Here is a 48,111-nt window from a genome sequence, read left to right on the forward strand (position 1 = left end):
CCTCCTCCTCATGGACGCAGAACCTCCACGGCCCCTGGCGCACCTCGGCCCCGGGCCGCCCGAGCGGAACGGGTTCCCGCGGGCCCTGGTAGCCGAATCCGGCGTCGCAGAGCCACGGCTCACCCTCGACGGTGACGACGAGCATCGCGTGCGTCACCGCCAGCAGTGTGTCGCCCCGGGTGCGGTTGCGGGCGCCGCGCCCGGAGACCTCGAAGCCGATCCGCTCCAGGGCAGCGGCCAACAGCGAGTTCTGCTCGTAGCAGTAGCCGCCGCGGCGGCCGTGCACGAGCTTTTCCTCCAGGGCCTTGACCTCCAGCGCGACGGGGCGGCCGAGCAGGACGTCCAGGCTCTCGAAGGGGATGGCGGCGGTGTGGGCCCGGTGCACCGCGTACAACGTCCCGAGGTCCGGCCGGAGTTCCCCGCCCCTGCCCCCCAGCCCGATCCGCGCCAGGTACGCGCCCAGATCCAGCTCGTCACCGTTCCACATACCCGTACGCTCCCCCGCGCCGTGAGGTTCCAGGACCCGCGTCCGCCCGCGGGCCCCCGCCCAATGATCACCGCCGCCCCCGCCGCACACCACCGCTGTCCATCCGCCGCGCCGCCGCAAACGCCGAAGAGGGTGCCGGCCCGCGGGCCGGCACCCTCTTCATCTCAGCCCAGGCGTGAGGCGTCAGCTGCAGCCGCTGGTCGAGCCGCAGCCCTCGCAGATGTAGCAGGAACCGGCCCGCTGCATCTTCGTACCGCAGGAGAAGCAGAGCGGGGCGTCGGCCTGGATGCCCAGCTGCATCTCCACCAGCTCGGCGCTGGTGTGGGCCTGCTGCGGGGCGGGCTTGACCGCCTCGACCTCGGCCTTGGGCGTGGCGACCGCCTTCAGCTCCTGGGCGCGCGGCGCCGACTGGGCCAGGCCCTCGACGTCCACTTCCTCCTCGGTCGGCTCGTAGGAGCCGGTCTCGAGGTGCCGCTGACGCTCCTCGGCGGAGTGGATGCCGAGCGCGGAACGCGTCTCGAAGGGCAGGAAGTCCAGCGCCAGGCGGCGGAAGATGTAGTCGACGATCGACTGCGCCATCCGCACGTCCGGGTCGTCCGTCATGCCGGCCGGCTCGAAGCGCATGTTGGTGAACTTCGAGACGTACGTCTCCAGCGGCACGCCGTACTGGAGGCCCACCGAGACGGCGATCGAGAAGGCGTCCATCATGCCCGCGAGGGTGGAGCCCTGCTTCGACATCTTCAGGAAGACCTCGCCGAGACCGTCGTCCGGGTAGGAGTTGGCGGTCATGTAGCCCTCGGCGCCGCCGACCGTGAAGGACGTCGTGATGCCGGGACGGCCCTTGGGGAGGCGCTTGCGGACCGGGCGGTACTCGATGACCTTCTCGACCGTCTCGCGGATGGTCGCCTCGGCCTTCTCGGTGACCTCGGTCTTCTCCTTCTCCTTGGTCTTCGCGGAGAGGGGCTGGCCGACCTTGCAGTTGTCGCGGTAGATGGCGAGCGCCTTGACGCCCATCTTCCAGGCCTCGAAGTAGACCTCCTCGACGTCCTCGACGGTCGCCGTCTCCGGCAGGTTGACCGTCTTGGAGAGCGCACCGGAGATCCAGGGCTGGATCGCGGCCATCATGCGGACGTGGCCCATCGCGGAGATGGAGCGCTCGCCCATGGCGCAGTCGAACACCTCGTAGTGCTCGTGCTTGAGGCCGGGGGCGTCGATCACATTGCCGTTCTCGGCGATGTGGGCGACGATCGCCTCGATCTGCTCCTCCTGGTAGCCCAGGCGGCGCAGGGCCTGCGGGACCGTGCCGTTGACGATCTGCATCGAGCCGCCGCCGACCAGCTTCTTGAACTTGACCAGCGCGAGGTCGGGCTCGAGACCGGTGGTGTCGCAGGACATCGCGAGACCGATGGTGCCGGTCGGGGCGATGACGGACGCCTGGGAGTTACGGAAACCGTTCTTCTCACCGAGACGCAGGACGTCCTGCCAGGCCTCCGTGGCGGCGGCCCAGATCGGCGTGTCCAGGTCGTCCATGCGGACGGCCTTGGTGTTCTCGTCGGAGTGCTGCTTCATGACCCGCAGGTGCGGCTGCGCGTTGCGGGCGTAGCCGTCGTACGGGCCGACCACCGCGGCGAGTTCGGCGGAACGCCTGTACGACGTGCCGGTCATCAGGGAGGTGATGGCACCGGCGAGGGCACGGCCGCCGTCGGAGTCGTACGCGTGACCGGTCGCCATCAGCAGGGCGCCGAGGTTGGCGTAGCCGATGCCGAGCTGGCGGAACGCGCGCGTGTTCTCACCGATCTTCTGCGTCGGGAAGTCCGCGAAGCAGATGGAGATGTCCATCGCGGTGATGACCAGCTCGACGACCTTGGCGAAGCGCTCGACCTCGAAGGACTGGTTGCCCTTGCCGTCGTCCTTCAGGAACTTCATCAGGTTCAGCGAGGCGAGGTTGCAGGACGTGTTGTCCAGGTGCATGTACTCGCTGCAGGGGTTCGAGCCGTTGATACGGCCGGACTCCGGGCACGTGTGCCAGTGGTTGATGGTGTCGTCGTACTGGATGCCCGGGTCGGCACAGGCCCACGCGGCCTCGGCCATCTTGCGGAACAGCGCCTTGGCGTCGACCTCTTCGATGACCTCGCCGGTCATGCGGGACGTCAGGCCGAACTTGGCGCCCGTCTCGACGGCCTTCATGAACCTGTCGTTCACACGGACCGAGTTGTTGGCGTTCTGGTACTGGACGGACGTGATGTCGTCGCCGCCCAGGTCCATGTCGAAGCCCGCGTCGCGCAGGGCGCGGATCTTCTCTTCTTCCTTGACCTTGGTCTCGATGAAGTCCTCGATGTCGGGGTGATCGACGTCGAGGATGACCATCTTGGCGGCGCGGCGCGTGGCGCCACCCGACTTGATCGTTCCTGCGGAGGCGTCGGCACCGCGCATGAAGGAGACGGGGCCCGAGGCGTTGCCGCCCGAGGACAGCAGTTCCTTGGAGGAGCGGATGCGGGACAGGTTCAGGCCGGCGCCGGAACCGCCCTTGAAGATCATGCCCTCTTCCTTGTACCAGTCGAGGATCGACTCCATGGAGTCGTCGACGGACAGGATGAAGCAGGCCGAGACCTGCTGCGGCTGGGGCGTGCCGACGTTGAACCAGACAGGGCTGTTGAAGCTGAAGATCTGGTGCAGGAGCGCGTACGCCAGCTCGTGCTCGAAGATCTCCGCGTCGGCGGGCGAAGCGAAGTACTTGTAGTCCTCGCCGGCCTTCCGGTACGTCTTCACGATGCGGTCGATGAGCTGCTTGAGGCTCACCTCGCGCTGGGGGGTGCCGACGGCACCGCGGAAGTACTTGCTGGTGACGATGTTGACCGCGTTCACCGACCAGAAGTCGGGGAACTCGACGCCACGCTGCTCGAAGTTGACCGAGCCGTCGCGCCAGTTGGTCATGACGACGTCACGAAGCGCCCATTCCACCTCGTCGTACGGATGCACGCCGGGAGTGGTGTGGATGCGCTCGATGCGCAGGCCCTTGTTCGCAGCCGCCTTGGTGCCCTTGGCGCGGGAACTCCGTGCCGGACCGCTCGCCGTCTCTGTCATGCCGCCTCCCTGTACGGGCTAAAACGCCCTGAAGTGCCCCGATGTTCCCGTGGCACGGTGTTCTGTCTGGTATTGCGGGCACCCACTCGCTACCGCCCGCAACAGGTCTTGGTTCGCCGCCGTCCGGCCGGCCCGGGGTCCCGGCCCGGCCCGCCGATCTACTCGGCGGCGCGGGCGGGCTCCGGGACTTGAGCAGTCCCTCCGGGCCCGCGATCGTCTTCCCGGCTCTCCACGACGGCCTCGTCGCCGTCCACAGCCTCACCGCGGTCCTCGTCGTCCGCGGCGGGGGGTCCCGTGTCTTCCCTCAGTTCCGCGATCGCGGCCTCGAAGTCATCGAGCGAGTCGAAAGCCCGGTAGACGGAGGCGAATCGCAGATACGCGACGAGATCGAGCTCCTGCAACGGGCCGAGTATGGCCAGCCCCACGTCGTGGGTCGTCAGCTCGGCGCTTCCGGTGGCCCGCACCGCCTCCTCGACCCGCTGGCCGAGCTGGGCGAGCGCGTCCTCGGTGACAGGCCGCCCCTGGCATGCCTTGCGCACACCGTTGATGACCTTGGTACGGCTGAAAGGCTCGGTGACCCCCGACCGCTTGACGACCATCAGCGAGCACGTCTCCACGGTCGTGAAACGACGGGAGCAGTCCGGACACTGGCGGCGCCTGCGGATCGACGTGCCGTCGTCGGTCGTACGACTGTCGACGACACGGCTGTCGGGGTGCCTGCAGAAGGGGCAGTGCATGAACTCCCAACCTCCCTCACAGCAGACTCAATAGCCTCGCTGAGCCCCATGGGCCCCTCGAAGCAGCCCCCAGCATAGGCGATCGCAGCGGGCGCGGAGACCCGGGGGACCACAACTTCTGGGCTGCTGTAGCAATCCAAGCACTACATGTAGGGATTGGCACGGCATACACGCCGTACACGTGCGTCGCGCCGGTATTGGCATGTGCCATACGACCGTCCCGGCGCTCGGCGCACGCGACGCACAGCCGTATCGCCGCGACGCATGCGGAGATACCGTGGGCACCACAAGGAGGGGACGTGGGATTCCCGCACAGATGGGAGCCGCTACCCGGCCCACAGCGCACCAGGTGGCACACTGGGGCAACAACCCGCGAGGTCGCCATCCGGCGGTGAAGAGTACAGCAATGGGCCCTTTTGTTCGGCGGCGGCGCGTTGGCCATACACCCAGACACATCATCGCGAAAGGCGATTCGCGATTTTTCACTCGAACGTGTGTTTGGCGCAACCTTTCGAAAGCAACTACCGTTGTCCAGCAGGGAGACCATCGAGAGGGGCCGACGTGACCACGACCGCAGACAGTGCCACCATCACTGCCCAGGACCGTTCCCAGGGCCGACTCGAGCCGGTGCATGCGATGAACGAAGCCGTGAATCCCGAGGGACACAAGCGGTCCCTGCCGGGCCGACCTCCAGGTATCCGGGCGGACAGCTCCGGGCTCACCGATCGGCAGCGCCGGGTGATCGAGGTCATCAGGGATTCCGTCCAGCGGCGCGGCTACCCGCCGTCCATGCGGGAGATCGGCCAGGCGGTCGGCCTGTCCAGCACGTCGTCCGTCGCACACCAGCTCATGGCACTGGAGCGCAAGGGCTTCCTGCGCCGCGACCCGCACCGCCCGCGCGCGTACGAGGTGCGCGGCTCGGACCAGGGCACCTCCGCGCAGCCCACGGACACCGCGGGCAAGCCCGCCGCGTCGTACGTCCCGCTGGTGGGCCGGATCGCCGCCGGTGGCCCGATCCTCGCCGAGGAATCCGTCGAGGACGTGTTCCCGCTGCCCCGCCAACTCGTCGGTGACGGTGAGCTGTTCGTCCTCAAGGTCGTCGGCGACTCGATGATCGAGGCCGCGATCTGCGACGGCGACTGGGTCACCGTGCGCCGCCAGCCCGTCGCCGAGAACGGCGACATCGTCGCCGCGATGCTCGACGGCGAGGCCACCGTGAAGCGCTTCAAGCGCGAGGACGGCCATGTCTGGCTCCTCCCCCACAACTCCGCGTACGAGCCGATCCCCGGCGACGACGCGACCATCCTCGGCAAGGTAGTCGCGGTTCTGCGGCGGGTCTGAGCCCCGCGACAGGCCTCGCCGACCCGACCGGGCCCCGGAACCCCTGCGCCGGTTCCGGGGCCCTGCGCTGTCCGGCCCGGATGACGGGCCGCTGCGCATCGCTGGTTGGCCTGATCCGCTGCCGGGTCGGGCCAACCAGCGATCATCCGAGCTCCGCCTGGGCCTTCTCGGCCTCTGCTGCGAGTTCCGCCGTTTCCGTGACCTTCGCCGCGGCGTCGATCGCCGCCAGCGACTTCCGCACCTGATTACGGTCCGTGGTGTACCAGAAGTCGGGCAGTGACGCCTTCAGATAACTGCCGTACCGCGCCGTGGCCAGCCGCTGATCCAGCACGGCGACCACGCCACGGTCCCCCGAGGCCCGTACGAGGCGGCCGGCGCCCTGGGCCATGAGCAGGGCGGCGTGCGTGGCCGCGACCGCCATGAAGCCGTTACCGCCCGCGTCCTCCACCGCCTTCTGGCGAGCGCTCATCAAAGGGTCGTCGGGACGCGGGAACGGAATCTTGTCCATGACGACCAGCTGGCAGCTGGGGCCGGGCACGTCGACGCCCTGCCAGAGCGACAGCGTGCCGAAGAGGCAGGTCTTCGGGTCGGCCGCGAAGTTCTTGATCAACTCGCCGAGGGTCTCCTCGCCCTGGAGGAGGATCGGGAACTCCGGGATCCGGGACCGCAGTTCCTCGGCGGCCAGCTGGGCCGCCCTCATGGAGGAGAAGAGCCCCAGGGTGCGTCCCCCGGCCGCCTGGATGAGCTCCGTCAGTTCGTCGAGCATGTCGACCCGGTCGCCGTCACGCGCGGGGCGCGAGAGGTGCTTGGCGACGTAGAGGATGCCTTGCCTGGGGTAGTCGAAGGGCGAACCGACGTCGATGCCCTTCCACTTCGGCAGGTCCTCGCCCTCGGTTCCTTCCGGGGCGAGTCCGAGGGACGCTCCTACGCCGTTGAAGTCGCCGCCCAGTTTCAGGGTCGCCGAGGTCAGGACCACGGAGCGGTCCGCGAACAGCTTCTCCCTCAGCAGGCCCGACACCGACATGGGTGCCACGCGCAGGGAGGCACCGAAGCGGTCGTGACGCTCGTACCAGACGACGTCCCACTCCGAGCCGTTCGTGATCCGCTCCGCCACGTCGTGCACCGACTCCACGGAGGCGAGCGCCTGTTTGCGGACGGCGTCCTCGTCCTGGACCGACTTGTCGCGTGTCGCGCCGATCGCGGAGATGACCGTACGGGCGGCGTCGCGCAGGGCCATCAGCGCGTAGCCGAGGTCCTCCGGGATCTCCTCCAGCCGTCCGGGCAGGGCGAGCTCCATCAGTCGCTCGAAGCCCTCGGCGGCGGTCTGGAGCTGGTCGGCCGCCTTTTCGTTGACGAGCTTCGCGGCGCGGCGCACCGCGCGGTTGACCTGGCCGGGAGTGAGCTCGCCGGTGGCGACACCGGTGACCCGGGAAACCAGCTCGTGCGCCTCGTCGACGATCAGCACCTCGTGCTGGGGGAGGACGGGGGCGCCTTCGATGGCGTCGATCGCGAGCAGCGCGTGGTTGGTGACGACGACCTCGGCGAGCTTGGCGCGCTCGCGGGCCATCTCGGCGAAGCACTCGGCGCCGTAGGCGCACTTCGTCGCGCCCAGGCACTCCCGTGAGGACACGGAGATCTGCGCCCAGGCGCGGTCGGAGACGCCCGGCGTGAGGTCGTCGCGGTCGCCGGTCTCGGTGTCCTGCGACCAGTCCCGCAGCCGCAGCAGATCCTGGCCCAGCTTGCTGGTGGGCGCGGCCGCCTCGAACTGGTCGAAGAGACCCTCCTCCTCGTCCTGCGGGACCCCCTCGTGAAGGCGGTGCAGACAGAGATAGTTCGACCGGCCCTTGAGCATCGCGAACTCCGGGCGGCGGCGCAGCAGCGGGTGCAGCGCGTCGACCGTGCGCGGCAGGTCGCGCTCGACGAGCTGTCTCTGCAGGGCCAGGGTCGCCGTCGCGACGACGACCCGCTCCCCGTGCGCGAGCGCGGGCACGAGATAGCCGAGCGACTTTCCGGTACCGGTGCCGGCCTGCACCAACAGGTGGGAACCGTCGTCGATCGCGTCCGCGACGGATTCGGCCATGGTCACCTGGCCGGGGCGCTCCGTACCGCCGACGGCAGTGACGGCAGCATGCAGGAGTTCGGGGAGTGAGGGCTTCGTCATAGCGCGACCACCCTACGGCCCGGCACTGACAAAGGGGTGATCACGGCGGGCACGAGGGGCGGGATCAAGACCGGGAGCTCCTCGGAGAGGGGGCGGGTGGGGAATCTGATCGGCTCGACTTGGTTCGACTTCGGCCGGGTCTGATCCGGTGGGGACCGACTTCGGGCGGTCGGCGGCCGGAATTGATCGAGGCGCGCAAGGCGGGGTGACAGTGCGGCGGGTGGGAACCGACTCGGCGCGACCGGTGTACCAAAAGTGATTGCGTGATGACGCATGGCTACATCAGATCGCGCAGGGACCGGTCCCGGATCATGAGGGCCGCCCGCTTGGCGGGCAGGGTCACCTCGACGGAGAAGCGGAATCCTGCATTCAGAAAGGCGGTGACGGACGGGATGTTCCGAAGGTCGGGTTCGGCGATGACGCGGGCACAGGCGGGGCGCCTGTCGAGTACGAGATCGCCGACGGTTCTGAGGAGAGTGCTGCCGAGACCGCGTCCCCGATCGGTGACGGCGCCGATGAGCAGATGGATACCGGTGTCGTGCGGTCTGGCCGGGTAGTGGCGAGCCAGCGGATCAAGGTCTGCCCGGTAGATCTCCCAGTAGCTCATGGGGGTGCCGTTCAGCACCCCGAGGCAGGGAACGCTGCGTCCGTCACCGTCCAGTTGGGGCCGCAGGTGGTTCTCCGTCACGCCCGGGGGCCCGGCCAGCTCCCAGAACGCGGCGACGGCGGGGTCGTTCATCCAGCGGCAGATGAGGGGAAGGTCCCGCTCGACGCGTACGGGCACGAGGTGGAACACGCCCGCGGAAGTCGTGATCGGTCCCCAGCCGGCGACGGCGTCGAGGAGGTCGTCGCCGACCGGGCTGGGTGCGGCGGGCGGGGCGGAGCCGTCGGCGAGGCGCTGTTGCCTGTGCCGGTTGTCGGTGACGGTGTCGGTGCCCGTGTCGCGTGGTCCCTCGCTCGTGCAGGGCCGCTCTGCCCCGAAGAGCGCGATGAGTTCGTCCGGTAGACGCAGGTCCAGTGTGTCCTCGTGGTCGGTGCTCCGGCCGACACCGATGTTCGGACGGGGGGCGGAAACGGCGTCGGCACTCGCGTCGGTGGGAGACACGGGGGCGTTCCTCTCAGGAGGCGGGGTGGGTCATGTTCCTCAGGAGTGAAGGGGGTTGGCGATGGTGACGTAGACGGACTGGGTGTCGACCGGGCCGATGAGTTCGTCCAGGCCGTGCACGCGGGTCAGCAGATTGGCCTTGCAGCGCAGGACGGACGAGTCGAGCAGGTGGCCGGGCAGCGTGGTGCGCAGTCGGGCGGGTCCGCAGGCCACGTCGGCGAGGAAGCGGCGGAAGGCGGCCAGCAGCAGCCGTTCGTCGGCCAGGCGCTGGGAGCCGAACGCACCGACGAGGCCGAGGACGTTGTTGATCGCGAGGTAGTACGCGAAACGCTCGTCGGTGACCTCGTCGGAGACGAAGGTGTCGCTGTGGGTGCCGATGCCGGGCAGCCGGGCGTCGAGTTCCGCCCGCCGGGACTCGCGGAAGTAGTAGCCCTGGTTGTCACGGTAGCGGCCACCGGTGGGCCAGCCGTCGCCGTCCAGCAGGACCAGGGTGTTCTGCTGGTGTGCCTCCAGCGCGATGCCCGCCTCTCCGTCGAGCCACAGCACCGGGCGGACGACGTGTTCCAGGTAGCGCAGGAACCACTCGGTGGCGACGGCAGCTCTCGGGCGGCCGGTGCGGGCGGCGAGGCGGGTGACGAGCTCGGCAAGCCGAGACCGCCAGGCCGGCCACTCCGGTTCCGGCTCCGGGCCGCCCCTTTCTGGTCGGTTCTCGGTGGTACCGGCTCGCGCGTGGGGGCGTGGTGAGACGAGTCCGGCGATGCAGGAGACGTCGTGCGAGGGACTGAACGGGTTGTGCCGGATCATCACGTCGATGCCCGGGACGGGACTGCCGTCGGGCCCGTCGACGGCGAGCCAGGACGGGTCGCGGACGATGTCGAACCCGGGGTGGGCCGCCTGCCACTCCTTGGACAGGCCGCCGCGCAGGAGCCGGTGCACCTCGACCCCCCGGTGGAGTTCCTTGCGGAGGTTCTCACGGCGGGAGTTGGTGATGCGCAGACCCAGGGAGAGCTTGAGCATGGCGGGGGCGCCGGAGCGATGGACAGTGCGTACGGAGGAGGTGGGGTGCCAGGGGGAGCCGTGGGTGCCGAGGTCCTGAAGCAGCCCGGCGTCGAAGAGAGGAGCTGTCTCGGGGCGGTGCCGGACCTCACGGAGCTGCCAGGGGTGCAGCGGCAGGGCCGCGTGCCCTTCGGGCAGCGGCAGATCGGGGCCGGCCAGGCGCTGGGTGAGCTGGGCGGCGGTGACGGGACGGCCGCGTTCGGTCCAGGCCGAGTCGGTCGCGAGGACGGAGGGGTCGACAGCGAGCCAGTGCAGGCGGAAGGAGCCGCGCAGCTCGGGTGAGTACGAGGCGGCTTCGGCTTCGGAGAGACCTTCACGGCTCTTCGGGGCCGGGTGCAGGGGGTGGCCGAGGACGAGTGCCTGTTCGGCGGTGAGGAAGAGATCCGAGCCGTCTTCGGGGTTCTTACGGCGCTCGCGGACGAAGACGGCGGTGCGGCGGACGGAGTCGGCTACGCGGGCCACGAGGTCGGCGCCGCTTGCGGAGGCGGGGGTTTCGGTGGCCAGGGACTCACGGGTGAGCAATGCCGCGACGGTGACCGCATCGGCCGGCGGGGCCTGTTCGGGGGCGCTTGCGAGATGGGGGAGGCCGAAGCGGTGCCATCCCGTAGGGGACCAGTAGGGGACGGGGACGAGGAGGGCGGTGCCACTGGCAGGAAGGGGGATACGGAGGGTGCCGCCCGCAGGGGCAGGCAGGTTGGTCTCGCGAACCCAGCAGCGGAGCAGATTCTCCACGGCGGCGGATTCTGCGGCGGTGTGTGGGTCGGGGTGCTTCAGGGGGTCGGCGGTGGCGCCGCTCCGACGTTCCTGTTCGGGAGGTCCGCCCTGGGACGGGGTGTGCTCGGGGCGGGAGCGGGGTGGCGGAGCGGGAGTGGTGCCGGAGGTGTTGCGCGGGGGCGTGGAGGTGGGTCCGTGGGGGGTCGGGATCGTGTTCAAGTCGGTGTTCCTTGGTGGGTGGTTCTGCCTCGGGGGGCTGCTGTCTCGTGGGGTGGTGAGTCGGAGTTGTCGTGCCGGTACCGGGGCGGCTGGGCGGGGTGCTGGTGGCGGACACCCAAGACACCAAGCCGTCGGCCCTCGCGGCGTAAGCGCAGCCGCCGCGTGCCGCCCACCGAGCCTCCCGAACAGCCGGTCGGGCTGGACCCCGACGTCCGCGCCGGCTCCGGCTCCCACTCAGGCACGGGCACAGGCCCCGGCCTCGACTCCGACCAGGGCTCCAGCTCTGGGCCAGGCTCCAGCGTCAACTCGGCCCCGGCCCCGGCTCCGGCCCCGAGCTCGGTCGTCACGCCGGCCCCGGAGGAAGCTGTCGATGGGGCCGAGGTCGCGGTCGCGGCACCAGTCACGCCGGCGGCTGCCGTTCGACTGGTCTCCGTCAGATCACCGGCTTCCGGCGTCCCACCGGCCGCAACCAGCACGCCATCCTGTGCCGCCACTTCGGCTCCCGCGGTCAGCCCGTCGGCCACCTCGCCCTCTCCTCCGAACCCTGACGCAGGAGCGCCCCTCACCTCCCGCCACCGGGGCCATGGCCGCGGGCCACCGCTGCCACGGCGTCGGCGAGGCGGTCCAGGACGGCGGTCGCCTGTTCGTCGGTGATCGTCAGGGGCGGGAGCAGGCGGACCACGCTCGCGTGACGACCGCTCAGCTCGACGATCAGGCCTCGCCGGAGGCACTCTCGCTGAACGGCGGCGGCGAGCTCCGGAGAGCCCCGGCGAGGAGCGGGGGCGGCACCAGACATCACGGCAACGCCGGCACCGCCCTGCCCCACCGGGCCCACCGGGCCCACCGGGCCCACCGGGCCCACCGGGCCCACCAATTCAGCGGCCCCAGTGACCGCCCCTCCCTCCCACTCCCCCTCCACCATCTCGACCCCGATCAGCAACCCCCGTCCCCGCACATCACCGATCACGGAGAACTCCCGGCTCAGTTCACGAAGTTGCCCCAGCATCCGCGCCCCCAGCGACGCCGCGCGCTCCGTGAGGCCGTTCTCGCGGACGTAGGCCATCGTGGCCGTGCCCGCGGCCATGGCGAGTTGGTTGCCGCGGAACGTGCCGGCATGGGCACCGGACTCCCCCGCGTCGAGGTCGTCGCGGTAGACGACGGCGGCGAGAGGCAGGCTGCCGCCGATGGCCTTGGAGAGGACCATCACGTCGGGGGTGATGCCGCTGTGCTCGACGGCCCAGAAGGCACCGGTACGGCCGACGCCCGTCTGGATCTCGTCGGCGATGAGGGGGATCGAGCGGTCGGCCGTGAGCTGGCGCATGCGCCGCATCCACTCGTCCGGAGCCGGAAGGACCCCGCCTTCGCTCTGGAGGGGTTCGAGGATCATCCCGGCGGGCAGCGACTCCCCGGACTCGGGGTCGTCGAGGACGGATTGCGTCCAGCGGGCGGCGAGTTCGGCGCCGTGCGGGCCACCGACCCCGAAGGGGCACCGGTTGTCCTGCGGATAGGGCAACCGGTCGACCCGCCCGTCGAAGGCGTCGCCGGACGCTTCGAGCGCGCCGGAGGCCATGCCGTGGTGGGCGCCGGCGAAGGCGAGCACGCCGTGGCGACCGGTCGCGGCGCGTACGAGCTTGACGGCGGTCTTCACCGCGTCGGTGCCGGCCGGGCCGCAGAACTGCACGCGCGCGTGGGTGGCGAGCCCGGGAGGGAGGGTGCGGAACAGTTCGGTGATGAAGGCGTTTTTGATGGGGGTCGCGAGGTCGAGGGCGTGGAGAGGGGCGCCCGAGTCGAGGACCTTGCGGATCGCTTCCAGGACGACGGGGTGGTTGTGGCCGAGGGCCAGGGTGCCGGCACCCGAGAGGCAGTCGAGGTAGCGGCGGCCGTCGGCGCCCTCGATGGTGAGACCGCGTGCGCGTACCGGGACGATCGGGAGGGCGCGGGCGTAGGTGCGCGCCGCCGGCTCGCGGGCCGACTGGCGCCGCAGGATTCCCTCCTGCGCGGAGCGTGCCTGCGACGGTTCCGCGACAGCGGTGGGTCCCGCCATGGCCTCCCCGGGTGCGGTCTCGGTCACGGCCATGGTTCTCCCGTCGTCGCGCTGTGCGGGGGCAAGCGGTTCCCTCGTGGACTCGCCCGCCCCGACATACGGAACCCCGGGACCCTTTGCTCGACATCTCGACATCTCGACATCTCGACATCTCGGCACATCGGCACATCGGCACATCGTTGCCCCGACTGTCGCCGAGACAGCGGGGATTGGGGCGCCGGGGACCGAGCCGTCCGCCGGCAGCAAGCCCCCACCGCTACCAACACCGGACTGTTCATCGGGTTACGGGTTGTCCGAAGATCTTTGGTGTGACGGAACTGTTGCGGTTCCGTCGGAAGTCACCCATAGCGGGCGCATAGTGTGTGATGCCGTTCCAAGGGGCTGTACCGGTGGGCGGACTCGCGGGGCTTCTGCGGGAACTTGCCGTTTCCGGCCCCGGGTTCGTCCGCACCAGGGGGAGGCAAGCATGCGATCCGAACCGCTGTCGTTGACCGCGCGCGGCGAGGGCGGGAGGGGTGCCCGGCGGGGAAGCTCCCCCGCCCTGGCCACCCTCGCCGTCCTGTCGGTGCTGGCGCTGACCGCCACCGGCTGTGGCTCGGGAGACCCGGACGCGAACGCGCAGGCCTCCGCCTCCGCCGCTTCCGAGGGCGACGGCAAGATCACGATCCCGGACGACATCAGGGACGGGCTCAAGGAGCACGGGATCGATGTCGACAAGTGGAAGAACGGCGCCTGGAAGAACTGGGACAGGGACGACTGGCTGCGCGAGGCCCAGGACTACATCAACCCGATCATCGAGGGCCTGTGGGACCCGGAGCGCATGCGGGACGCCGAGGATCCCGACCGCGGTGTCCAGGAGAACGACCTCTCGGGTGACCAGGGCGTCACCGACCCGGAGCCGGCTCCGGTGGACGCGAAGGCCGTATCGCCTACGTACCACGACAATGTCCCGGTGGCGGGCAAGGTGTTCTTCGACTCGCCCGAAGGGACGATGGTCTGTTCGGCGACGGTCGTGGAGGACCCGGCCCACCCGGGCAGGTCCAACATGGTGTGGACGGCGGGGCATTGTGTGCACGCGGGCAAAAATGGCGGCTGGTACCGCAACATCGCGTTCGTGCCGTCGTACAACGACCAGGCCCTGTCGGCGGAGGAGCTGGCGAGCGCGACCGAGGACGATCTCGCTCCCTACGGCGTCTGGTGGGCCGACTGGGCGCGTACCTCGGACCAGTGGATCGCCCAGGGCGGGCCGACCGGTGGGGACGGTGCTCCGTACGACTTCGCCGTGATCCATGTGACGCCGGAGGAGGGCGGCGCCGGAAAGTCGTTGGAGGAGACGGTCGGTTCGGCCCTGCCGGTGAACTTCGCCGCGCCGGCGGTGCCGCGGGTGGAGACCATCACGGCCAGCGGGTATCCGGCGGCGGCGCCGTTCGACGGGGAGACGCTGTACCAGTGCCAGGACAGGCCGGGACGGCTGTCGATCAACGCCTCGGATCCGACGATGTACCGGATCGGCTGCACCATGACCGGTGGTTCGTCCGGCGGCGGCTGGGTCGCGACGGGTGCGGACGGCGAGCCGGCGTTGGTGTCCAACACCTCGATCGGCCCGGTGAACGCGGGCTGGCTGGCCGGACCCCGGCTGGGTGAGGTGGCCGAGGGGGTGTACGAGTCGGTCAGTCGGCGGTTCGCCGGGCGGTGACGGCCTCCGGTCTCCTCGACCAGCCCGCGAGGTCACCACACCTGAACGCGCAGGAGGCCCGCCCCCTGTCGAAAGGGGCGGGCCTCCTGCAGAGCTACAGCACTCAGGCCACAACCGGTACCGGCACATACGGCGCCAGGTCCGCGGCCAGTTCCTCGTGGACCCGCACCTTGAGGAGGGTGCCCTCCGCCGTGTGCTCCTCGGAGATCACCTCGCCCTCGTCATGGGCGCGGGCGACCAGCTTGCCGTGGGTGTACGGCACGAGCGCCTCGATCTCGACGGACGGCCTGGGCAGTTCGTTGTCGATGAGGGCGAGCAGCTCGGTGATGCCCTGACCGGTGCGGGCCGAGACCGCGATGGAGCGCTTCTCGATCCGCATCAGCCGCTGGAGCGTCAGCGGGTCCGCCGCGTCGGCCTTGTTGATCACGACGATCTCGGGCACGCCGGTGGCGCCGACGTCCCTGATCACCTCGCGCACGGCGGCCAGCTGCTCCTCCGGGTTCGGGTGCGAGCCGTCGACCACGTGCAGGATCAGGTCGGACTCGCCGACCTCCTCCATGGTGGAACGGAACGCCTCGACCAGGTGGTGCGGCAGGTGCCGTACAAAGCCGACGGTGTCGGCCAGCGTGTACAGCCGGCCGCTCGGGGTCTCCGCCCGGCGGACGGTGGGGTCCAGGGTCGCGAACAGGGCGTTCTCGACCAGGACGCCCGCGCCCGTGAGGCGGTTGAGCAGGGACGACTTGCCGGCGTTGGTGTAGCCCGCGATGGCGACCGAGGGCACCTTGTGGCGCTTGCGCTCCTGGCGCTTGATCTCGCGGCCGGTCTTCATGTCCGCGATCTCCCGGCGCATCTTCGCCATCTTCTCGCGGATCCGACGCCGGTCCGTCTCGATCTTGGTCTCACCGGGACCACGGGTGGCGAGGCCGCCGCCCTTGCCGCCGCCCATCTGACGGGACAGCGACTGACCCCAGCCGCGCAGTCGCGGCAGCATGTACTGCATCTGCGCGAGCGCGACCTGCGCCTTGCCCTCTCGGGACTTGGCGTGCTGGGCGAAGATGTCGAGGATCAGGGCCGTACGGTCGATGACCTTGACCTTGACGACGTCTTCGAGGGCGATGAGCTGACCCGGGCTGAGCTCGCCGTCGCAGATGACGGTGTCCGCGCCGGACTCCAGGACGATGTCCCGCAGCTCCTGGGCCTTGCCGGAACCGATGAAGGTGGCCGCGTCGGGCTTGTCGCGGCGCTGGATCACGCCGTCGAGCACGAGCGCGCCCGCGGTCTCCGCGAGGGCGGCGAGCTCGGCGAGGGAGTTGTCCGCGTCCTGCGCTGTCCCCGTGGTCCAGACGCCGACGAGGACGACCCGCTCCAGACGGAGCTGGCGGTACTCGACCTCGGTGACGTCCTCGAGCTCGGTGGAGAGGCCGGCGACGCGGCGCAGGGCCGCGCGCTCGGAGCGGTCGAACTGCTCGCCGTCCCGCTCTCCGTCGATCTCGTGGCTCCAGGCGACGTCCTCTTCCATCAGGGCATCGGCCCGAAGACCTTCGGCGTAGGTGTGCGCGAGGCGCTGCGTGTCCTGGGAAGGGGATGAAGAGGAGGTCATTGGGTCCTTACGTCGTTGGGGATACCGATGCGGCGGTCATGTCTTTCAACGCACGAGTGCCCCGGGAGATTCCCGTGTCCCGTGCCGCGCCGACCTGAAGATGGTCGCACGGCACGGGGCGTCTCGTCATCGCCTTATTTCACCGGTGCGGCTGCGGGTGCCACGGCCTTCCAGTCCGGGTGTCCCGGCATCGGCGGGGTCTTCTCGCCGTAGAGCCAGTCCTGGAGGAAGCCGCGGAGGTCGCGTCCGGAGATCTCTGAGGCGAGGTGCACGAAGTCGGCGGTCGACGCCGTGTCGTCCCGGTGCTGCCGCACCCAGGCGCGCTCCAGGTTCTCGAAGGACCTGCGGCCGATTTCCTGGCGCAGGGCGTAGAGGATCAGGGCGGCGCCGTCGTAGACGTTCGGCCGGAAGATGCTGATCTTCTGGCCGGGCTTGGGCGGCTTGGGCGCGGCGGGCGGTCCGCCGGCGGCGCGCCAGCGGTCGGAGGCGCCGTACGCGGCCTTCATGCGGGCCTCGAGGGTGCGGCCCTCCTTCTCCTCCGCGTACAGGGCCTCGTACCAGGTGGCGTGTCCTTCGTTGAGCCACAGGTCGGACCAGGTGCGGGGGCTGACGCTGTCGCCGAACCACTGGTGGGCGAGCTCGTGGACCATGATCGACTCGACGTACCACTTGGGGTAGGCCGGCTCGGTGAAGAGATCCTTCTCGAAGAGGGAGAGGGTTTGGGTTTCCAACTCGAAGCCGGTGTCGGCGGCGGCCATGAGGATGCCGTACGTCTCGAAGGGGTACGGCCCGACCTTGCCCTCCATCCACGCGAGCTGGGCGGGGGTCCTGTCCAGCCAGGGTTCGAGCGCGGCGCGGTCCTTCGCGGGCACGACGTCCCGGACGGGCAGTCCGTGCGGTCCCGTGCGGTGCAGCACGGTGGAACGGCCGATGGAGACCTGCGTCAGCTCGGTGGCCATCGGGTGCTGGGTGCGGTACGTCCAGGTGGTCGCCTTGCCGACGCGGTCCACCTCCGTCGGCAGCCCGTTCGCGACGGCCGTGTAGCCGTCGGGCGCGGTGACGCGGATGGTGAACATCGCCTTGTCGGAGGGGTGGTCGTTGCACGGGAACACCAGGTGGGCGGCGTCGGCCTGGTTGGCCATGGCGAGCCCGTCCGCGGTGCGCACCCAGCCGCCGTCACGGTCGCCGGCGGAGACGGGGTCGCTCGTGTGCCGGACGGTGATCCGCGTCCAGCTGCCACCGGGGAGCGGTTCGCCGGGGGTGACGACGAGGTCCTCACCTGCGCCGGTGAAGGCGGCCGACCGCCCGTCGACCTGCACCGACTGGACCTCGCCGTGCGCGAAGTCGAGGTTGATGCGGTCGAGTTCGGTCGTCGTCCAGGCGTCGATGGTGGTGACGGCCGTGAGCGGCTTGCTGTTGCTGCCGGAATAGGTGAAGGACAGGTCGTACGACGCCACGTCGTACCCGGGGTTGCCGAGGTGCGGGAAGAGGCGGTCGCCGACACCGAGCGGCGTGGCCGGGGCGCTCGCGGCGAGCAGACAGACGGAGACGGCGGAGGCGAGCAGCGCGGCCGCCTTGCGCCGGCGGGCGCGTCCGGTACGGCGACGGGGGGCGTCGGGTCCTGGCCGGTCGGCGGGGGTGGGGTCGGCGTGAGTGTGGGGGGTGAGCGGCATGCACCACCGCTACCAGCGCGAACGCCCGCCACGACGGCGACGCGCGACCGGCCCACTCGAACGGGGTCGTCCGCTGCGGTGGAGGAGACGCGCGCGGCGGCCCTGGACCGACGGTGCCTCACGCGCGCGGGCAAAGCCGCCGGTGCTGCTCGGGTCGGGCACGGCCCTCTGAGGTGCCGACACGGAACCATCCCGGACGCGGCCGGCCACAGAGGCGTCGGCGCCGCTCCCAGTGGCGAGCCTCCACAGTGCCCTCTCCAGGCGCCCCAGAGGCACCTGACGACACCCGGGACTCCCCCAGGCGCAAACCTCGTCCAGTCGGGCAGACCCCCAAACACCAATCCCGCGTCCGTCATCCCCCAGGCGTCTGTGCCCGGCTCACGTCGTAGACGCCCGGCACGTTCCGCATCGCCCGCATCAGCGCGGGCAGCAGGGCCGCGTCCGGCAGTTGGACCGTGTACGTGTGGCGGACCCGCTGCTGGCTGGGGGGTTCGACGGTCGCGGAGACGATCTCGGCGCCCTCGCCCGCCATGGCCTCGGTGAGGTCGGCGAGGAGGTGCGGGCGGCCGAACGATTCCGCGAACAGTGTGACCCGGCACTCGGCGGTGTCGCCCCAGCGCACGCCGACCTCCGTGCGCCCCACGCCCTTCATGCGTTCCACCGCGGCGCACTCGACGCGGTGCACGGTGACCACTCCCCCGCGCACGGCGAAGCCGGTGATCTCGTCGGGCGGTACGGGCGTGCAGCAGCCGGCCAGTCGTACGGTCGCGCCGGGCTGGTCGACGAGGGCGACCGCGGCGCCCGAGCGGTCGGTGGCCGGGTCGGCAGAGGCCTGCCCCTCGGCGATGATCCGGCCCCCGCTGTCGGGTGTGTCGGCCGCCGACGACTCCGCGGCGGCCGCGCGGAAGATGTTCGCGGCCCCCCGCTCGACCTGCGCGTCGGTCCCACCGGTGGTCGCACCGGTGGTCGCACCGGCCGTCCCGCCCCGCTGCTCCCCGGCCCGTTGTTCCGTGTCCTCCGTGTCCTCCGGCGCCTCGGGCGAGGGATGCGTCGCGATCCACCGCTGGATGGCGATCCGGGCGGCGGGCGTGTGGGCGTGCTCCAGCCACTCCTTGGAGGGCTCGGCGGCCGGGTCCTGGCCCATGAGGAGCTGGACGGTGTCTCCGTCCTTCAGCACCGTGCTCAGGGTCGCCAGACGGCCGTTGACGCGGGCGCCGAGGCACGCGTGCGCGTCCTCGCCGTACTGCGCGTACGCGGCGTCCACACAGGTGGCGCCCTCGGGCAGCCCCAGGGTGCCGCCGTCGGGCCGGAAGACGGTGATCTCGCGGTCCTGGGCGAGGTCCTCACGCAGGGTGGACCAGAAGGTGTCGGCGTCGGGCGCGGCCGCCTGCCAGTCGAGGAGGCGGGAGAGCCAGCCGGGCCGGGTGGGGTCCACCCGCTCGCCGTCGGCCGCGCTGGGCTCCTCCGGGGGGCCCACGTACGGATTGCCGAGCGCGACCACGCCCGCCTCGGCGACCTTGTGCATCTGGTGGGTCCGGATGAGGACTTCGACGACCTGGCCGTCACCGCGCGCCACAGCGGTGTGCAGCGACTGGTACAGGTTGAACTTCGGTACGGCGATGAAGTCCTTGAACTCCGAGACGACCGGCGTCATACAGGTGTGCAGTTCACCGAGGACGGCGTAGCAGTCCGCGTCCTCGCCGACCAGGACCAGCAGGCGGCCGAAGTCCGCGCCGCGCAGGGTGCCGCGCTTGCGGGCCGTGCGGTGCACGGAGACGAAGTGGCGTGGCCGGATGACGACTTCGGCCTGGATGCCGGCCTCGCGCAGCACCCCCCGCACCTCGTCGGCGATCTCGGCGAGCGGGTCGTCCGCGCGGGAGGCGTTGTCGACGATCAACTCGCGTGTGTGCTCGTACTCCTCGGGGTGGAGGATCGCGAAGACCAGGTCTTCCAGCTCGGTCTTGAGGGCCTGGACGCCGAGGCGCTCGGCGAGCGGGATGAGGACGTCGCGGGTGACCTTGGCGATGCGGGCCTGTTTCTCGGGGCGCATCACGCCGAGGGTGCGCATGTTGTGCAGCCGGTCGGCGAGTTTGATCGACATCACGCGCACGTCGTTGCCGGTGGCGACGAGCATCTTGCGGAAGGTCTCGGGTTCGGCGGCGGCGCCGTAGTCGACCTTCTCCAGCTTGGTGACACCGTCGACGAGGAAGCGGACCTCCGCGCCGAACTCCTCGCCGACCTGATCGAGCGTCACCTCGGTGTCCTCGACGGTGTCGTGGAGCAGGGAGGCCGTCAAGGTCGTGGTCTCGGCGCCGAGTTCGGCGAGGATCAGGGTGACGGCGAGTGGGTGTGTGATGTACGGCTCACCGCTCTTGCGCATCTGGCCGCGGTGCGAGGACTCGGCCAGGACCCAGGCGCGGCGCAGGGGTTCGAGGTCGGCGTCGGGATGGTGGGCGCGGTGGGCCTCGGCGACATGGCCGATGGCGTCGGGCAGCCGGTCCCGGGCGGCGGGGCCGAGCAGCGCGGCACGGCCCAGACGGCGCAGGTCGATCCGCGCCCGCCAGCGGGCGGCCGGGCCTGCTACCGGACCTGGGGTCGCGGGGTTCGTCGCCTCCGCACTCATGGGCACCTCCGGCTGCGTGGACCGGCGGACGGGGTGCCCCATGGCGGACACGGCTCAGGGGATGGCATCTGTCCCCCGTCCGGGCCGGTGCTTGATGCTACCGAGCCCATCACGCCCGGCTGACCGCCTCTCGGCGAGCGTGAAACGGATCACCCATTCGAGCGAAGGTTTGTAGGTTTACGATTTCGCGCCACCTGACCGGCGACTGACCATGATTCCGAGCCGCACAAGAAGTCGAGGGCTGCGGTTCCATGCCTTCGACCCCCTGATCATTGCGATTCATACGGTCAACGAACCGCGTTTTCAAGCCAGTCGGCGTCGATCTCGCCCTCCGCGACGATCACCGCGGGGCCGGTCATCTCGATCTCGCCGTCCGCTCGTTCGGTGATCACCAGGGTGCCGCCGGGCAGGTCGACGGTGTACGTCACCGGGTCACCCGTGGCCGCCGGGTCGGCGCCGTCCCGGCGGGCCGTGGCCACGGCGACGGCGCAGGCGCCCGTGCCGCAGGACCGGGTCTCGCCCGCCCCGCGCTCGTGCACGCGCATGGCGACGTGCCGGGGACCGCGGTCGACCACGAACTCGACGTTGACCCCGCTCGGGTAGGCGGCGGCCGGGCTGAAGGGCGGCGGGGAGTACAGGTCGCCGGCGTGCGCGAGGTCGTCCACGAAGGCGACGGCGTGCGGGTTGCCCATGTTCACGTTCCGTGCGGGCCAGCTGCGGTCGCCGACGCTCACCGTGACGTCTCCCCCGGGGAGCGTCGCCCTGCCCATGCCGACGGTGACGTCGCCGTCCTTCGCGATGTGCACGGTCTTCACACCCCCGCGGGTGGCAACCGCCAGGTCGCCCTCGGTGACGTGACCGGCGCGCTGGAGGTAGCGGGCGAAGACGCGTACGCCGTTGCCGCACATCTCGGCGACGGAGCCGTCGCCGTTGCGGTAGTCCATGAACCACTCGGCCTCCCCGGCCATGTGCGTGGCCTCGGGGTGCGCGGCGGACCGTACGACGTGGAGCAGTCCGTCACCGCCGATGCCGGCCCGGCGGTCGCACAGGGCGGCGACGGCGGCGGGGGGCAGGTCGAGGGCGTTCTCGGGGTCCGGGACGATCACGAAGTCGTTCTGGGTGCCGTGGCCCTTGAGGAAGGCGATGCGGGTGCTCATGTCTCGATCGTACGGCGCGGGCCGACGGGAGCTTGCCGCGCGGTCCCGCGCCCCTCTGATCGCGTGGTCCCCCGCCGTCTGAAAGCTGCTAGCGCAGCCTGGCCACACGCCATACCGCGAGCACGACCACCACGGCCACCAGCAGCGCGTACGCGACCACGACCCGCCAGTCCGCGCGGTGGCCCGAACCCTTCTGCGGCAGCCCCGGCCACGTGTAACCAACGCGGCGCGCGGCCATCATGCCCCAGCCGGCCGCGCAGAAGCAGATCAGCAGGCCCAGCATCGCGATCACCGCTCCGCTGTCGCCGAAGTCGAAGGCCAGGGGGAAGGCGAACATCAGGGAGCCGACCGCGGCCAGCGAGACGATGGGCGCGAGCTGCCAGATCCGCAGGCGGCGCTGTGGACGCAGCTCGACCTCGACCTCTTCCCCGCCCGGGAACATCTCCTCGGGCTCGGGGCCGTCGTCGGTCACACCGCCCTGGGTGTCGTCGGGCCCGTCGGGGCTCAGACGGTCCGCGTCCTGCTCCGGTTCACCGCTGTCCGCGGTGCGGGGCTCGGTGCCTTGTGCGGTGTCGCGAGGGCCGGCCTCCATCGCCACGCGCCCTCCCAACTCGGACTCCACTTGGTCGATCGAAGCTCGATGATGGCACGGCGTCGGAGGCCGGGATGACGGCCGGAGCGTCCCGATGCCAGGACGTGATCAGGCTGTGACCGGTCGTTCGACCAACGCCAGTGCGAGCTGCGGAAGTTCTGTGAGATGCGCCGCAGCCCCACTCAACCAGTGCACCCGCGGATCGCGCCTGAACCACGAATCCTGACGGCGCGCGAAGCGTTTCGTGGCACGGACGGTCTCGGCCCGCGCGTCCTCCAGCGTGCACTCCCCCGAGAGCGCCGCGAGCACCTGCTGGTACCCGAGCGCGCGCGAGGCTGTGCGCCCCTCTCGCAACCCGCGCGCCTCCAGCTCCCGCACCTCGTCCACGAGGCCCGCCTCCCACATCCGGTCGACGCGGCGCGCGATGCGCTCGTCGAGCTCGGGCCGGGCGACGTCGACGCCGATCTGGAGGGTGTCGTAGACGGAGTCGTGGCCGGGGAGGTTGGCGGTGAAGGGCTTGCCGGTGATCTCGATCACCTCGAGGGCCCGGACGATACGGCGGCCGTTGCTGGGCAGGATCGCCCGCGCGGCCCCGGGGTCGGCGGCGGAGAGGCGGGCGTGCAGGGCGCCGGAGCCGCGCAGGACGAGTTCCTCCTCCAGGCGGGCCCTGACCTCGGGATCGGTACCGGGGAACTCCAGGTTGTCGACGGCCCCGCGGACGTACAGTCCGGAGCCGCCGACGAGGATCGGCCAGCGCCCCTCGGCGAGCAGCGCGTCGATCCTCGCGCGGGCCAGCCGCTGGTACTCGGCGACGGACGCCGTGACGGTCACGTCCCAGATGTCCAGGAGGTGGTGGGGGACGCCGTCGCGTTCCGCGGGCGTCAGCTTGGCGGTGCCGATGTCCATCCCTCGGTAGAGCTGCATGGAGTCGGCGTTGACGACCTCGCCTCCCAGTCGCTGGGCGAGGAAGACGCCCAGATCGGACTTTCCGGCTGCGGTGGGTCCGACGACGGCGATGACGCGGGGGGCGGGGGGTGCGCTGCTCACCGCCCCAGTCTCGCAAACCACGGGGCACCACCTCGAACGGGTTACGTGACGGTCCGGGTCCGGCGTCGTTGCCAGTTGCGTGGTTTCCGCCGCCCTGTTCACGGAGGCGGCGATCCGGATGGCGCAAACGGGCGCACCGGACGACGCGGGATTTCCCTCGCACGAGTACCGTATGGAGTGGATATGGGCGTTTTCGCACGACTTCTTCGCAGGTCCCGGGCCACGGAGGAGGCGTCAACCGCCGAGACGCAGGCCGACGTCCCGACGGCCGAGTCCGCGGCGGAGGAGGCGGCAGAAGCGAAGGAACCGACGGACGCCGAGGGCGCGGACGGCTCGACGGCGACGGAGGCCGTCGAGGACGCCGCCGCCGAGGGCGTCGAGATCCCCAAGCAGCAGTCCGCCGAAGCGGCGGCCGACCATGAGGCCGGCGACGGCGCCCGTACGTAACTGTCCCGCGTGGGAAGGTGAACGATGGGTCTCCTGGACAATTTCAAGGCCAAGCTCAACCCGGCCAAGGACAAGGTCTCCGGCCTTGCGCAGCAGCACGGCGACAAGATCCAGCACGGTCTCGACAAGGCCGCGAAGGTCGTGGACGAGAAGACCAAGGGCAAGTACAGCGACAGGATCCAGACCGGCACGGGCAAGGCCAAGGGCGCCATGGACCGACTCGCGCACAAGGACGGCACGGAGGGACCAGGTGGCGGCAGCGCGCCGCCGGCCTCACCGCCGCCCGCTTCCTGAACGGCGGCACGGCACTTCGACGGACGGCCGCGGGGCACGCGCCCCCGGCCGTCCGGCGTTGTGGCAGGACGCCGCGGCGGCTCTCCTGCGGCCGTCAGGACCAGGTCGCGACCATGTACCCCACACCGTACGGCGCGTCCTCGTACAGCAGCGAGCCGCCCAGCCCCGCGCCCTCGGCCGCGCCCGCGAGGACCTGCCAGCAGGCCCGCCCCGAGGCCTTCAGCTCGTACGCCGACTCTGCGTCCAGCGACCGCAGGGCCGCCACGTCCGCCGCGCCCAGCGCACGCGCGACCTCCGCGTCGAAGGGGGCCGCGCGCTCGTCGAGGTAGCCGGGTGCCTTGAGCGTGCGGCAGGCGCTGGCGTCGCCCATCACCAGCAGCGCCACCCGCTCGGCCCGGGCGGCGATGCCCCTCCCGGTCTGGATGCACCGCTCGGGCTCCAGAGGTTCCCCCACCCCGAGTCCCTCGATCGGGGCGTCGGACCAGCCGGTGCGCTCCAGCAGCCAGGCGGCGACGGCGAGCGAGGCCGGCAGTTCGCGTTCGGACTCCGCGTCCCGGCCCAGCCGTACGTCGAGATCCACACCGAAGCCGCGGAACGACCCGCGGGTGCCCTCCGGCAGCACGCCTCGCCCACTCCGCTCCGCGGGCCCGACGACCACCAGGAGGTCGGGCCGGGCGGCGGCGAGCACTCCCAGAGCGTCCGTGCAGGCGGCTCGGGCGGCGTCCAGTTCGGGCGCGGCGCCCGCGGCGACCTCGGGCACGAGAAGGGGTGGGCAGGGGCAGACGGCGGCGGCGACAAGCATGGTCGGGAGCCTACTTCCAGGCCCAGGGCCAGGACTCCGGATGGGTGCTCCACGCCAGCTCGGCGAGCCTGTACAGCACGCGGTGGGTGGACATCGCGCCTTCGACGTTCACGTAGTAGGCGTCGCCGTCGCCGATCCGGTAGACCTGTCGGCGCTTCTGGCGCAGGCCGACGCCGGGGCGGTGGGTGCAGGCGATCTCATACAGGCGGGCCCGGGCCTCGTCCTGGGTGGCCTCGAAATGCGCCACCTCGTCGACGTCGTTCTGACGACCGACACTGCGGTCGACGACCACCACCCAGCGCCCCATGGCCCTGCCCCTTGAGTCCTGGCGTCGCTCAGTGCGCCGCGCAGCCGCCCGTGACCGCCGGCAGCGGCTCGGGAATCCCGATCTTCGGGAGGCCCAGCATGACACCAGCGGGCTGGGCGGCCTCGGCCGCGTTCCGCTTCTCCCACGCGTCCCCCGCGCGCGTGCGGCGCACGTCGAGTACGGCGCCCTCGGCGAGGAGGTGGTGCGGGGCGGCGTAGGTGATCTCGACCGTGACCACGTCGCCGGGGCGGACCTCCTGGTCGGGCTTGGTGAAGTGGACCAGGCGGTTGTCGGGGGCGCGGCCGGAGAGGCGGTGGGTCGCGCCGTCCTTGCGGCCCTCGCCCTCGGCGACCATCAGCTCCAGGGTGCGGCCGACCTGCTTCTTGTTCTCCTCCCAGGAGATCTCCTCCTGGAGGGCGACGAGACGCTCGTAGCGCGACTGCACGACCTCCTTGGGGATCTGCCCGTCCATGGTCGCCGCGGGGGTCCCGGGGCGCTTGGAGTACTGGAAGGTGAAGGCGTTCGTGAAGCGGGCCTCGCGGACCACGTGCATGGTCTGCTCGAAGTCCTCCTCGGTCTCGCCGGGGAAGCCCACGATGATGTCGGTCGAGATCGCGGCGTCCGGCATGGCGGCGCGGACCTTCTCGATGATCCCGAGGTAGCGGTCCTGGCGGTACGAGCGGCGCATCGCCTTCAGGACGGTGTCCGAGCCGGACTGCAGGGGCATGTGCAGCTGCGGCATGACGTTCGGGGTCTCGGCCATCGCGGCGATCACGTCGTCGGTGAAGTCGCGGGGGTGGGGAGAGGTGAACCGGACGCGCTCCAGGCCCTCGATCGAGCCACACGCGCGCAGCAGCTTGCTGAAGGCCTCGCGGTCGCCGATGTCGGAGCCGTACGCGTTGACGTTCTGGCCGAGCAGGGTGATCTCGGAGACGCCCTCGCCGACCAGCGCCTCGATCTCGGCGAGGATGTCGCCGGTGCGGCGGTCCTTCTCCTTGCCGCGCAGCGCCGGGACGATGCAGAAGGTGCAGGTGTTGTTGCAGCCGACGGAGATAGAGACCCAGGCCGCGTAGGCGCTCTCGCGCCGGGTCGGCAGGGTGGACGGGAACGCCTCCAGGGACTCGGCGATCTCGACCTGCGCCTCCTCCTGCACGCGCGCGCGTTCCAGCAGGACGGGCAGCTTGCCGATGTTGTGCGTGCCGAAGACGACGTCGACCCAGGGGGCCTTCTTCACGATGGTGTCGCGGTCCTTCTGGGCGAGACAGCCACCGACGGCGATCTGCATGCCGGGCCGGGAGGCCTTGCGGGGGGCGAGGCGGCCGAGGTTGCCGTAGAGCCGGTTGTCGGCGTTCTCCCGCACCGCGCAGGTGTTGAAGACGACGACGTCCGCGTCCCCGTCGGAGCCCTCGGGCGCGGGCACGTACCCGGCCTCCTCCAGCAGTCCGGACAATCGCTCGGAGTCGTGGACGTTCATCTGGCACCCGTAGGTGCGCACTTCGTACGTTTTCGGAGATGAAACGTCCACTGCCGGGCTCCGGTCGCTGCTGATGGTCATGGGTCAAGGGTAGGCGCTTGCGGGGAGCGCCGGTCCCGGGGTCACGCTGCCCGAGTCCCCTGGAGCCCGGCGACACCCTCCCTCACGGGCGCACCAACCGGCCCAACGTCCCCCCGTCGACTGATGACGGCTCCAGGTGGGCCGCACCCCGCAGGGGCCGGTCCGCGACCACCACGAAGTGGACGCCCGGGACCTGGCCGGCGGCCAGGCGGGAGGCCACGGCGTCGCGGGCCGTGGTGCCGGTGGTGACGACGGTGGAGCATCGCAGCTGCACGAGGGTGTCGACGTAGGCGGCGGGTTTGACCCGCGGGGGCATTACATAGCGCTGTACGACCAGACGCGCGCCGCTCTCCTGGGCCAGCCGGCGCATCGCCGCCCAGGTTCCGGTCGGGTCCGGGTCGGCCGAGGTGAGGAGGCAGGCCCGGGTTGCGGTGTCGACATGCGAGACCGGCGCCGGTGGTCCGGCGGTCTCGCCCGCGTCCGGGCGCGGCAGCAGTGCTGCGCCCACGGCCACGGCCAGCACAGCCAGGGTGCCCGCTCCGAACAGGACCCCGCGTCGGCCGCGCAGGGAAAACGTCCGCATCTCCTCAGCCCACTCTCTCCCGTTCGGACGGCGGCGGCCACGCGGGCAACCGGGCGCCGGACTCCAGGTTCTTGTCGTGCCGGTCGCCTAGTCCACGAGTTGCAGTTCGTACGGCGCCGTCGGCCATTCGGGCATCCAGTCCGTCTCGATCTCACCCGCGAGCATCCGCGGGAACCACTCGCCGAACTCCAGGTCGGTGTCGAGCCAGTCCGCCCAGCCGCGCCGGAACGCCGACACCGTCCAGCGGCCGTCGCCCCGGTCGACCAGGAACAGCTGGTCCCCCTCGATGGTGTTGCCCCACACCAGGGCACCCCCGGGCGTGGGCAGAACCCGGTGCGGGACGGTCCGCGAGTCCTCCAGCAGCCGGCCCATCCGCGCCGCGTAGGGGACCAGCTCTCGGGCGCCGCAGAAGAGGAGGTACTCGCAGATGACGGTGTCGCCGTACGCCCCCGCGAGGGAGACGAAGTCGGGTGGGAACACCACTCCCCACTCGCGTGCCACCGCTTCGATCTCCTTCTCGTCCGACCGGACCGGCGGTCCGAGCAGCGCGGAGAGGGCGGGGGGATCAGTGCGCGGGTTCATTACCACACTCCATGCTGACAGTGACTGCCGGCGGCGGTCGGGTTGTTCTTGATCACGCATTCCATCTGAACGTCGCCCGAGGTGACGTACTCCAGCGCGGTGGGCACGGTCGAGTCCTTGTTGCCGTAGACCGGGTAGGACTCGACGTAGACGCTACCGCCGCTCTTGATGGCGCTGACCACGGCATCTTCCGCGTGGTCGTACATCCACTGGTTCGCCGTCTGGTACATCGGGACGAAGTTGCGGGTGTCGGTGTTGGAGCCGCCCATCGCATAGCCGACGAGGTGGGCACGGGCCCGGTTGGTGGCGGGCAGGGAGTTCAGGCCCGGCAGGGCGAAGCCGAGCCTCGGCCGCGGTGGCGGCGTGTAGTTGGCCTGGCTGAGCTGGGCGAAGGCGCCGGTGGCCACGCATTCGCCGGCCTGCTTGTGGCGCGGGAGGTAGACGATGCCCGGGTTGGTGAAGCCTGCTCCGGTGTTGCAGGAGTCCTTCTTCTCGCCGTCGTCATCGTCGTCCCCGGTGCAGCCGCCGGTGGCCACGCAGACGGCGGCCGTGGTCAGGCCGGCCGCGATGGCCGAGGCGGCGTTGCGGACAGAGTTGCCGATGTTGATGCGGACGGTGGGCGGCTCGGCCGCGGAGGAGATCGAGTGGACCGCGAGGGTGCCCTTGCCGATCGAGGCGGTGATCTTGATGGCATGGGCGCGGATCGCGGCGCGGCGGGCGGCCTCGGCGGCGGCCCGGGCGGCAGCCGCGGCGGCCGCGGCCCTGGCGGCCTCGGCGGCGCTGACGCCACCGCCCCCGCCTCCACCGCAGTAGCCGCAATACGCGCTGCCACCTCCACCGCCACCGCCGCCGCCGCCGGAGGACCTCCCACTGCCCCGGCTGCCGCTGGTGTCGGTCCTGCCGTAGTGCTGCTGGCAGGCCATCGACCAGACCTCGGCGCAGATGCCGTAGCTGCTGGTCGCGGCGCTGGAGTGGCTCGCGGCGGACGAGGAGGCGTGGCTGTGGGACGAGGAGTTCGACGAACCCCAGGAGGACAGCGAGTTCAAGCCGTCGGAGATGCTCCTGGACAGGCTGGAGCAGTACGCCATGCAGGCGCCGATCAGGGCCGTGCCCAGAAGGTAGGCGCCCTCCGCCTCACCGATGCACGCGTCCCAGAAACAGTGCCCACTGGGGTCGGTCCTGGTCAGCGGATCGTCACCGACGTACGCGTACGGGTCGGCGTCGGCGCTGCCTCCCACAGCCGTGTTGTCGACGGTGTCCGCCGAGTCGAAGGTGCCGGTGCCCGGCGTGTACCAGCGGGAGTGCATGTCGACGCCGCCGGTGGCCGTGTCGGTGAACTCGCTCTGGTAGCCGACGGTTCCGGTGAGCGTGGAGGCGAGGGTGGTGCCCCACGGGTCGTAGCTCGCCGAACCGCCCAGCGTCGTACCGGCGGCGGTGAACTGGCCGATGAGGTCGCTGTGCAGGTCGGTCAGGGCCAGGGTGGCTCCGCTCGCCGACGCCTCACCGGTGAGGGCGCCCGACGTGTCACGGCTGTAGGTCGTGGTGCCGTCGGAGGCCACGAGGTTGTCCGTGCCGGAGTAGGACAAGCCCTTCGAGCCCGCGGTGATCGCGCGGCCCAGCGCGTCATAGGTGTAGGACGTCGAGCCGGCGGTGATCTGCTGCCCGTAGGCGTCGAAGGTGTATGCCGTCGTGTCCTTGGTGGCCAGGGTGGAGCGGGCCGTGTAGCCGTAGCTGTGCGTGCCGTCCGAGGTGAGCTGGTCGCGGGCGTTGTAGGTGTACGTCGTCGACCCGGCCGTCAGCCGGTTGCCGTCGCCGTCGTAGGTGTAGCCGGTGGTCGTGGAGCCGGAGGTCCAGGACGTGAGGCGGTTCGCGTAGTCGTAGCCGTAGGTGTTGGCGGAGGCGCCCTGCACACCGGTCGTCGTCTTGGACGTGAGGTTGCCGTTCTCGTCCCAGTCGTAGGCGACCTTGGCGACCGTGGCGCCGGCGGACGTGGAGAGGGTGTCGGTGGTCGGCCGGTGCAGGGAGTCGTAGCCGAAGCCGCGCACGTCGCCGGAGGTGCCGTAGCTGACGGACTTGGGCTGGGACAGGAGGTTGTACTGGTACGTCAGGGTCGTGCCGGTCGACGCGTCGGTGTCGGTGTTCAGCCGGCCGTCGGTGTCGTAGGTGTAGGTGCTGGTGCCCGAGGCGTCGGTGCGGGTGAGCGGGGACTCGTCGGGGTTGTAGGTGAAGGACGAGGTGCCGCCCTGGCCGGAGGTGGTCAGGACGTCGCCGAGGGCGTTGGTGTCGTAGTACTCCCAGGTGCCGCCGACGGCGGAGGCCACCAGGTGTCCGTTGAGGGAGTACGCGAAGTGGCGGTCGGCGGTGGTGGCGTCGGCGCCGGTGCCGGTCTGTGCGGTCAGGTCGTCCAGGGCGTCGTAGGTGCTGGTGACGGTGACGCCGCCGGGGTCGGTCTGCGTCACCAGGCGGCCGCGCTCGTCGTAGGTGTACGCGGTGGTCCGGTCCGCCGCGCCGGTGTAGCCGGTGACGGCCGGAACCTCCTTGGTGGCCCGCAGGCCCAGGGAGTTGTAGCTGTAGTAGGTGGTGTCCCGGTTGCCGTCGGTGTACGCGGTCTGGTGCCCGGCGGCGTCGTAGCCGAAGTCGGTGGTGATCGAGGCGGTGTCGCTGACCGGTTCGGTCTGCCGGGTCAGGTCGCCGAGGGCGTCGTAGTCGTAGCTCGTGGTGTGCCGGCGGGCGTCGGTGACGGTCTTCGTCCGGCCGTCGTTGTCGTACGTCGCCGAGGTCGACGACAGTGTGGCGCCACTGGAGTCCAGGTTCGCGGTGGCGGTACGCCGGCCGGCCGCGTCGTAGTCGGCCGTCTGCGCGGTCCGGTCCGGCAGGAGCGTCTTGATCACGTCGTCGCGCAGGTCGTAGCTGTACGTGGTGGTGTCATCGGTGGTGTCGGAGGTGGTGTGGGTGCGGCCCAGGGCGTCGTACGTGTAGTGCGCGGTGACACCGCTGACGGAGGACGTCGTGGCGACCTGGCCCGCCGGGTTGTACGCGGTGTCGGTCTCCACCTTCGTCTGGGCGCTGGTGGACGTGTACACGTACGCCCAGGTGCTGCTGTCGCGGCCGAGGTCGTCGTAGCCGTGGTGGGTGACGGAGCCATAGGGCGAGGTCTCGGTCAGGCGGTTGCCCGCCAGGTCGTAGGAGTAGGTGAAGGTGCCCCTGGTGTCCGTGCCGTCGACGGGGATGGCCGGGTTGGTCTGCTGGACCAGGTCGCCCGACTGGTCGTACCGGTAGTCGGTTTCGCCCTTGGCGTCGGTCACGCTCAGGACGTTCCCGGACCCGTCGTAGGTCCAGGCGGTTGTGGCGGAGACCGAGTTGTACGACGGCAGGGTGGTGCCGGTCCTGCGGCCGTCGCGGTCGTAGGCCGTGGCCGTGATGTGGCCCTGCGCGTCCTGGGCCTCGGTGCGGTCACCGAAGGTGTCGTAGCCGTTGACGGTGGTCGGGTAGACGGTGGCCGTCTCGCCGGTGCCGGGGGTGGTCGTGGTGATCGCCGGGCTCGTGGTGGTGGTCGGGCGGCCCGCCTCGTCGTCGGCGTAGTTCGTGACCTGGTTCTGCGGGTCGGTCGAGGTGACCTTCAGGCCGCGCTTGTCGTAGGTCGCCCTGGTGGTGAGGGTGAGCGAGCCGGAGACGTACTGGCCGGCGGACAGCACGTCGCCCGCGGGGTCGTAGGCGTACGTCCACTTCTGGGCCGGGTCGCCCGCCGCGTCGGTCTGCGTCGAGGTCAGGACGCGGGAGTCGTCGTCGAAGGTGAACGCGGTCGCGCGGGCCAGGGTGCCGGGGTCCTCGGTGCTGCCGGTGGTGCGGTCGGCGGCGTCGACCGTGTAGGTCGTGGTGAGGGTGCCGTTCCTGGTGGTCCTCGCGGTGAGGTTACCGGCGTCGTCGTAGCTGTCCTGCTCGTCGACGGAGGTGGTGCCCGAGGAGCCGGTGCGGGTGAGCTGTTTGGTCAGGCCGTTGTCGTAGTAGTCGTAGGTGGTGGTGACGCCGATGCCGTTCGTACTGGCGTGCAGGCGGCCGCCCGGGTCGTAGGTCCGGTGCTCCAGCAGCTGGGCGGTCGCCGTCCCGGGTGTGGCCGACGAGCCGGTGTAGTCGGTGAGCGTGGTGTCCACCAGGTTGCCGTCGGCGTCGTGGGTGAAGGTGTAGGTCTGGCCGTCGGGGTCGGTTTCGTCAGACTTGTTGCCGTAGGCGTCGTAGCCGAACGTGGTCCCGTGCTGTTCGGGGTCCGTGACGGTCTTCAACTGGCCGAAGTCGTCGTAGGTGTCGACCGTCGAGCGGGCGGTGTCGCCACCGGTCGTGTCCGAGACCGTGCTGGTGAGCGTGTTGCCGTCCGGGTCGTACGTGGTGGTCGTCAGGGCCGTGTGGACCGTGCCGGTGACGGCGTTGGTCGTCCCCGGGTCGAGTGCGGTGCGGACCCGGCCCAGCGCGTCGTAGGTGTAGCGGGTGACCAGGCCCGCCGGGAAGGTGTCGGAGATCTCGGTCTTCGTCAGGACCCGGCCGAGCTGGTCGTAGGTGTAGCGGGTGACCAGGCCGAGCGGTGAGGTCTCCTGGGCGAGGTCGCCGTTCGCGTAGTAGAGGTACGACGTCGTCGCGCCGCCCGGTGTCACCGTCGAGGCCAGCAGGCCGGCCGGGGCGAGGGTGCCGGAGACGTAACCGGCCGTCGTGGCGTCGGTGTACGTCTTCTTCGTCGTCAGGCCCGCGCTGTGACCGGTGACCGCGGGGGTCGTGGTGGTGAGCAGGTTGCCGTTGGTGTCGTAGGTGTTCGTCGTCCGGTAGGTCGTGTCCGTCGCACTGGACGAGCGGCCGTCGGAGGAGGTCAGCAACTGGTCGTTGCGCGGGTCGGTGTCCGAGGACGTGTTCAGGTAGTAACCGAAGTACGAGGTCGAGCACTTGGACGCCGACTGGTCCTGGCAGGTCGTGCGGGACACCACGTCACCGCGGGAGTTGTGGCCGGTGGTGGTCACGTTCCCGTTGCCGTCGGTGGTCGTGTAGAGGAAGCCCGAGGTGTCGTAGCCGTAGGAGGTGGTCGCTCCGGTGCCGTCGGTCTCGCTGAGGATGCGGCCGCCGTCGGACAGGTCGTAGGTGCTGGTCAGGGTGGCGTGGCCGGGGTCGGTGACGTCGACGGACTCGGTGGCGACGGTGCCGGTGGACTGCTTGTAGGCGTTCCACTCCGTCGCGACCTGGGTGGAGGTCACCGCGTGGTCGTAGAAGGCGGCCTCGGCGAGCGAGCCCTTGAAGTGACTGACCTCGCCCGGCGAGTCCATCCAGGCCTTGGCGAAGCCGGCGCCGAGGTAGGTGAGGGTGTTGGACTGGTCGGCCGGGGTGCCGGAGAAGGTGTCCTGCCTGGTGCCGTCCAGGTACAGGGTCTGGGTGGAGCCGTCGGAGCTGAGCACCGCGTAGTGCCAGGCGTTGTCGGTGACCGTGCCCGTGGAGCCGAAGTCGGCGCTGCCCGAACCGCTCACGCTCCACCAGTGGCCGTGCAGCTTGTTGTCCGAGCCGACGTACAGCACGGGCGTCCAGGAGCCGGAGGCCGCGGTGGCCCCGTCGATCGCCACGGACTGGTCGCCGACCAGCACGCCCGGGGTGGACGTCTTGAACCAGATGCCCACGGCCCGCTTGGTGTCGGAGTGCAGCAGGTCGTCCGGGACGGAGACGTACGAGGTCGTCCCGTCGAAGGACGCCGCGGTGTTCGCGGTGCTGTCCTTGGCGGCGAACGGGCCGGTGACGCCGAGGGTGACGTTGTTGTACGTGCCGTCGCCGCCGTTGACCTCGTCGGCGGCATAGGTCGCGGAGGTGTCCTCGTCGCCGAGCTGCCAGTAGCCGGCGGGGTCCGCACCGAGCACCGAGCCCCGGTAGACCGCGCTGGAGCCCGCCACGGTCGGGGTGCCGAGGTGCCAGGTACCGCCGTGCTCGTCGGTGACGTCGGTCAGACGGTCGGCGGCGGTGTCGTAGGAGACCGCCGCGGTGGTACGTCCGGCCGGGCTGGAGGCATTGGTGAGCAGGGCCGCGCTCGCCGTGCCGGCCGCGTACAGGTCGTCGACCTGGGAGGCGGTGATCGGGTGGCTGTAGAAGGAGACGTCGGACATCGAGCCGGTGAAGTAACTGACGTCACCGGGTGAGTCGAGCCAGGAGGCGGCGAAGCCGGCGCCGAGGTAGGTGTAGACGTCGGTCTGGTCGTCGGGGGTGCCGGAGAAGGTGTCCTGCTTGGTGCCGTCCAGGTACAGGGTCTGGGTGGAGCCGTCGGAGCTGAGCACCGCGTGGTGCCAGGCGTTGTCGGTGACCGTGCCCGTGGAGCCGAAGTCGGCGCTGCCCGAACCGCTCACGCTCCACCAGTGGCCGTGCAGCTTGTTGTCCGAGCCGACGTACAGCACGGGCGTCCAGGAGCCGGAGGCCGCGCTCGCGCCGGTGACGGACTTGGACTGGTCGCCGATCAGCACGCCCTTCTTGGACGTCTTGAACCACAGCGACACCGCGCGCGTCGTGCTGGCGTGCAGGAGTGCGGCCGGGACCTTCACATAGCCGGTGCCGGCGAGGGTCGCGGACTTCGCCGTGGAGCCGGTGAGCGGGCCGGTGGTGCTGCCCAGGGTGGCGTTCGTGTAGGTGCCCGCGTCCGTCTGCTCGTTGGCCAGGACGGAGGAGGCGGCGGTCGTGCTGCCGGACGGCTGGTCCAGGCGCCAGTAGCCGCTGGGCCCGGCGTCCAGGGCGGCGGACGGGTAGTTGGAGCCGTCGGTGTAGGTGTAGGCGTAGCAGGAGGTCGACGCGGTGCCCGGGCTGGTGGCGGCGGGCGGGCAGACCGAGGTGAGCCGGTCACCGGTGTAGCCGTACGTCCACAGGGCGGCCGTGCTCGCATCACCGTTCGTGATGACGGTCTGCACGTGGTCGTGGGCAGCGCCTGAGGGCTTGGACCAGGTGAAGGTCAGGGTGCGGCCGGATACGTCGTTCTTGACGGTGCTCAGCCGGTGCGAGCTGTCGTAGGTGAGCGTCTCGGTGAGTCCGGCGTGGGTCTTGATCTGCGACAGCAGCCAGATGTTGGTGCCGCCCGCGGTGCCGAAGGTGTACGTCGTGCCCGAGGTCTCGGTCAGTGAGTAGCCGGCGCTCAGCGCCTTGAAGGTGCCGTAGGTGCCGGTCGGCGGGGTGTAGCCGGAGGAGGAGTAGCCCCAGCGCTGCCGCTTGCCGCCGTCGTCGGTGATCACCACGCTCTTGGAGCCGTCGTCGTCCATCACGGCCCGCATGTCGGCGAGCGCCGACCAGCCCGCGCCGAACGCCCCTGCGGTGCTGGTGTCCAGGGAGTTGTAGGAGCGGGTCACGTCCAGGGACGGGCCCACGGTGGAGACGGAGGCGTCGGTGGCGGAGGTGGTGTAGTTGCCGGCCTCCTCGTCGTAGCCGTGCCCGCCGTTCTGCGCGAGGCGGGAGGCGATCAGAGGCTGTGCCACCAGGGTGGACAGGGACTGGGTGGCGCTGGTCGTGGTGGACCAGCCGTCGTTCGCGGAGACCGTCCAGTAGTACGACTTCGACCAGTCCAAGTCACCCGACGGCACGGTCCACTTGGTGGAGGTCTGCCAGCCGGAGGTGTCGATCTGGGTGCCGGCGGAGGAGTAGACCGCGAAGTCGTACTTGAGCGGGGTGGTGGGCCAGGAGTCCGGGTCGACCGCCTTGACCTGGAGCTGGGGGCGCAGTGAGGGGGAGGTGAAGTTCGCCTTGGGGTAGGTGTGTTCGATGTCCGGGGCGGAGTTCTTGCTGTACGTCACCGTGATGTAGGGCGAGTGGCTGTCGACCTGGTCCGAGTCGAACTTCTTCCACTGGTTCGAGCTGGTCGCCGAGGAGAACACCGACAGGCCGTAGTTCTCCGTCTGCCCGAGGGCGATCTTCTGGAACCAGTCGGTGTCCAGGTCGGTGGTCTGCCACTGGCCGGTCCCGGTGGACACCGAGGTGTTGCCGCACACCGTGCCGGAGACCGTGCCCGACCAGGTGCCTATGGAGGCCGAGGTCGCCGGCCGGTCCGACCAGGACTTCTGGCCGGTCACCCACCACTGCTCGGTGATCGGATACACGTTGTACGAGGTGGACGAGCTGCACGTGTACGCCCACACGTCGAACAGGTGCAGGTCGGCGTCGCTGATGTGGTAGCCGTCGGTGTCCGGCAGCCCGAGGAACTTCATGAACGCCTGCCCGATGTACGAGCCGCCGTCCGGGGTGCCGACGCGCATGATCGTGTCGGACGAGTAGTCGGCGGTGTTCGGGTAGTAGACGTACGTCGTCAAGGTCTGGCCGGCTGTCGTCACCGACATCGTCGGGTCGACGGTCACGGGGAACCGGATGTCCGATCCCGCGAGCCAGTTCGGGTCCAGGGACATCCTCACGGCCGGGGTGCCGTCGACGTCGGTGACGCTGTACGTCATCGCCCAGTTGTCGTGGGACTCACCGGTGGCGGGGTCGACGTAGGAGTCCCGGGCGAACGGCTGGGGCAGGGTCGCGACCGCGGTGCCGCCGCCGTCGACGAGTTCCACGGTGCCGTCGGACGCGGTGGTCAGGGTGAGGCCCTTGAGGGTCATCGGGAAGACCCAGCTGGTCGGCGCGTTCGCCGAGGCCAGCACGAGGGACTCCTTGACGCCGTTGGCGGTCGGTGCGAGGACGAGCTCGGTGTCGGTGAGGACGTCGTCGTACTCGACGTCGGAGCCCGAGGCGGTGCCGGTGACCGCGTTCGCGCCGGCCAGGGACCAGGAGACCGACTCGTCGTCGGAGATGGTCAGCGTGGCCAGGTCGCCCTGCGCCGAGGTGCCGGAGGTGACGGTCGGGCCGGGGGTGGGTGACGGGTCGTCGGCGGCCGTCGTCCGCCAGGTGAAGCCGGCGGGCACGACGGAACCGCCGCCCTTCACGGCACCGGTGGAGGGTGCGAAGGAGACGCCCAGGGAGTTGGCCTTCTCGTGCCAGCGGCCGTCGCCGCTCTTCGCCACCTCGGTGTCGATGGACTTCCATGTCCCGGTGGAGTCCTTGTAATTGATCCGGGACTGGGACATCTTCCGGGTGAAGGAGCCGTCGGTGTTCTGGAAGTAGTCGAAGGTCGCGCCGGACTTGGCGGCCACGCGCTTGCTGGTCCTCGCGTCGAAGCCCCCGCGCGCCGTGCCGGACCGTGACTGCCCGGCCCGGGTGCCGTGGGGCGCCTTCCAGGCGGCCAGCTGCCCCTTGCCCTTGCCGGGCGTTCTGCCTGCGGGGTGCCCCTGTCCGGCCTTCGCGGCGTGCACGTCGTGCGCCGAGCCGGTCTTCGAGCGCGGGCCCGGGCCGTCCGAGCCCGACAGCCACTTCCACACGTGGTCCAGCCCGGTGCCCAGCGAGGGCGACGGTCGCGTCGCCGCGTAGGCCGCCGCTCCCTCCTGGGCCCAGAAGGACAACAGCAACGGAACCACGGCCAGCCACACACGCCAGCGCGACAGCGGACGCACCCCACCCACCGAACCTTTACGAACGCACCGCACCACCGACAGGACCAGCCACTAAGCAGGCTGCGGCAGCAAGTTGTAAGCGCCACGTGAAGGCGGGAGCAAGATCTCTTGTGCAGACCCGGGGCATCCTTTTGCGAAGTCTGTGGACAATCCACAGGGTCGTGGCCGCCCGTTCACCGACGGGCCACCGTGACGCCATGGACGGACCCGGGGCGGGGATGACCTGAATCACGTCAGGGACGGCGAGCAGGGCCTTTGCATGACCATGCGTTGTGATGCATAATCTTCCTATGTCCAAGGTCCTCACGTCCCTCCCCGCCGGCGAACGCGTCGGCATCGCCTTCTCCGGCGGTCTCGACACCTCCGTCGCGGTCGCGTGGATGCGCGACAAGGGCGCCATCCCGTGCACCTACACCGCGCACATCGGCCAGTACGACGAGCCCGACATCGACTCGGTGCCCGACCGCGCGAAGACCTACGGTGCCGAGATCGCGCGCCTGGTCGACTGCCGGGCCGCGCTGGTCGAGGAGGGACTGGCCGCGCTCACCTGCGGGGCGTTCCACATCCGCTCGGGCGGGCGGGCGTACTTCAACACCACCCCGCTGGGCCGTGCCGTCACCGGCACGCTCCTGGTGCGGGCGATGCTGGAGGACAACGTCCAGATCTGGGGCGACGGTTCGACCTTCAAGGGCAACGACATCGAGCGGTTCTACCGCTACGGCCTGCTCGCCAACCCGAACCTGCGGATCTACAAGCCGTGGCTGGACGCGGACTTCGTGACCGAGCTCGGCGGCCGCAAGGAGATGTCGGAGTGGCTGGTCGCACACCAGCTGCCGTACCGGGACTCGACGGAGAAGGCGTACTCCACCGACGCCAACATCTGGGGCGCCACGCACGAGGCCAAGACCCTGGAGCACCTCAACACCGGCATCGAGACCGTCGAGCCGATCATGGGCGTCAGGTTCTGGGACCCGTCGGTCGAGATCGCGCCCGAGGACGTGACGATCGGCTTCGACCAGGGCCGCCCGGTGACCATCAACGGCAAGGAGTTCGGCTCCGCCGTCGACCTGGTCATGGAGGCCAACGCCATCGGCGGCCGGCACGGCCTCGGCATGTCCGACCAGATCGAGAACCGGATCATCGAGGCGAAGAGCCGCGGCATCTACGAGGCCCCCGGCATGGCCCTGCTCCACGCGGCCTACGAGCGTCTCGTCAACGCGATCCACAACGAGGACACCGTCGCCCAGTACCACAACGAGGGCCGGCGGCTGGGCCGTCTCATGTACGAGGGCCGCTGGCTGGACCCGCAGGCCCTGATGATCCGCGAGTCGCTCCAGCGCTGGGTCGGCGCGGCGGTCACGGGCGAGGTCACCCTGCGGCTGCGCCGGGGCGAGGACTACTCGATCCTCGACACGACCGGTCCCGCGTTCTCCTACCACCCGGACAAGCTCTCCATGGAGCGCACCGAGGACTCGGCCTTCGGCCCGGTGGACCGGATCGGCCAGCTCACCATGCGCAACCTCGACATCGCCGACTCCCGCGCCAAGCTGGAGCAGTACGCCGGTCTCGGCCTGATCGGCACCGGCAGCCCCACGATCGGCGCCTCCCAGGCCGCCGCGACCGGGCTGATCGGCACCATGCCGGAGCTCCCCGAGGGCGGCGCCGAGGCGATCGCGTCCCGCGGCGAGGTCTCGGAGGACGAGGCCCTGCTGGACCGGGCGGCGATGGAGTTCGGCACGGACTGACGCCCCGGCGGGCGGATACCCGACCGAGAGGCCGGTCCCGGTGCCGACGAAGGCACGGGGACCGGCCTCTCGGCCGCCCGGCCAGGTCTCCCGAGCCACGAGCCGAGGCCGGGACCACCAGGGCGCCGGGCCCCTCGGGGGAAATGAGCACGGCCGCTACGGCCGACAGCTGTTGCCCCGATCCGCGGGGATGAGCACGGACGACCACCGCCGACGGCCGCCCCCACCCCGGCAACGAACACACGGGCCACCGCCGACAGCCGCCCCCACCCCCGGCACCACGGCACGGTGTCGACACGCGGCTCCGCCACCCGCCGATCCCGGCGCCGGCGGCGGCAGCGGCAGCAGCAGCAGCGGCAGCGGCAGCGGCAGCGGCAGCGAATGAGAACCGCCGCCGCGACTACCGACCGCGCCACCCACACCCCGGGGCACACGGGCGCAGCCCCGGTCGCCCCCCCAACACGGTCGCGTGCGCCCTCGCCCCGCCCCGCCCCGCCCCCGGAGACGACACCGCCCCGGCCTCACCGGCCCGCGGACAATCACGCACCCCACCCCCGCCGGCCCGGGCACGCCGCAGCGACGCCCACCGAACCGCCCCCGACCACGCCCCCTCAGCCCAACGCCACCCGCCCCCGCCCCTCCCGCGACCGCATCAACGGCTGGATCCGCGTCCCGAACCTCTCCACGCCCTCGATGAAGTCGTCGAACACCAGCATGATCCCCTTGGTCCCCTCGACCCCGGCGATCTCGTCCAACATGCGCGCGACACTCTCGTACGACCCCACCAGCGTCCCCATGTTGAAGTTCACCGCGCCCTCGGGCAGCACGATGGTGCGGGCCGTGGACGAGTCGTCGGCGGTGGTGTCGGTGGCCGACTCCCCCGCCATGTAGGCCAGCGCCGCGCGGTCCGCGCCCGCGTGGTAGTCCTGCCACTTCGCGCGGGCCGCCTCGTCGGTCTCGTCGGCGATGACCATGAACAGCGACAGGGCCCCGACGTCCCGGCCGGTCTCCCGCGCCGCGTCCACCAGCGTGGCCGCGCTGTCCGCGAAGGCGAGCGGGGTGTTGACGCCGCTGCCCAGGATGAAGCTGTAGTCGGCGTGTTCCGCGGCGAACCGCATGCCGGTCCCGCTCTGCCCGGCGGCCACGATGTCGATGTGCCCGTTCACCGGGCGCGGCGAGAGCACGCAGTCGTCCATCTCGTAGAACTCGCCCTTGAAGTTGCTGACGCCCTCGCTCCACAGCTCCTTCATCACGGTCACGTACTCCTCGGCGCGCGCGTACCGGTTGCCGAAGTGCTCGTCGCCGGGCCACACGCCCATCTGCGTGTACTCACCGGGCGCCCAGCCGGTGACGATGTTGACGCCGAAGCGGCCGGGGGCGATGGAGTCGACGGTGACCGCCATGCGCGCGACGATCGCCGGCGGCAGGGCGAGGATCGGGGTCGAGGCGTAGAGCTTGATCCGCTCGGTCACCGCGGCAAGGCCCGCCATCAGCGTGAACGACTCCAGGCAGTGGTCCCAGAACTCGGTCTCGCCGCCGAAGCCCTTGAGTTTGATCATGGACAGGGCGAAGTCGAACCCGTGCTCCTCGGCCTTCTGGACCACGGCCTTGTTGAGCTCGAAGGTCGGCATGTACTGCGGGGAACTCTTGGAGATGAGCCAGCCGTTGTTGCCGATGGGGATGAAGACACCGATGTCCATGCCGCTCCTCATGATCAAGACTGCCCGGTCCGACGGCACGGTACACGGCCGGGATTTCGGCAACTTCCCGGGACACATGGGCAGTTGAGGTGCGAGAGTGAGGGGGAACAGCCCGTCGGAAACTGTGAAGCAGGTTTCGAAGACAAACAGGAACGATAAGTTCCCTCCATGAACGCGCGGCTCGCTCTTCTCGGCACGGTCACCCCTGGTGCGACGGAGAGCGAGGTCTTCCGGCTGGCGCTCGGGCACGCGGTCGGTGAGCTGAGCGCGCTCGGCGGGACCGTGCACCTGCGCGGCCCGATGTCCGCGCTGCGCCTGGTGTCGTCCGTGGGTCTGCCCCCCGCCCTCACCCGCTCCTGGGAGATCGTCGACCAGGAGGGCCCGCTGGCCCCGGCCCGCGCGCTCCAGCAGGGCAAGGGCGTCTGGGTGCCGCTGTCCCAGGACACGCCGGAGCAGGACCGCTGGCCCGGGACCGGCCTCGCCGCCCTGCCCGTGTTCAGCGGCCGGCGCAGCATCGGCGCGGTGACCGTCCTGGCCGGTGAGGGGGGCGAGCCCACCCCCGAGCACTGGGACTTCCTGCGGGACGTCGTCGCCTGGACCGAGGACCGGATGGCCCAGGCGCCGCCGCCGTCGGGGCCCACTCAGGCGGAGCTGGGCGGCGAGCGGCTGCGGCAGGCGCTCAAGGAGGTCCAGGTCGGCTCGTGGGACTGGGACATCCGCAGCGGCGACCTGATCTGGGACGAGGCCGCGCTGGAGCTCTACGGCACGCTGCCCGCCGACTTCACCGGCCGGATCGACAACTGGATGCGGATCGTCCACCCCGACGACCTGGCCCCCACCCTCGCGGCGGCGCAGCAGGCGATCCTCGACCACTCCGTCTACGAGGCCGAGTACCGCGTACGGCGCCTGGACGGCACCTGGGGCTGGACGCAGGCCCGCGGCCGGGCGACCTACGACGAGCAGGGCGAGCCCCTGCGGATGATCGGGGTCGGCTGGGAGAGCAACGAGTCGCGCACCGCGCGGAACGCCCTCAGCAGAGCCCTGCGACACATGAGCGACGGCTTCCTCGCGGTGGACGACGAGTGGCGGATCACCTTCGCCAACCTGGAGGCGGAACGGTTCCTCCGCTTCTCCGAGGAGGAGCTGTTCGGGCGCCTGCTGTGGGAGCTGCCCGCCACCCGGCAGGTCCCGGGCCTGAAGGAGCGCTGTCTGGAGGCCGCGGCGGAGGAGAGGTCCGCCGGGTTCGACGTGTACATCGCGGACTGCCGGCGGCGGCTGCACGTGCGGCTGGTGCCGGGGCCGGACGGCCGCACCCTCTACTTCCAGGACGTCACCGAGAAGCGCCGGCTGGCGCAGGAGCGGCAGGCGGCGGAGCGGGCCGCGGCCGAGCGGGCGGTGCGGATCGCCGAGCTGACCACGGAACTCGCGAAGGCGACGACCTCCCGGGACGTGGTGGACGCGGTCGCCCGCCGGGTGCTGCCCCCGTTCGCCGCCTCCGGGCTGATGGTCCAGGTCGGCGAGGGCGACCGGCTCCACCACGTCGGAGCGGTCGGCTACCCCCGGGACTTCGTGGCCCTCCTCGACAGCCGCCGCCGGGCGGCGACCGGCGACCCGGCCTGGGACACGATCGCGTCCGGCCTCCCGCTGTTCATGTCGTCACCGCAGGAGTACGCCACCCGCTATCCCGAGCTGGCGGACTTCCCCGCCCGCGGCGACAAGAAGTCCTGGGCGTTCCTGCCGCTGACGGCCTCCGGCCACACCTTCGGCGTCTGCGTGGTCTCCTTCGACCGGCCGCGGCTGCTCGACGACGAGGAACGCGCCCTGCTCACCACGATCACCGCCCTCGTCGCCCAGTCCCTGGAGCGGGCCCGGCTCTACGACGCCGAGCACACCCGGTCCCGGGAGCTCCAGCGCAGCCTGCTCCCTCAGGCCCTGCCCGACCTGCCCGCGTGCACGGCGGCCGCGCGCTATCTGCCGGCCGGCCCGGGCGCGGACGTGGGCGGCGACTGGTACGACATCATCCCGCTGTCCGGCGGCCAGGTCGCGCTGGTCGTCGGCGACGTGATGGGCCACGGCCTGCCGGAGGCGGCCACCATGGGCCGGCTGCGCACCGCGGTGCACACCCTGGCCGACCTGGAGCTGCCGCCCGACGAGATCCTCGGCCACCTCAACGACATCGTCGGCGGCATGGGCGAGGCGTCGTACGCCACCTGTCTGTACGCGCTCTACGACCCGACGACCCGGGTCTGCTCCATCGCCCGGGCCGGCCATCCACCGCCCGCCCTGGTACGCCCCGACGGAACCGTGCACTTCCCGGAACCGGACGCGGATCCCCCGCTGGGCGCGGCCAAGCCGCCGTTCGAGACGGCCGAGCTGGAGGTCCCCGAGGGCAGCCTGCTCGTGCTGTACACCGACGGGCTGGTGGAGTCGGCGACGCGGGAGATCGACCAGGGCATGGCCGAGCTGGCGCGGCTGCTCGGCGCCGCCCACGCCGACGGGACCGCCGTAGACCTTGAACGGCTGTGCGACACGCTGACGGCCGGTCTGCTGCCTGCGGACCAGCAGGCGGCGGACGACGCGGCGTTCCTGGTGGCCCGGCTGCACGCGCTGCCGGCCGACCGGATGGCCGCCTGGTCCCTGCCCGAGGACCCGAAGGCGGCGAGCCGGGCCCGCCGCCACGTCCGCGAACAGCTCGCGGCCTGGGAGCTGGACGACCTGTCCGCCACCACGGAACTCCTGGTCAGCGAGCTGGTCGGCAACGTCGTCCGGCACGCCCGCGGCCCGGTCCTGCTGCGCCTGCTGTACACCACCGAGCTGATCTGCGAGGTCTACGACGGCAGCCAGACCATGCCCCGCATCCGGCGCGCCGCGGACACCGACGAGGGCGGCCGGGGCCTGCAGCTCATCTCGGCGCTCTCCACCCGCTGGGGCGCCCGCTACACCCCCACCGGCAAGTGCATCTGGACGGAGCAGTCCCTGCGGGGCCCGGCCGAGCCGGCGGACGTGATGTTCCTGAACGCCTCGGACTTCGACGAGGACTGGGAAGCGCTCCTGTGAGGACGCGCGCCCGTTCGGCCCAGCTCCACGGGCCGGATGCCGGGCGCGTCCCTAGATTCGCGGTGACGGCTGTTCCGGCCCCGCCCGAAAGGCACGACCCATGGCAATACGCATCACGCTCACCGGCGCAGCGCTGGCCGTCCTGGCCACCGCGGGACCGCTGACCGGCGTCGCACACGCCCAAGGCGACCTGGACTGCGCGGACTTCGTCTACCAGGAGGACGCGCAGGCGCTGTTCGATCTCGACCGCACCGACCCCAACCGTCTCGACGAGGACCAGGGTCCGGACGACGGCATCGCCTGTGAGGTGCTGCCCCACAGAGGCACCGCCGCCGTGAGCGCGGCCACGCCACTCGCTACACCCCTCACCACGCCGCTCACCACGCCGCTTCCGACGCTCGGCGTCCAGGGCGGATCCGGAGGCAGTGTGGGCCCGGCCGGCTTCGAGCGCGCGATCGGCGTGGCTCTGGCTCTCGGCGGGGTCGGCCTCGCGGGCGCGTATGTGGTGCGCCGGCGTCGCGGCACGCAGCCCCAGGCCCGCCTCAAGGGTCGATGAGCCCAGCCCGTATCGCGTACCGGGTCAGCTCCAGCCGGTCCCGCATGCCCAGCTTGGCCAGCAGGTTCGCCCGATGCCGCTCGACCGTCTTCGCGCTGATGAACAGCAGCTCCCCGATCTCCTTCGTGGTGTGCCCCTCTGCGACGAGCTTGAGGATCTCCTCCTCGCGCTCGGTGACGGCCCGGGCGGGCAGGTCCTCCCCACGGTGCAGCCGGTCGAGGTACGAGCGCACCAGGGCCCGCTCGGCGCCGGGATAGACGAAGGACTCGTCGCGTACGGCGGCCCGGCACGCCTCGACGAGATCGCGGTCGGCGACGGACTTGAGCACGTACCCGCTGGCCCCGGCCTTGAGCGCCTCGAAGAAGTACTGCTCGTTGTCGTACATCGTCAGGATCAGGATCCGCAGGTCCGGCAGCCGGCGGGACAGCTCACGGGCGGCCTGCAGCCCCGTCATCCGCGGCATGGCGATGTCCAGTACGGCCAGATCGACCTCACGCGCGCGTGCCAGCTCCACCGCCTCCGCGCCGTCGCCCGCCTCGGCCACGACGGTGAGATCCGGCTCCCCCTCCAGAATCAGCCGCACTCCCCGCCGTACGAGTGTGTGGTCGTCGGCGAGCAGCACCCGGGTCGGCCCGGCCATCACCGCACCTCCGCCGCGACCGGTATCCGCAACCGCACCTCGGTCCCCCGCCCGGGCCCGGGTTCCACCGCCAACGCGGCCCCCACCAGCAGCGCCCGCTCCCGCATGCCCTGTATCCCGGCCCCCTCGGCCGTCCCGCGCAGACCGCTGCCGTTGTCCCGCACGAGCAGCTCGACCCCTCCCGCGACCGGCTGGAGCCGCACTTCGGCACGGTCGGCCCCGGAGTGCCGCGCGGTGTTCGTGAGCCCCTCCTGGGCCACCCGGTAGACGACCAGTTCCGACTCCTCGGTCAGCCGGGGCAGATCGCCGCCGACGTGATGGCGCACGGTCAGCCCGTGCGTGGTGAACTCAGCCGCGAGGGACCGCAGAGCGCTCGGCAGCCCGAGCTCCTCCAGCACCCCGGGCCGCAGCCGCCGCGCGATCCGGCGGATCTCGTCGAGCCCGGCCCTGGTGGCCTCCTGCGCCTGCCCGACCTCCTCCCGCAGCCCCTCGGGCGCCCGGTCGGCGACCCGCTTGAGCTGCAACAGCACGGCCGTCAGGGTCTGCCCGACCTCGTCGTGGAGCTCGCGCGCGACGCGGTGCCGCTCCCGTTCCTGGGCGGAGAGCGCGTGGGCCGCTCCGGTCGCCCGCTCGGCCTCCAGCCGGTCGAGCATGGTGTTGTACGTCGTGATCAGCGCGGCCGTCTCGGCAGGGCCGGACACGGGCGCACGCACTCCGGGACGCAGCAGGTCGGCGGCGGCCATGGCCCGCCCCAGCCGCTGGAGCGGGGTGAGCCCGACCCGCAGTACGACGGCATTGGCGGCCAGCAGCAGAACCAGCCCCCCGAGGACGACCACGGCCTCCCCCTGCCGGACGGGCGTCGACACGGTGACGGGCCCGAGCAGCAGCGCGGCGGCGACGACCAGGCCGGCGGCATTGAGCGAGAAGATCCGCCAGAACAGCGACACGGCCGGGCCCCCGCTCCTCTCCTCTGCTCCACACGACGTCTCCGGAGCCAGCGTCGCCGGTCCCCGCCGCTCGCGTATATCCGTCACGTCACCCATATCGCCACCGTACGGGGTACTGGCAGCATGCGAACTCGTACCCGTGATCACGCGAAACACAAGGGGAGAAACGTGTCTGCTCCACGCCTGAGGGCGACGCCGCTGCCGGGGATCGGGGTCCAGTACGACCTCATCACCCGCGAGGACCGCCATCTGTCCGTGGTGGCACACCGCGACGGGGCCCGCACGGTGAGCGTGTACCGGGCCGACGACCCCGACTCCTGCGCCCAGTCACTGCGTCTGACGGGCTCCGAGGCGGGCGCCCTGATCGACGCGCTGAAGCCCTCCCACCACAGCGCGAGCCTCCTCTACACCACCGATCTGGGCCTGGTGGCCGAGCGCATCGAGGTGGCGGCCGGCTCCCGCTGGAACGGCCGGGTCCTGGGCGACACGAAGATGCGCACCGACACGGGAGCCTCCGTCGTGGCGGCCCTGCGCCGGGCCGAGGCGATCCCGTCCCCCGCACCGGACTTCCGCCTGGCGGGCGGCGACATCCTCATCGTCGTGGGGACCCGCGAAGGCGTGGACGCCGCGGCGGCGATCCTCGGTCGGGAGTAGGAAGCATGCACTCCGCGGTCCTCCTGATCGAGTTCGGCTCGATCATCCTCGGCCTGGGCCTCCTCGGCCGCTTCGCCGCCCGTTTCCGCCTCTCCCCCATCCCCCTCTACCTGCTCGCCGGCCTGGCCTTCGGCGAGGGCGGCCTGCTCCCCCTGGGCGCGAGCGAGGAGTTCGTCTCCATAGGGGCCGAAATAGGAGTGATCCTCCTCCTCCTGATGCTCGGCCTGGAGTACACGGCGGGCGACCTGGTCACCAACCTCAAGGCCCACTACCCCGCAGGCCTGGTCGACGGCGCCCTCAACGCCCTCCCGGGCGCGGCCGCCGCTCTCCTCCTGGGCTGGGGCCCGGTGGCAGCGGTGGTCCTGGCGGGCGTCACCTGGATCTCCTCCTCGGGCGTCATAGCGAAGGTCCTGGGCGACCTGGGCCGGGTCGGCAACCGCGAAACCCCGGTCATCCTGAGCGTCCTGGTCCTGGAGGACCTGGCGATGGCGGTGTACCTCCCGATCGTCACAGCGCTGGTGGCCGGGGCCGGCCTCCTGGCCGGCAGCGTGACCCTCGCGATCGCGCTCGGCGCAGCGGGCCTGGTCCTCTTCGTCGCCGTCCGCTACGGCCGCCTGATCTCCCGCTTCGTCTCGAGCGACGACCCGGAAAAGCTCCTCCTGGTCGTCCTCGGCCTGACCATCCTCGTGGCCGGCGTGGCCCAGCAACTCCAGGTCTCGGCAGCGGTGGGCGCGTTCCTCGTGGGCATAGCCCTCTCCGGCGAGGTGGCGGAGGGTGCCCACACCCTCCTGAGCCCCCTGCGCGACCTCTTCGCGGCGGTCTTCTTCGTCTTCTTCGGCCTCCACACGGACCCGGCGAGCATCCCCCCGGTCCTGCTCCCCGCCCTCGCCCTGGCCCTGGTCACCGCGGCCACGAAGATCGCCACCGGCTACTGGGCGGCCCGCCGAGCCGGAATCTCCCCCAAGGGCCGCTGGCGCACGGGCGGCGCCCTCGTGGCCCGCGGCGAGTTCTCGATCGTCATCGCCGGCCTGGCGGTCTCGGCCGGCATAGAACCCTCCCTCGGCCCCCTCGCCACGGCCTACGTCCTCATCCTGGTCATCCTCGGCCCCCTCACAGCCCGCTACACGGAGCCCTTGGCCACAAGACTGACGTCCCACCGCAAGTCCCCGACGACACGGGAGAACGCGTCGCGGGTGACGGTGGGTGGGGACGGGGTCTGAGGTGTTGTCGGGCGGGTGCGGGTGCGTTGTGGCTGGTCGCGCAGTTCCCCGCGCCCCTGGGTGGGTCAGGTCGGCGCCAGCCAGGACGGGCCGTTGGCCGCGTACGGCGGGCAGGGGACGGGGTGGGGGGTGTCCGCCCGCAGCGGCCGGCGTCCGTTACCGAGCCCTTTTGGAGTGACCGAGCCGCCGGACCGAGGACGGACACCC

31 protein-coding genes are annotated in these 48,111 nt (G+C 71.0%); 9 read left to right on the top strand and 22 right to left on the bottom strand.

The features are described 5' to 3' along the window. From ACFYZ8_RS43920 to nrdR, 3 genes are all read right to left on the bottom strand, one after another. A partial coding sequence (locus ACFYZ8_RS43920) for an arylamine N-acetyltransferase (RefSeq protein WP_389050835.1) occupies positions 1–487 on the bottom strand: 487 nt, incomplete at its 3' end. Positions 488–670: 183 nt separating this feature from the next. Next, positions 671–3,571, bottom strand: a complete 2,901-nt coding sequence (locus ACFYZ8_RS43925) for a vitamin B12-dependent ribonucleotide reductase (protein WP_359038650.1) — start codon at positions 3,569–3,571, stop codon at positions 671–673. A 158-nt stretch (positions 3,572–3,729) separates the two neighbouring features. Further along, complete coding sequence (nrdR, locus tag ACFYZ8_RS43930) at positions 3,730–4,308, bottom strand: transcriptional regulator NrdR (RefSeq protein WP_359038652.1); 579 nt, start codon at positions 4,306–4,308, stop codon at positions 3,730–3,732. 561 nt (positions 4,309–4,869) lie between these two features. Here nrdR and lexA point away from each other — a divergent pair. Beyond that, positions 4,870–5,649, top strand: coding sequence for a transcriptional repressor LexA (gene lexA / locus ACFYZ8_RS43935; RefSeq protein ID WP_359038654.1), 780 nt, complete (start codon positions 4,870–4,872; stop codon positions 5,647–5,649). A gap of 142 nt (positions 5,650–5,791) precedes the next feature. Here the strand turns inward: lexA and ACFYZ8_RS43940 are convergent, their stop codons facing one another. The 4 genes from ACFYZ8_RS43940 to ACFYZ8_RS43955 all read right to left on the bottom strand — a co-directional run bounded on the left by ACFYZ8_RS43940 (position 5,792) and on the right by ACFYZ8_RS43955 (position 12,981). Continuing rightward, a complete protein-coding gene (locus ACFYZ8_RS43940) occupies positions 5,792–7,810 on the bottom strand; it encodes an ATP-dependent DNA helicase (protein ID WP_388542447.1) in 2,019 nt (672 codons plus the stop codon). A 277-nt stretch (positions 7,811–8,087) separates the two neighbouring features. Then, on the bottom strand, positions 8,088–8,915 hold the full coding sequence (locus ACFYZ8_RS43945) for a GNAT family N-acetyltransferase (protein ID WP_388542445.1): 828 nt from the start codon (positions 8,913–8,915) through the stop codon (positions 8,088–8,090). Positions 8,916–8,954: 39 nt separating this feature from the next. Continuing rightward, entirely contained in the window at positions 8,955–10,904 is a 1,950-nt protein-coding gene (locus tag ACFYZ8_RS43950) for an IucA/IucC family protein (RefSeq protein ID WP_388542443.1), read from the bottom strand. A 562-nt stretch (positions 10,905–11,466) separates the two neighbouring features. Beyond that, complete coding sequence (locus ACFYZ8_RS43955) at positions 11,467–12,981, bottom strand: aminotransferase class III-fold pyridoxal phosphate-dependent enzyme (protein WP_388542441.1); 1,515 nt, start codon at positions 12,979–12,981, stop codon at positions 11,467–11,469. A gap of 433 nt (positions 12,982–13,414) precedes the next feature. On the opposite strand from ACFYZ8_RS43955, the gene ACFYZ8_RS43960 reads away from it, so the two are divergent. Next, complete coding sequence (locus ACFYZ8_RS43960; RefSeq protein ID WP_388542439.1) at positions 13,415–14,644, top strand: trypsin-like serine peptidase; 1,230 nt, start codon at positions 13,415–13,417, stop codon at positions 14,642–14,644. 103 nt (positions 14,645–14,747) lie between these two features. On the opposite strand, the gene hflX is transcribed toward ACFYZ8_RS43960, so the two are convergent. The 6 genes from hflX to miaA form a co-directional block, all read right to left on the bottom strand. Next, entirely contained in the window at positions 14,748–16,244 is a 1,497-nt protein-coding gene (hflX, locus tag ACFYZ8_RS43965) for a GTPase HflX (RefSeq protein ID WP_359038664.1), read from the bottom strand. Positions 16,245–16,378: 134 nt separating this feature from the next. Then, on the bottom strand, positions 16,379–17,917 hold the full coding sequence (locus ACFYZ8_RS43970) for a M1 family metallopeptidase (RefSeq protein WP_388542437.1): 1,539 nt from the start codon (positions 17,915–17,917) through the stop codon (positions 16,379–16,381). Between the two features lie 352 nt (positions 17,918–18,269). After that, positions 18,270–20,540, bottom strand: coding sequence for a RelA/SpoT family protein (locus ACFYZ8_RS43975; RefSeq protein WP_388542435.1), 2,271 nt, complete (start codon positions 20,538–20,540; stop codon positions 18,270–18,272). 287 nt (positions 20,541–20,827) lie between these two features. Further along, positions 20,828–21,697, bottom strand: coding sequence for a diaminopimelate epimerase (dapF, locus tag ACFYZ8_RS43980; RefSeq protein WP_359038670.1), 870 nt, complete (start codon positions 21,695–21,697; stop codon positions 20,828–20,830). An 88-nt stretch (positions 21,698–21,785) separates the two neighbouring features. Then, a complete protein-coding gene (locus ACFYZ8_RS43985; RefSeq protein ID WP_359038708.1) occupies positions 21,786–22,289 on the bottom strand; it encodes a hypothetical protein in 504 nt (167 codons plus the stop codon). A 108-nt stretch (positions 22,290–22,397) separates the two neighbouring features. After that, positions 22,398–23,336: a tRNA (adenosine(37)-N6)-dimethylallyltransferase MiaA gene (gene miaA / locus ACFYZ8_RS43990; protein ID WP_359038672.1), complete on the bottom strand. Its 939-nt coding sequence runs from the start codon at positions 23,334–23,336 to the stop codon at positions 22,398–22,400. Positions 23,337–23,519: 183 nt separating this feature from the next. Here miaA and ACFYZ8_RS43995 point away from each other — a divergent pair, with 183 nt between their 5' ends. Continuing rightward, positions 23,520–23,783 carry a hypothetical protein gene (locus tag ACFYZ8_RS43995; protein WP_388542433.1) on the top strand — a complete coding sequence of 88 codons (264 nt, stop codon included), beginning with the start codon at positions 23,520–23,522 and terminating at the stop codon, positions 23,781–23,783. 24 nt (positions 23,784–23,807) lie between these two features. After that, positions 23,808–24,077 carry an antitoxin gene (locus ACFYZ8_RS44000; RefSeq protein ID WP_359038676.1) on the top strand — a complete coding sequence of 90 codons (270 nt, stop codon included), beginning with the start codon at positions 23,808–23,810 and terminating at the stop codon, positions 24,075–24,077. A 94-nt stretch (positions 24,078–24,171) separates the two neighbouring features. Here ACFYZ8_RS44000 and ACFYZ8_RS44005 read toward each other — a convergent pair whose 3' ends face one another. The 6 genes from ACFYZ8_RS44005 to ACFYZ8_RS44030 form a co-directional block, all read right to left on the bottom strand. Then, on the bottom strand, positions 24,172–24,879 hold the full coding sequence (locus tag ACFYZ8_RS44005) for a class III extradiol dioxygenase subunit B-like domain-containing protein (protein WP_388542431.1): 708 nt from the start codon (positions 24,877–24,879) through the stop codon (positions 24,172–24,174). 10 nt (positions 24,880–24,889) lie between these two features. Next, positions 24,890–25,186, bottom strand: a complete 297-nt coding sequence (locus ACFYZ8_RS44010; protein WP_388542429.1) for a hypothetical protein — start codon at positions 25,184–25,186, stop codon at positions 24,890–24,892. A gap of 28 nt (positions 25,187–25,214) precedes the next feature. Then, entirely contained in the window at positions 25,215–26,741 is a 1,527-nt protein-coding gene (gene miaB / locus ACFYZ8_RS44015) for a tRNA (N6-isopentenyl adenosine(37)-C2)-methylthiotransferase MiaB (protein ID WP_359038682.1), read from the bottom strand. Positions 26,742–26,823: 82 nt separating this feature from the next. Further along, complete coding sequence (locus ACFYZ8_RS44020) at positions 26,824–27,324, bottom strand: hypothetical protein (protein WP_388542427.1); 501 nt, start codon at positions 27,322–27,324, stop codon at positions 26,824–26,826. 87 nt (positions 27,325–27,411) lie between these two features. Next, complete coding sequence (locus ACFYZ8_RS44025; protein ID WP_359038686.1) at positions 27,412–27,906, bottom strand: hypothetical protein; 495 nt, start codon at positions 27,904–27,906, stop codon at positions 27,412–27,414. Further along, positions 27,906–37,385 carry a LamG-like jellyroll fold domain-containing protein gene (locus ACFYZ8_RS44030; protein ID WP_388542425.1) on the bottom strand — a complete coding sequence of 3,160 codons (9,480 nt, stop codon included), beginning with the start codon at positions 37,383–37,385 and terminating at the stop codon, positions 27,906–27,908. The genes ACFYZ8_RS44025 and ACFYZ8_RS44030 overlap by 1 nt, the downstream gene beginning before the upstream one ends. Positions 37,386–37,675: 290 nt before the next feature. On the opposite strand from ACFYZ8_RS44030, the gene argG reads away from it, so the two are divergent. Then, entirely contained in the window at positions 37,676–39,130 is a 1,455-nt protein-coding gene (gene argG / locus ACFYZ8_RS44035) for an argininosuccinate synthase (protein WP_359038690.1), read from the top strand. Positions 39,131–39,741: 611 nt separating this feature from the next. Here argG and rutA read toward each other — a convergent pair. After that, complete coding sequence (gene rutA, locus ACFYZ8_RS44040; protein ID WP_388542423.1) at positions 39,742–40,830, bottom strand: pyrimidine utilization protein A; 1,089 nt, start codon at positions 40,828–40,830, stop codon at positions 39,742–39,744. A 168-nt stretch (positions 40,831–40,998) separates the two neighbouring features. On the opposite strand from rutA, the gene ACFYZ8_RS44045 reads away from it, so the two are divergent. Together ACFYZ8_RS44045 and ACFYZ8_RS44050 are read left to right on the top strand one after the other, a co-directional pair. Beyond that, entirely contained in the window at positions 40,999–43,887 is a 2,889-nt protein-coding gene (locus ACFYZ8_RS44045) for a SpoIIE family protein phosphatase (RefSeq protein WP_388542421.1), read from the top strand. 100 nt (positions 43,888–43,987) lie between these two features. After that, a complete protein-coding gene (locus tag ACFYZ8_RS44050) occupies positions 43,988–44,443 on the top strand; it encodes a hypothetical protein (RefSeq protein ID WP_359038696.1) in 456 nt (151 codons plus the stop codon). Here ACFYZ8_RS44050 and ACFYZ8_RS44055 read toward each other — a convergent pair. After that, positions 44,430–45,083, bottom strand: a complete 654-nt coding sequence (locus ACFYZ8_RS44055; protein WP_359038698.1) for a response regulator transcription factor — start codon at positions 45,081–45,083, stop codon at positions 44,430–44,432. The genes ACFYZ8_RS44050 and ACFYZ8_RS44055 overlap by 14 nt on opposite strands. Continuing rightward, a complete protein-coding gene (locus ACFYZ8_RS44060; protein WP_388542419.1) occupies positions 45,083–46,030 on the bottom strand; it encodes a HAMP domain-containing sensor histidine kinase in 948 nt (315 codons plus the stop codon). The genes ACFYZ8_RS44055 and ACFYZ8_RS44060 overlap by 1 nt, the downstream gene beginning before the upstream one ends. 168 nt (positions 46,031–46,198) lie before the next feature. Here ACFYZ8_RS44060 and ACFYZ8_RS44065 point away from each other — a divergent pair, with 168 nt between their 5' ends. Together ACFYZ8_RS44065 and ACFYZ8_RS44070 are read left to right on the top strand one after the other, a co-directional pair. Further along, positions 46,199–46,684: a cation:proton antiporter regulatory subunit gene (locus tag ACFYZ8_RS44065; RefSeq protein ID WP_020139121.1), complete on the top strand. Its 486-nt coding sequence runs from the start codon at positions 46,199–46,201 to the stop codon at positions 46,682–46,684. Between the two features lie 5 nt (positions 46,685–46,689). Beyond that, on the top strand, positions 46,690–47,904 hold the full coding sequence (locus ACFYZ8_RS44070; protein ID WP_388542417.1) for a cation:proton antiporter: 1,215 nt from the start codon (positions 46,690–46,692) through the stop codon (positions 47,902–47,904). The last annotated feature ends 207 nt before the right edge of the window (positions 47,905–48,111 follow it).

Source organism: Streptomyces sp. NPDC001668 (genome assembly GCF_042893155.1).
GTDB lineage: Bacteria > Actinomycetota > Actinomycetes > Streptomycetales > Streptomycetaceae > Streptomyces.

Excerpts from the sequence above, each read along its gene's own strand:
- ACFYZ8_RS43925 (WP_359038650.1), bottom strand. The coding sequence starts at position 3,571 with ATGACAGAGACGGCGAGCGGTCCGGCACGGAGTTCCCGCGCCAAGGGC.
- nrdR (WP_359038652.1), bottom strand. The coding sequence starts at position 4,308 with ATGCACTGCCCCTTCTGCAGGCACCCCGACAGCCGTGTCGTCGACAGT.
- ACFYZ8_RS43940 (WP_388542447.1), bottom strand. The coding sequence starts at position 7,810 with ATGACGAAGCCCTCACTCCCCGAACTCCTGCATGCTGCCGTCACTGCC.
- ACFYZ8_RS43955 (WP_388542441.1), bottom strand. The coding sequence starts at position 12,981 with ATGGCCGTGACCGAGACCGCACCCGGGGAGGCCATGGCGGGACCCACC.
- ACFYZ8_RS43960 (WP_388542439.1), top strand. The coding sequence starts at position 13,415 with ATGCGATCCGAACCGCTGTCGTTGACCGCGCGCGGCGAGGGCGGGAGG.
- hflX (WP_359038664.1), bottom strand. The coding sequence starts at position 16,244 with ATGACCTCCTCTTCATCCCCTTCCCAGGACACGCAGCGCCTCGCGCAC.
- ACFYZ8_RS43970 (WP_388542437.1), bottom strand. The coding sequence starts at position 17,917 with ATGCCGCTCACCCCCCACACTCACGCCGACCCCACCCCCGCCGACCGG.
- ACFYZ8_RS43975 (WP_388542435.1), bottom strand. The coding sequence starts at position 20,540 with ATGAGTGCGGAGGCGACGAACCCCGCGACCCCAGGTCCGGTAGCAGGC.
- dapF (WP_359038670.1), bottom strand. The coding sequence starts at position 21,697 with ATGAGCACCCGCATCGCCTTCCTCAAGGGCCACGGCACCCAGAACGAC.
- ACFYZ8_RS43985 (WP_359038708.1), bottom strand. The coding sequence starts at position 22,289 with ATGGAGGCCGGCCCTCGCGACACCGCACAAGGCACCGAGCCCCGCACC.
- ACFYZ8_RS43995 (WP_388542433.1), top strand. The coding sequence starts at position 23,520 with ATGGGCGTTTTCGCACGACTTCTTCGCAGGTCCCGGGCCACGGAGGAG.
- ACFYZ8_RS44000 (WP_359038676.1), top strand. The coding sequence starts at position 23,808 with ATGGGTCTCCTGGACAATTTCAAGGCCAAGCTCAACCCGGCCAAGGAC.
- ACFYZ8_RS44005 (WP_388542431.1), bottom strand. The coding sequence starts at position 24,879 with ATGCTTGTCGCCGCCGCCGTCTGCCCCTGCCCACCCCTTCTCGTGCCC.
- ACFYZ8_RS44010 (WP_388542429.1), bottom strand. The coding sequence starts at position 25,186 with ATGGGGCGCTGGGTGGTGGTCGTCGACCGCAGTGTCGGTCGTCAGAAC.
- miaB (WP_359038682.1), bottom strand. The coding sequence starts at position 26,741 with ATGACCATCAGCAGCGACCGGAGCCCGGCAGTGGACGTTTCATCTCCG.
- ACFYZ8_RS44020 (WP_388542427.1), bottom strand. The coding sequence starts at position 27,324 with ATGCGGACGTTTTCCCTGCGCGGCCGACGCGGGGTCCTGTTCGGAGCG.
- ACFYZ8_RS44025 (WP_359038686.1), bottom strand. The coding sequence starts at position 27,906 with ATGAACCCGCGCACTGATCCCCCCGCCCTCTCCGCGCTGCTCGGACCG.
- argG (WP_359038690.1), top strand. The coding sequence starts at position 37,676 with ATGTCCAAGGTCCTCACGTCCCTCCCCGCCGGCGAACGCGTCGGCATC.
- rutA (WP_388542423.1), bottom strand. The coding sequence starts at position 40,830 with ATGGACATCGGTGTCTTCATCCCCATCGGCAACAACGGCTGGCTCATC.
- ACFYZ8_RS44045 (WP_388542421.1), top strand. The coding sequence starts at position 40,999 with ATGAACGCGCGGCTCGCTCTTCTCGGCACGGTCACCCCTGGTGCGACG.
- ACFYZ8_RS44050 (WP_359038696.1), top strand. The coding sequence starts at position 43,988 with ATGGCAATACGCATCACGCTCACCGGCGCAGCGCTGGCCGTCCTGGCC.
- ACFYZ8_RS44055 (WP_359038698.1), bottom strand. The coding sequence starts at position 45,083 with ATGGCCGGGCCGACCCGGGTGCTGCTCGCCGACGACCACACACTCGTA.
- ACFYZ8_RS44070 (WP_388542417.1), top strand. The coding sequence starts at position 46,690 with ATGCACTCCGCGGTCCTCCTGATCGAGTTCGGCTCGATCATCCTCGGC.